Annotated in this window: 48 protein-coding genes (2 of these 48 cut by a window edge); 29 read left to right on the top strand and 19 right to left on the bottom strand. The window is 69.6% G+C overall.

Going from position 1 to position 56297, the window contains the following annotated elements; genetic code table 11:
- Together parC and AC57B8_RS29355 are read left to right on the top strand one after the other, a co-directional pair.
- Positions 1-1742, top strand: the 3' portion of a protein-coding gene (gene parC, locus AC57B8_RS29360; RefSeq protein WP_496481541.1) for a DNA topoisomerase IV subunit A. 655 nt of this gene lie to the left of the window's left edge; 1742 of the gene's 2397 nt are visible here — the last part of the coding sequence; its start codon lies beyond the left edge, outside the window; the stop codon is at positions 1740-1742.
- A complete protein-coding gene (locus AC57B8_RS29355; protein WP_253252366.1) occupies positions 1742-1939 on the top strand; it encodes a hypothetical protein in 198 nt (65 codons plus the stop codon). The genes parC and AC57B8_RS29355 overlap by 1 nt, the downstream gene beginning before the upstream one ends.
- A gap of 22 nt (positions 1940-1961) precedes the next feature.
- Here AC57B8_RS29355 and AC57B8_RS29350 read toward each other — a convergent pair whose 3' ends face one another.
- Both AC57B8_RS29350 and AC57B8_RS29345 read right to left on the bottom strand, forming a co-directional pair.
- Complete coding sequence (locus tag AC57B8_RS29350; RefSeq protein ID WP_496481540.1) at positions 1962-2915, bottom strand: ABC transporter substrate-binding protein; 954 nt, start codon at positions 2913-2915, stop codon at positions 1962-1964.
- Positions 2916-3475: 560 nt separating this feature from the next.
- Positions 3476-4603 (bottom strand): MBL fold metallo-hydrolase, encoded by a 1128-nt coding sequence (locus AC57B8_RS29345; RefSeq protein ID WP_496481539.1) that lies wholly within the window; start codon positions 4601-4603, stop codon positions 3476-3478.
- Between the two features lie 154 nt (positions 4604-4757).
- On the opposite strand from AC57B8_RS29345, the gene AC57B8_RS29340 reads away from it, so the two are divergent.
- Positions 4758-5294: a cysteine hydrolase family protein gene (locus AC57B8_RS29340; RefSeq protein WP_496481538.1), complete on the top strand. Its 537-nt coding sequence runs from the start codon at positions 4758-4760 to the stop codon at positions 5292-5294.
- A gap of 7 nt (positions 5295-5301) precedes the next feature.
- Here the strand turns inward: AC57B8_RS29340 and AC57B8_RS29335 are convergent, their stop codons facing one another.
- Positions 5302-6051 carry a metallophosphoesterase family protein gene (locus tag AC57B8_RS29335; RefSeq protein WP_496481537.1) on the bottom strand — a complete coding sequence of 250 codons (750 nt, stop codon included), beginning with the start codon at positions 6049-6051 and terminating at the stop codon, positions 5302-5304.
- 289 nt (positions 6052-6340) lie between these two features.
- Positions 6341-8038 carry a hypothetical protein gene (locus AC57B8_RS29330; protein ID WP_496481536.1) on the bottom strand — a complete coding sequence of 566 codons (1698 nt, stop codon included), beginning with the start codon at positions 8036-8038 and terminating at the stop codon, positions 6341-6343.
- A gap of 135 nt (positions 8039-8173) precedes the next feature.
- On the opposite strand from AC57B8_RS29330, the gene AC57B8_RS29325 reads away from it, so the two are divergent.
- From AC57B8_RS29325 to AC57B8_RS29290, 8 genes are read left to right on the top strand one after another with little or no spacing between them, the layout of a single operon-like run.
- Positions 8174-8845, top strand: coding sequence for an amino acid ABC transporter permease (locus AC57B8_RS29325; RefSeq protein ID WP_139705579.1), 672 nt, complete (start codon positions 8174-8176; stop codon positions 8843-8845).
- Positions 8846-8876: 31 nt separating this feature from the next.
- On the top strand, positions 8877-9530 hold the full coding sequence (locus AC57B8_RS29320) for an amino acid ABC transporter permease (RefSeq protein WP_062474720.1): 654 nt from the start codon (positions 8877-8879) through the stop codon (positions 9528-9530).
- A 56-nt stretch (positions 9531-9586) separates the two neighbouring features.
- The gene (locus AC57B8_RS29315) at positions 9587-10384 is read left to right on the top strand and encodes a transporter substrate-binding domain-containing protein (protein WP_095744763.1); all 798 of its coding nucleotides are present in this window, start codon (positions 9587-9589) and stop codon (positions 10382-10384) included.
- A gap of 27 nt (positions 10385-10411) precedes the next feature.
- Positions 10412-11167, top strand: a complete 756-nt coding sequence (locus AC57B8_RS29310) for an amino acid ABC transporter ATP-binding protein (RefSeq protein WP_496481535.1) — start codon at positions 10412-10414, stop codon at positions 11165-11167.
- Positions 11167-11910, top strand: a complete 744-nt coding sequence (locus AC57B8_RS29305) for a sugar phosphate isomerase/epimerase family protein (protein WP_496481534.1) — start codon at positions 11167-11169, stop codon at positions 11908-11910. The genes AC57B8_RS29310 and AC57B8_RS29305 overlap by 1 nt, the downstream gene beginning before the upstream one ends.
- Positions 11911-11920: 10 nt before the next feature.
- Positions 11921-12874: a sugar kinase gene (locus AC57B8_RS29300; RefSeq protein WP_369647598.1), complete on the top strand. Its 954-nt coding sequence runs from the start codon at positions 11921-11923 to the stop codon at positions 12872-12874.
- Positions 12874-13854: a 2-hydroxyacid dehydrogenase gene (locus tag AC57B8_RS29295; RefSeq protein ID WP_496481533.1), complete on the top strand. Its 981-nt coding sequence runs from the start codon at positions 12874-12876 to the stop codon at positions 13852-13854. The genes AC57B8_RS29300 and AC57B8_RS29295 overlap by 1 nt, the downstream gene beginning before the upstream one ends.
- A gap of 1 nt (position 13855) precedes the next feature.
- Positions 13856-14884 (top strand): LacI family DNA-binding transcriptional regulator, encoded by a 1029-nt coding sequence (locus tag AC57B8_RS29290; RefSeq protein WP_159272412.1) that lies wholly within the window; start codon positions 13856-13858, stop codon positions 14882-14884.
- On the opposite strand, the gene AC57B8_RS29285 is transcribed toward AC57B8_RS29290, so the two are convergent.
- Complete coding sequence (locus tag AC57B8_RS29285; RefSeq protein WP_496481532.1) at positions 14850-16511, bottom strand: GMC family oxidoreductase; 1662 nt, start codon at positions 16509-16511, stop codon at positions 14850-14852. The two genes, AC57B8_RS29290 and AC57B8_RS29285, sit on opposite strands and share 35 nt — an antisense overlap.
- A 229-nt stretch (positions 16512-16740) precedes the next feature.
- Here AC57B8_RS29285 and AC57B8_RS29280 point away from each other — a divergent pair, with 229 nt between their 5' ends.
- A complete protein-coding gene (locus AC57B8_RS29280; protein ID WP_496481531.1) occupies positions 16741-17241 on the top strand; it encodes a hypothetical protein in 501 nt (166 codons plus the stop codon).
- Between the two features lie 78 nt (positions 17242-17319).
- The gene (locus AC57B8_RS29275; protein ID WP_139703137.1) at positions 17320-17967 is read left to right on the top strand and encodes a response regulator transcription factor; all 648 of its coding nucleotides are present in this window, start codon (positions 17320-17322) and stop codon (positions 17965-17967) included.
- A 10-nt stretch (positions 17968-17977) separates the two neighbouring features.
- On the opposite strand, the gene AC57B8_RS29270 is transcribed toward AC57B8_RS29275, so the two are convergent.
- From AC57B8_RS29270 to AC57B8_RS29260, 3 genes are all read right to left on the bottom strand, one after another.
- The gene (locus AC57B8_RS29270) at positions 17978-19078 is read right to left on the bottom strand and encodes an agmatine deiminase family protein (protein ID WP_496481530.1); all 1101 of its coding nucleotides are present in this window, start codon (positions 19076-19078) and stop codon (positions 17978-17980) included.
- Between the two features lie 34 nt (positions 19079-19112).
- Entirely contained in the window at positions 19113-20276 is a 1164-nt protein-coding gene (locus AC57B8_RS29265; protein ID WP_369632251.1) for an agmatine deiminase family protein, read from the bottom strand.
- 77 nt (positions 20277-20353) lie between these two features.
- Positions 20354-21247, bottom strand: coding sequence for a LysR family transcriptional regulator (locus AC57B8_RS29260; RefSeq protein ID WP_496481529.1), 894 nt, complete (start codon positions 21245-21247; stop codon positions 20354-20356).
- A gap of 98 nt (positions 21248-21345) precedes the next feature.
- Here AC57B8_RS29260 and AC57B8_RS29255 point away from each other — a divergent pair, with 98 nt between their 5' ends.
- Entirely contained in the window at positions 21346-22413 is a 1068-nt protein-coding gene (locus AC57B8_RS29255) for an agmatine deiminase family protein (protein ID WP_496481528.1), read from the top strand.
- Here AC57B8_RS29255 and AC57B8_RS29250 read toward each other — a convergent pair.
- Complete coding sequence (locus AC57B8_RS29250; protein ID WP_496481527.1) at positions 22410-24155, bottom strand: ATP-binding response regulator; 1746 nt, start codon at positions 24153-24155, stop codon at positions 22410-22412. The genes AC57B8_RS29255 and AC57B8_RS29250 overlap by 4 nt on opposite strands.
- A gap of 159 nt (positions 24156-24314) precedes the next feature.
- Here AC57B8_RS29250 and AC57B8_RS29245 point away from each other — a divergent pair, with 159 nt between their 5' ends.
- Positions 24315-25151, top strand: coding sequence for a MurR/RpiR family transcriptional regulator (locus AC57B8_RS29245; protein WP_062480494.1), 837 nt, complete (start codon positions 24315-24317; stop codon positions 25149-25151).
- A gap of 26 nt (positions 25152-25177) precedes the next feature.
- On the opposite strand, the gene AC57B8_RS29240 is transcribed toward AC57B8_RS29245, so the two are convergent.
- Entirely contained in the window at positions 25178-26443 is a 1266-nt protein-coding gene (locus tag AC57B8_RS29240; RefSeq protein WP_496481526.1) for an OmpA family protein, read from the bottom strand.
- An 11-nt stretch (positions 26444-26454) separates the two neighbouring features.
- Entirely contained in the window at positions 26455-27219 is a 765-nt protein-coding gene (locus AC57B8_RS29235) for an IclR family transcriptional regulator (RefSeq protein ID WP_496481525.1), read from the bottom strand.
- A gap of 90 nt (positions 27220-27309) precedes the next feature.
- On the opposite strand from AC57B8_RS29235, the gene AC57B8_RS29230 reads away from it, so the two are divergent.
- The 5 genes from AC57B8_RS29230 to AC57B8_RS29210 are packed head-to-tail and all read left to right on the top strand — an operon-like array spanning position 27310 to position 33492.
- Positions 27310-28107, top strand: coding sequence for an enoyl-CoA hydratase (locus AC57B8_RS29230; protein ID WP_070059491.1), 798 nt, complete (start codon positions 27310-27312; stop codon positions 28105-28107).
- 6 nt (positions 28108-28113) lie between these two features.
- Positions 28114-30201 carry an acetate--CoA ligase family protein gene (locus AC57B8_RS29225; RefSeq protein ID WP_496481524.1) on the top strand — a complete coding sequence of 696 codons (2088 nt, stop codon included), beginning with the start codon at positions 28114-28116 and terminating at the stop codon, positions 30199-30201.
- Positions 30202-30240: 39 nt separating this feature from the next.
- On the top strand, positions 30241-31209 hold the full coding sequence (locus AC57B8_RS29220; protein ID WP_496481523.1) for a tripartite tricarboxylate transporter substrate binding protein: 969 nt from the start codon (positions 30241-30243) through the stop codon (positions 31207-31209).
- Between the two features lie 40 nt (positions 31210-31249).
- Positions 31250-32440, top strand: coding sequence for an acyl-CoA dehydrogenase family protein (locus tag AC57B8_RS29215; RefSeq protein ID WP_496481522.1), 1191 nt, complete (start codon positions 31250-31252; stop codon positions 32438-32440).
- Positions 32441-32463: 23 nt separating this feature from the next.
- Positions 32464-33492, top strand: coding sequence for an acyl-CoA dehydrogenase family protein (locus AC57B8_RS29210; RefSeq protein WP_496481521.1), 1029 nt, complete (start codon positions 32464-32466; stop codon positions 33490-33492).
- A 6-nt stretch (positions 33493-33498) separates the two neighbouring features.
- Here AC57B8_RS29210 and AC57B8_RS29205 read toward each other — a convergent pair whose 3' ends face one another.
- Positions 33499-34152: a TetR/AcrR family transcriptional regulator gene (locus AC57B8_RS29205; protein ID WP_496481520.1), complete on the bottom strand. Its 654-nt coding sequence runs from the start codon at positions 34150-34152 to the stop codon at positions 33499-33501.
- Positions 34153-34270: 118 nt separating this feature from the next.
- Here AC57B8_RS29205 and AC57B8_RS29200 point away from each other — a divergent pair, with 118 nt between their 5' ends.
- From AC57B8_RS29200 to AC57B8_RS29175, 6 genes are all read left to right on the top strand, one after another.
- Positions 34271-34807, top strand: coding sequence for a peroxiredoxin-like family protein (locus AC57B8_RS29200; RefSeq protein WP_062480509.1), 537 nt, complete (start codon positions 34271-34273; stop codon positions 34805-34807).
- Between the two features lie 273 nt (positions 34808-35080).
- On the top strand, positions 35081-36535 hold the full coding sequence (locus AC57B8_RS29195; protein WP_496481519.1) for an MFS transporter: 1455 nt from the start codon (positions 35081-35083) through the stop codon (positions 36533-36535).
- A gap of 40 nt (positions 36536-36575) precedes the next feature.
- On the top strand, positions 36576-37235 hold the full coding sequence (locus AC57B8_RS29190) for an aspartate/glutamate racemase family protein (protein WP_496481518.1): 660 nt from the start codon (positions 36576-36578) through the stop codon (positions 37233-37235).
- A 269-nt stretch (positions 37236-37504) separates the two neighbouring features.
- Positions 37505-38257: a hypothetical protein gene (locus AC57B8_RS29185; protein WP_496481517.1), complete on the top strand. Its 753-nt coding sequence runs from the start codon at positions 37505-37507 to the stop codon at positions 38255-38257.
- Entirely contained in the window at positions 38254-39258 is a 1005-nt protein-coding gene (locus AC57B8_RS29180) for a hypothetical protein (RefSeq protein WP_496481516.1), read from the top strand. The genes AC57B8_RS29185 and AC57B8_RS29180 overlap by 4 nt, the downstream gene beginning before the upstream one ends.
- A 165-nt stretch (positions 39259-39423) precedes the next feature.
- Positions 39424-41178: a carboxylesterase/lipase family protein gene (locus AC57B8_RS29175; RefSeq protein WP_496481515.1), complete on the top strand. Its 1755-nt coding sequence runs from the start codon at positions 39424-39426 to the stop codon at positions 41176-41178.
- A 17-nt stretch (positions 41179-41195) separates the two neighbouring features.
- Here the strand turns inward: AC57B8_RS29175 and AC57B8_RS29170 are convergent, their stop codons facing one another.
- The gene (locus AC57B8_RS29170; RefSeq protein WP_062476788.1) at positions 41196-41828 is read right to left on the bottom strand and encodes a response regulator; all 633 of its coding nucleotides are present in this window, start codon (positions 41826-41828) and stop codon (positions 41196-41198) included.
- The gene (locus tag AC57B8_RS29165) at positions 41825-42889 is read right to left on the bottom strand and encodes a sensor histidine kinase (RefSeq protein WP_496481514.1); all 1065 of its coding nucleotides are present in this window, start codon (positions 42887-42889) and stop codon (positions 41825-41827) included. The genes AC57B8_RS29170 and AC57B8_RS29165 overlap by 4 nt, the downstream gene beginning before the upstream one ends.
- Positions 42890-43011: 122 nt before the next feature.
- On the opposite strand from AC57B8_RS29165, the gene AC57B8_RS29160 reads away from it, so the two are divergent.
- Positions 43012-44208, top strand: a complete 1197-nt coding sequence (locus AC57B8_RS29160; RefSeq protein ID WP_496481513.1) for an ABC transporter substrate-binding protein — start codon at positions 43012-43014, stop codon at positions 44206-44208.
- Between the two features lie 22 nt (positions 44209-44230).
- Here AC57B8_RS29160 and AC57B8_RS29155 read toward each other — a convergent pair whose 3' ends face one another.
- The 5 genes from AC57B8_RS29155 to AC57B8_RS29135 form a co-directional block, all read right to left on the bottom strand.
- Positions 44231-44689, bottom strand: a complete 459-nt coding sequence (locus tag AC57B8_RS29155; protein ID WP_062476784.1) for a RidA family protein — start codon at positions 44687-44689, stop codon at positions 44231-44233.
- Positions 44686-45678, bottom strand: a complete 993-nt coding sequence (locus AC57B8_RS29150; protein WP_495304515.1) for a transglutaminase N-terminal domain-containing protein — start codon at positions 45676-45678, stop codon at positions 44686-44688. The genes AC57B8_RS29155 and AC57B8_RS29150 overlap by 4 nt, the downstream gene beginning before the upstream one ends.
- Before the next feature lie 16 nt (positions 45679-45694).
- On the bottom strand, positions 45695-46516 hold the full coding sequence (locus AC57B8_RS29145; RefSeq protein WP_495272950.1) for a transporter substrate-binding domain-containing protein: 822 nt from the start codon (positions 46514-46516) through the stop codon (positions 45695-45697).
- Positions 46517-46558: 42 nt separating this feature from the next.
- Entirely contained in the window at positions 46559-49303 is a 2745-nt protein-coding gene (locus tag AC57B8_RS29140; RefSeq protein WP_496481512.1) for a circularly permuted type 2 ATP-grasp protein, read from the bottom strand.
- Between the two features lie 215 nt (positions 49304-49518).
- Complete coding sequence (locus AC57B8_RS29135) at positions 49519-53019, bottom strand: transglutaminase family protein (protein WP_496481511.1); 3501 nt, start codon at positions 53017-53019, stop codon at positions 49519-49521.
- 121 nt (positions 53020-53140) lie between these two features.
- On the opposite strand from AC57B8_RS29135, the gene AC57B8_RS29130 reads away from it, so the two are divergent.
- Both AC57B8_RS29130 and AC57B8_RS29125 read left to right on the top strand, forming a co-directional pair.
- Positions 53141-55606: a DNA internalization-related competence protein ComEC/Rec2 gene (locus AC57B8_RS29130; RefSeq protein WP_496481510.1), complete on the top strand. Its 2466-nt coding sequence runs from the start codon at positions 53141-53143 to the stop codon at positions 55604-55606.
- Between the two features lie 98 nt (positions 55607-55704).
- Positions 55705-56297 carry the 5' portion of a circularly permuted type 2 ATP-grasp protein gene (locus AC57B8_RS29125; protein WP_062476766.1) on the top strand. 904 nt of this gene lie beyond the right edge of the window, so the window shows 593 of its 1497 coding nt (coding positions 1-593); the start codon lies at positions 55705-55707; the stop codon falls past the right edge of the window.

Below are 56297 nucleotides of genomic sequence, written 5' to 3'. Positions count from 1 at the left end.
AGCTCAGCGAAGAAGAACTCTTCGCCCTCGTGCCCGGCCCCGACTACCCGGGCGGCGCGCAGATCATCAGCAGCGCGAGCGACATCGCCGACGCCTACCGCACCGGCCGCGGCTCGCTCAAGGTGCGCGCGCGCTGGAAGATCGAAGACCTCGCGCGCGGCCAGTGGCAGCTCGTGGTCAACGAACTGCCGCCGGGCGTGAGCACGCAGAAGGTGCTCGAGGAAATCGAGGAAATCACCAACCCGAAGGTCAAGGCCGGCAAGAAGGCGCTGTCCACCGACCAGACCCAGCTCAAGGCCGCGATGCTGTCGGTGCTCGACGTGGTGCGCGACGAGTCGAGCAAGGACGCCGCCGTGCGCCTGGTGTTCGAGCCCAAGACCTCGCGCATCAGCCAGGACGAGTTCGTGACCACGCTGCTGGCGCAGACCTCGCTCGAGACCTCGTCGTCGATCAACCTCACGATGGTCGGCATCGACGGCAAGCCCACGCAGAAGTCGCTGCGCCAGATGCTCAACGAGTGGATCGCGTTCCGCGAGATCACCGTCGAGCGGCGCTCGCGCCATCGCCTGGACAAGGTGCAGGACCGCATCCACATCCTCGAAGGCCGGCAGCTGGTGCTGCTGAACATCGACGAGGTGATCGCCATCATCCGCGCGGCGGAAGACCCGAAGGCGGCGCTGATCGCGCGCTTCAACCTCAGCGAACGCCAGGCCGAGGACATCCTTGAAATCCGGCTGCGCCAGCTCGCGCGGCTCGAGGCCATCAAGATCGAGCAGGAGCTGGCCGGCCTGCGCGACGAGCAGAAGAAGCTCGAAGACATCCTCTCCAGCCCGGCCACGCTGCGCCGCCTGCTGGTCAAGGAAATCGAAGCCGACGCCAAGACCTTCGAAGACCCGCGCCGCACGCTCATCCAGGCCGAGAAGCGCGCCGTGGCCGAGGTGAAGGTGGTCGACGAGCCCGTCACCGTGATCGTGTCGCAGAAGGGCTGGGTGCGCGCGCAGAAGGGCTGGGCCAGCGAGAAGGCAGCCGGCAACGGCGGCGCCGCGCCCGAGTACAGCTTCAAGTCGGGCGACACGCTCTACGGCGCCTTCGAATGCCGCAGCGTCGACACGCTGCTGGTCTTCGGCAGCGCCAAGGACAAGAGCGTGCGCGTCTACACCGTGCCCGTGGCCTCGCTGCCCGGCGCGCGCGGCGACGGCCAGCCCGTCACCACGCTCATCGAGCTCGATGCCGGCACGCACGTCACGCATTTCTTCGCGGGCCCGGTGGGCGCCTGCCTGCTGCTGGCCAACACCGGCGGCTACGGTTTCATGGCCACCATCGAGAACATGATGTCGCGCCAGCGCGGCGGCAAGGCCTTCATCGACGTGGGCGAGGGCGAGCAGCTGTGCCGGCCGTCGCTGGTGGGCGGCGCGAGCGGTGCCGAGCCGATGCCGGCCGCCACGCACGTGGCCTGCGCCTCGAGCGGCAAGCGCATCCTGACGTTCGACATCACCGAGCTCAAGAGCCTGCCCAAGGGCGGTCGCGGCCTGACGCTGATCGACCTGGAGGCCAAGGACACATTGGCCGGTGCGGTGGCCTACACGCGCAGCGTGCGGATCGAAGGCATCGCTCGCGGCGGCAAGGAGCGCGAAGAAACGCTCGAGATCCGCTCGCTCAACAACGCGATGGGGACCCGCGGGCGCAAGGGCAAGGTGGCCGACCTCGGGTTCGCGCCGGCGAGCGTCGTGCGGGTGCTCTGATGCTGGGCGGCATCGACATCAGCATCCTCGGCGTGATCCTCGCCGTGGTCACGGGCTTCGGCAGCTACATCCTGGGGCGCCGCATGCGCGAGAAGCGCCAGGGCAAGCGGCGCGCGAAAGACCGCGCCGCCGCGCAGGCCAACGAGACGCGCCAGGTGCGGCGCGCACGCGAGCGGCGCGAGCAGGAAGGCAAGTAGGCAGGCAGGCCGAGGGGCTGGCTCACCAGCCCCCGTAGCCGTCGACGTTCTCGCGCGTCACGAGCTTCGACGGCAACAGCAGCACGCGCTGCGGAGGGGGCTGGCCCTTCAGGAGCTTCAACCCGATCTGGGCCGCCCGCTGGCCCATCAACGTGGGCGACTGCGTCGCGCTGCCTGCGATCAAGGTGGTGGGGTCCTGCAGCCGCTGCGCCACCTCCGGCGAACCGTCCATCGCCGTGATGACGATGTCGCGCCGGCCCGCGACCTGGGCCGCCAGTTCCGCGCCGATGCCGCACAGGTCGTTGATCGCGAACACGCCCGACAGCTTCGGATGGCGCGCGAGCAGCCGCGTCATCTGTTCGACGCCGCCGTCCTTGGTGGCGCCGCCATTGAGCGCCATCGACACGACGCGCACGCCGGGTGCGGCGTTCAATGCCTCGCGGCAGCCGTTGACGCGGCCCACCGCGGCCGTGTTCGGAGGGCCGTCGATGATCGCCACTTCGCCCTTGCCGCCGAGCGTGCGCACCAGGTGTTCGCAAGAGAGCCTGCCGGCCGCGCGGCTGTCGGTCACCACGGCCGCGTCCGCGCCTTGCATGAGCGCATCGACCGCCACCACCTTGATGCCGGCGGCGCGCGCCTCCGTGACGCGGGCGTGCAGGGTGGTCGAATCGACCGGCGTCACGATCACCAGCTGCACGCGCTGGCGGATCATTTCCTTGAGCTGCTCGTCCTGCCGCTGCGGATCGAACCCGCTCGACACGACCGTGATGTGCGCCGCGTTGCGACTGTCTGCGGCCAGCGTGCTTTCCACTGCGCGCGCGATGTAGGCAAAGAAGGGGTTGCGCAGGTCGCTCACGAGCACGCCGACGCGCGGGCCCTTGCCATGGTTGGCATGTGTCGCGAGCGCGCTGCCCACGGGGCCCACGGCGAGGAGGAGGGCCAGCAGCCAGGTGCGCCAGGGACGTTTCATGGGCATGGGTGCGAGGGCCTCGTTGCGAGAGGGGGCCGGTGAAGGGGTGGGGATGATGACATGTTCCGCACCGCCTCGCATCCGCGATCTGCGGGGCAAGCGTGGGGGAATGGACGGACCTGCCGACCCCGGTCGGTGCCGATGTTGCCGCGGGTCGGCAGCGTGGGCGGCGGCAGTGTCAGGCCTGGAGGAAGAAGAGGTTGCCCGGGTCGCTGACGATCAGGCCGATGTGCGGCGCATCGAGGGTGCGACGGCCCGTGCGCCTGCGATCGATGCCAGCACGCGCCCCGTGGCGAAACCCCTGGCGATGCGCGCCAGGCGGCGCCTCGGGGCGCGCGTCGAGATGGCGGGAATGCCGCCTCCTTTCTTGCCGGTTCTTCTTGTGATCACCTTGCTCCCTGTGGCTGCTGCCTTGCAGATGACGGTGTCGTCCGCGATCGGCGTCCGGTGAGGGATTCGTCGCGGCGACACGGCGATTGAACCGGTCGCTGGTTAACTGTCTGTAAACCTTCCAAAAGTGGCGAGCAACATTTGAAATACACACCGCCGCGTGGACGGTGCACTCCTTACTTCAGCCCGGCCCACCAGCGCACGTTGGTGCGAGCCTGGCCCACCGTGAGCACTTCGCCGATCACCGGCGTGGCCAGGTCGATCTTCTTCGCCTGCGCCAGGTCGGCGATGCGATCCAGCGGGTCGTGCCAGGTGTGGAAGGCCAGGTCGAAGGTGCTGTTGTGCACTGAATAGAGCACCTTGCCGCGCAGGTCCTCGAAGGCCTGCACGCTCTGCTCGGGTGTCATGTGAACGCCGGGCCAGTAGGCGTCGTAGGCGCCGTTTTCCATCAGCGCGAGGTCGAAGCCGCCGAAGCGTTCGCCGATCTGCTTGAAGCCCGGGAAGTAGCCCGAGTCGCCGCTGTAGAAGATGCGCTGGTCGCCGCTTTGCACCACCCACGAGGCCCACAGCGTGCGATCGCGGTCGGTCAGCGTGACCGCGCGGCCCGAGAAATGCTGCGCGGGCGTGGCCGTGAGCTTCACGCCCACATGCTCGCCGCCTTGCCACCAGTCGAGCTCGGTCACGCGCTCGGCGGGCACGCCCATCTCGACGAGCCGGGCGCGCACGCCCAGCGGCACGAAGTAGCGCTGCACGCGCGTGGCGAGGTACTCGATGGTGGCGACGTCCAAGTGGTCGTAGTGGTCGTGCGAGAGGATCACGGCCTCGATCGGCGGCAGCTGCTCCAGCTGGATCGGCGGCTTGTGAAAACGCTTCGGCCCGACCCAGGTGAAGGGCGAGACGCGTTCGCTGAACACGGGGTCGATGAGCCAGTACTTGCCCTTGAGTTTCAGCAGGTGCGACGAGTGGCCCAAGCGCACCACATGGTTGGCGTCGGCCGCGAGCGCGTCGAGCGCCTGGGGCGTCAGGGCGCGCACCGGAATGGGGTCGACCGGCACGGTGTCGACCTTGCTGCCGACGATGAAGCGCGACCAGATGCGCCAGGTGCTGGCGGCGGGCTGCAGCTCGGGGTTGGGCATGTTCTGGAACACGCCGCCCTTGAACTGCGGCGAGTTGTCGTAGCGCGTTTCCCCGCCGCCGGCGCTGCTGCAGCCGGCCACGAACGCGCAGCCCGCCGTGGCGAGCACCGCGCTGCGGCGCAGCAGCCGGGGTAAATAAGCGCCTTGCGAATCCGATTCGTCAGCCATGGGAAAGCCCTCTGCGTGTGTGTTGGTCTTGAGGCGCGAGACTAGCGGGAGTTGGCTTTTCAATGGTTTCAGCGACAGAAACATTCGGCGCGCGGGGGCAATCCGCGGGGCGGCGGCATACTGCGGCGATCCACGTCCACAGCCCTTCATCGCCATGAAAACTGCCATCCTCGTCATCGACATGCAGCGCGGCCTTTGCGACGATCCGCCCCGGCCGTACGAGGCCGAAGCGGTCATCGGGCGCATCAACGCGCTCACGGCACGGGCCCGCGCGGCTGGCGTGCCGGTGGCCTTCGTCCAGCACGAGAACGCCATCGACCTGGAATTCGATTCCGAGCGCTGGCAGCTGGCCGATGCCTTGCAGGTGACGCCGACGGACGCGCGCCTGCGCAAGACCACACCGGATTCGTTCCTGCGCACGCCGCTCGAAGCCTGGCTGTCGGGGCAGGGCGTTCGGAGCGTGGTGGTCTGCGGTTATTCGTCGGAGTTCTGCGTGGACACCACCGTGCGCCGCGCCGCCGCGCTGGGCTACGAGGTGGTGCTGGCGGCCGACGCCCACACCTCACACGACAAGCCGCATGCCAAGGGCGCCTTCATCCGCGCGCACCACAACGCGACGCTGTCGGCCATCACGAGCTTCGGCGTGCCGATCCGCGTGGTCGACAGCGCGGACATCGCTTTCGGCGATTGATCTGGCGCTAGGGCATGCGCCCGGTGGCCAGCGCGTGGGCCCAGTCCGCACGCCCATTGGCCGCGGCCAGTGCCGCCATGGCCGCGTGGTCGTAGGGCACGGTGACCAGCGTGCAGGTCCACTGCCCGTGGTCGTGCCGTTCGACCAGCGCGTAGCGCGCATCGGGTGAGCCGGTCTCCACGTGGTGTGGGTACGGATGCTCGTCGCCATAGGCCTGCAGGCCGACGCTGCCCGGGTTGACGATCAAGATGCCATTGGATGCGTGCATTACGCGCGGCAGGTGCGTGTGGCCGCAGGCGACCAGTTCCGTGCTGGCTTCCACTGTGCCGAGACGCGCATCGATCTCTGCCGCAGTGGCCATGCGCAGTTGCGTGGGCTCGACCGTTTCGAGGAAGTAGGTGAGGTCGCTGTCGGGCGTGCCGTGGCACAGCAGCACCTCGGGGCTGAAGCGCTGGCGCGGCGTGAGCGAGGCGATCCATGCGAACTCTGCGGCGCCGAGTCGGGCGTGTGCGAAGGCGTCGGACTCGCCGCGCTGGCCGGAGGTCGGCAACGTGAGCAGTTGCCGTTCGTGGTTGCCGGCGAGCTGGGCCCAGTCCTGCGTCATCAGGAACTGCGCAGTCTCCAGCGGCATCAGTGGGCCTGAGAGGCTGTCGCCGAGGTTGACGGTGGCATCCACGTTGCGGCGTGCGATGTCCTCGACGACGGCTTTCAGTGCGGGGAGGTTTCCGTGGATGTCGGAGACGAGGGCGATGCGCATGCGTGGCTTCTTTGTGAGGGCGGTGATCTTAGTTCGGGGTGCGTGCACAGGCCACCGGGTACTTCCCTCCGCGAATGTCCCCCGGCCTGCGGCCTCCTCCTTGATTTCGCTGCGGGAAGCACCCGGTGTCCTGCGCACGAGAGGCGTGGTCGTGGTACTGGCCGATCAACAGGTGCTCTGAACACGCTCACGTCGATGCGGTGCCTTGCGCAGCGAAATCAAGGAGGAGCCCGAAGGGCGGGGGACATTCGCGGAGCAAGGTACCGCGTCGGCGGGAGCGTCGCCCTGATCAGTCCGCCCCAGCCCGCCACACCCGCGCCAGCGCAGCCAGCTTGCCCCGAAAACTCAGCCGGTCGTTCGACAGCGCATCGATGAAGTCCGACAGCCGCTGCGACTTCACCATCGTGTAGATCGTGAGCCAGGTGGTGAACACGAACACCACGCCGAACCAGATCGCCTTGCGCCACAGCGGCGCGTCGGCTTCGGCCAGCAGGTTCATGCCGAGGAAGCCGGTGGTGACGGTGCCGATGAGGCCGAACAGCGTGACCACCGTGAGCCGCACCACGGTGCTGGCCTGGCGGCGCAGGCTGTCGGCATCGAGGTAGGTGTTCATGTCGGCGATGCGCGACTTGACCTCGTCGTACAGCGGGTCGAGCCCGAGGTGCGCGGCACACATGTGCGAGAGCGCGCGCACCTGCGCCTGCTCCGAAATCTCGTGAAACCAGTAGCGGTGCGTGAAGCGAAGAAAACGCTCGAAGCTCGCGCGGATGGCGCGCTTGAACTGCTTCACGCTCGGCGTGCTGCGGATGTCGAGTTTCTTGAGCGCCTCGACCAGCTGGTCCGAGAACATCAGCAGCGAGGCCTTCTGGAAGTGCGCGATGAGGAACAGCAGGAAGTGCTGGTGCCTGAACTGCGCGAGCACGCCGCGGTCGCGGCAGCAGAAGAACTCGGAGCGCGCGTCGCCCACCACGATGAGGGCGTGGCCGTTGCACAGGTAGCGCGTGTTGGGCGCCGCGCCCGTGTTCACCCAGAAGCGGTCGTAGCAGTACTTGTGCTCGAAGTCGGCCAGGTGGTGCTCGGCATAGGGCAGGTGGGCGTCGGCGCCGCCCGCGCCGGTGACGAGCGCGAGCCGCACGAAGTCGTCGCGCGTGAGACGGCGCGGATCGTCCAGCGACAGGTAGGCCATCACCGGCATGCGGTAGTACTCGATCTGGCGGTAACGCAGCACACCGGGGTCGTCCGAATGGTCGCTCACCAGCGGCTGCATCAGGTAGGCCCAGTGCGCGGCGATGCGCGGCGCGCGGTGCTGGGCCACGTGCGACAGGAAGGCGTCGCGCTGCTGCGCGTCGGAGGCGGCGAGCACGCGGCCGTCGGCGTCCAGCCACTCGACGCTGGCCATGCAGTGCAGGGCGGCGCCGTCGGGCTCCCAGCCCGAAGGGTAGGCGCGGCCGAAGCGGTAGAGGATGTCCTGCGCCTGCGCGAGGCTCAGGTGGTCGGTGCCGACCTCGAGGTTGAGCAGCACCACGTCGATGTCGAAGAAGAAGTACAGGTCGCAGTGAATCACGTCGAGCGTGATGGGCGCCTCGCCGGGGTGCGCCACCAGCCGCACGGACGCGATGTCGCGGCGGCGGAACACGCGCATCGGCGAATCGCCGTCGCTGCCCGTGCCGTCGCTGGTGCTGCCGCGCGATCGGCCTTCGCCGTACAGGAAGCGCTGCACGTAGGGCAGGAAGCTCACGAACTCGTTGTAGTGGCGCTCGTGGAAACGGCCGCTCTCGCCGGTGTATTCGTCGACCTCCTCGCGCCAGGGCGAGGCCTCGCCCAGGTCGCGCAGCACGTGCCAGGGGCCGTGGTGCGTGGGTGCTGCGCCGGGCGCCGGCACCAGGCGCAAGGGCCAGAGCAGCGCCTGCCGGAAATGCTGCACGACGGGGCCGGTGGCCGGGGTGCCTGCCGGGGAAGAAGTGGGGTCCGCGTGGGGGGTCGGCATCGCGCCAGTGTAGGCAGGCGGGTGAGTCAAAACGCCCACCTAGGGGAATCCCTAGCTAGGCCTGAAACCGGTTTCATTTAAGCTGCAAGCATTCCTTTCAGGGTCTGCGCACGGCCTGGCCGTGCACGCTCCGCCATGAACTACCAGTTCCAATTCGACGCCGTCTTTGCCGCCTGGCCGCTGCTGCTCAAGGGCACGTGGATCACGGTGCAGCTCTCGCTCACCGCCACCTTGCTGGGGCTGGTGGTGGCCATCTTCTGTGCCTGGGGCAAGACCTCGGGGCCGGGCTGGCTGCGCTTCCTCGTCAATGCCTACATCGAGGTGATCCGCAACACGCCGTTCCTCGTGCAGCTGTTTTTCTTCTTCTTCGCACTGCCGGCCATCGGCCTGCGCTGGTCGCCGCAAACGGCCGCGCTGGTGGCCATGGTGGTGAACCTGGGCGCCTACGCCACGGAGATCATCCGCGCGGGCATCGAGTCGATTCCCAAGGGCCAGATCGAGGCGGGCCGCGCGCTCAACCTCAAGCCCTGGGAGATCTTCCGCTTCGTGATCATCAAGCCCGCGCTGAAGGCCATCTACCCGGCGCTCACGAGCCAGTTCATTTTGCTGATGCTGAGCTCGGCCGTGGTCTCGGTCATCTCGGCCGACGACCTGACCTCGGTGGCCGCCAACCTGCAGTCGCAGACCTTCCGCAGCTTCGAGATCTACATCGTCGTGGCCGCCATCTACCTCGCGCTGGCACTGGCTTTCTCGGCCATGTTCAAGCTGATCTACAAGCGCACGCTCAACTACCCGGACCGCCGGTAACTGACTGACCACGACGGACGGAGCACACACCATGCGCACCTTCGGTTTTCCCGAATTCCTTTTCATCCTCGAAGCGGCCCAGTGGACGCTGGCGCTGTCGGCCATCGCCTTCGTGGGCGGCGCCATCCTGGGGTTGCTCATCGCGTTGATGCGCACGTCGGAATCGACGTGGGCGCGCGCCGTGTCGACCACCTTCATCCAGATCTTCCAGGGCACGCCGCTGCTGCTGCAGCTGTTCCTGGTGTTCTTCGGCGCGCCGGTGCTGGGGCTGGACATCAACCCGTGGGTCGCCGCGGGCGTGGCGCTGGTGCTGAACAGCGCGGCCTTCCTGGGCGAGATCTGGCGCGGCTGCATCCAGGCCATTCCGCGCGGCCAGTGGGAGGCGGCGCAGGCGTTGAACCTGCACTACGTGGCGCGCATGCGCGACGTGGTGCTGCCGCAGGCTTTCAAGATCGCGCTGGCGCCCACGGTGGGTTACCTGGTGCAGATCATCAAGGGCACCTCGCTCGCGGCCATCATCGGTTTCGTCGAGGTCACGCGCGCCGGGCAGATCGTCAACAACGCCACCTTCCAGCCGCTCATCGTGTTCTCGGTGGTGGCCGCCATCTACTTCGTGATCTGCTGGCCGCTGTCGCTGCTCGCGGCGCGCATGGAGCGCAAGCGCGCCCAGGCGCTCGCACGTTGACCCTTTTCGCTTTTCCTTTCTCGTCGCTTCCTTTCTTTATTCAGGAGACACATCCAATGACCGTTACCACCACCCGCCGCGCTGCCATCGCAGCCCTGGGCCTCGGCGCCGCGCTGACCGTGTTCGCTCCCTTCGCTTCGGCGCAAAGCATGGCCGACATCAAGAAGAAGGGCGAGATCACCATCGGCATGCTGGTCGACTTCCCGCCCTACGGCACCACCGACGCGAAGAACCAGCCCGACGGCTACGACGCCGATGTGGCCAAGCTGCTGGCGAAAGACTGGGGCGTCAAGGCCAACATCGTGCCGGTCACCGGCCCGAACCGCATTCCGTTCCTGCTGACCAACAAGGTCGACCTGCTGGTGGCTTCGCTGGCCGTGACGCCCGAGCGTGCCAAGCAGGTGCAGTTCTCGCAGCCCTATGCCGCTGCGACCATCGTGCTGTACGGCGCGACGAAGACCTCCATCAAGGCGGCAGGCGACCTGAAGGGCCTGCGCGTGGGCGTGGCCCGCGCATCGACGCAAGACGTGGCCGTGACCAAGGCCGCGCCCGAAGGCACGGAAATCCGCCGCTTCGACGACGACGCCTCGGCCATGCAGGCGCTGATCTCGGGCCAGGTCGATGCGATCGGCTGCTCGGTCACGGTGGCGGCGCAGATCGCGAAGCGCGTGCCGGCCAACACCTTCGAAAACAAGTTCACGCTGGTGCAGCAGTCGATGGGCATCGCGATGCGTCCGGGCCAGGAAGAGCTGACCAAGGCCGTGAACGAATTCGTGCAGAAGAACACCGCCAACGGTGAGCTGAACAAGCTCTATCAAAAGTGGCTGCAGGCCGACCTGCCGAAGATGCAATAAGCGAAAGCGCTTGAAGGGAATCCTGGCATGACGACGGAATCGATCATCCGCATGGAAGCGGTCAACAAGTGGTACGGTGAATTCCAGGTGTTGACCGGCATCGACCTGTCGGTGCGCCAGGGCGAGCGCATCGTGATCTGCGGGCCTTCGGGCTCGGGCAAGTCCACGCTCATCCGCTGCATCAACCGGCTCGAGACGGTGCAAAAAGGCCGCATCGTGGTCGACGGCATCGACCTCACGGCCGGCGGCAAGAACGTGGACGCGGTGCGTGCCGAAGTCGGCATGGTGTTCCAGCAGTTCAACCTGTTTCCGCACCTCACCATCCTGGAGAACTGCACGCTGGCGCCGATGCGCTCGCGCGGCATGACCAAGGCGCAGGCGGAAGAGGTGGCCATGAAGTACCTCATGCGCGTGCGCATTCCCGAGCAGGCCAAGAAGTACCCGAGCCAGCTCTCGGGCGGCCAGCAGCAGCGCGTGGCGATTGCGCGCGCGCTGTGCATGTCGCCCAAGATCATGCTGTTCGACGAGCCCACCTCGGCGCTCGACCCCGAGATGGTCAAGGAAGTGCTCGACACCATGATCGGCCTGGCCGAAGACGGCATGACCATGCTGTGCGTCACGCACGAGATGGGCTTTGCCCGCAGCGTGGCCGATCGCGTGATCTTCATGGCCGACGGCAAGATCGTCGAGCAGGCACCGCCGCAGGAGTTCTTCGGCAACCCCAAGGACGAGCGCACGCGCCAGTTCCTCGGGCAAATTCTCAGCTCGCACCAAGCCCACTGATGGCCTTCGAAGTCCTGATTTCTCTGTCGTCCTTCGGTGCGGCCGAGGTGGGGCGGCACGGCCAGCTCTGGTGCTCGCAACTCTCGCGCGCGGCGGGGGCCGATTCGGTGGAAGTGCGCGGCGAGATGCTGCGCGACGCCGAGGCCGAACTGCCTGCGCTCAACGGCCTGGCGTCCGTCTACTCCAGCCCCGAGGGCCTGTGGGCCGAAGGCGGCTGGCTCGACGGCACCGCGCTGCAACGCGGCATTGCCGCCGCCACGCGCGTGGGCGCCAGGCGGCTCAAGATGGCCATCGGCGATTTCCAGCCTTCGTCGCACGGCTCGCTCTGGGGCCTGAAGGTCGCGCTGGCCGAAACCCGCGTCGAGCTGCTCATCGAGAACGACCAGACCGTGCGCGCCGGCACGCTGGCCGCGCTGCAGACCTTCTTCGACGTGGCCGACCGCGCCGGCGTGCCGCTGGGCATGACCTTCGACATGGGCAACTGGCACTGGCTGGGCGAGTGCCCGCTGCAGGCTGCGCAGGCGCTCGGCCACCGCGTGCGCTACGTGCATTGCAAGGGCGCGCAGCGCCTGCCGCACAAGTGGGTGGCGGTGCCGCTGGGCGACTCGGTCGCGCCGTGGCGCGCGGTGCTGCGCGCACTGCCGGCCGATGTGCCCCACGCCATCGAATACCCTCTGGTGGGCGACGACCTGCTGGCCGTCACCCGCACGCAGATCGACTTCATCCGCGCCGCACGGGCGTAGGAACACACACATGACGCAACCCACCGCCTTCGACGTCGCGCTGTTCGGCGAAGCCATGCTGCTGCTCGTGGCCGACCGGCCCGGCCCGCTGGAAGACGCCCAGTCGTTCCACAAGCGCACCGCCGGCGCCGAGACCAACGTGGCCATCGGCCTGTCGCGCCTGGGCCTGAAGGTCGGCTGGGCCAGCCGCCTGGGCACCGACTCCATGGGCCGCGCGCTGCTGGCCGCGATGCGCGCCGAAGGCATCGACTGCTCGCACGTGATCACCGACGCGACGCAACGCACCGGCTTCCAGTTCAAGGGCCGCGTCACCGACGGCAGCGACCCGCCGATCGAATACCACCGCAAGGGCTCGGCCGCCAGCCACATGGGCCCGGCCGACGTCGACGAAGCCTGGCTGCGCTCGGCGCGCCACCTGCACGCCACCGGCGTGTTCGCCGCCATCTCCGAGACCAGCCTGCAGGCGGCGCTCAAGTCGATGGACGTGATGCGCGCGGCCGGTCGCACCATCTCGTTCGACACCAACCTGCGGCCCACGCTGTGGTCGTCCACCGAGACCATGCGCCACTGGGTGAACGAACTCGCCTCGCGCGCCGACTGGGTGCTGCCCGGCATCGAAGAAGGCCTGCTGCTCACGGGCCACGACAAGCCCGAAGACGTCGCCAGGTTCTACCGCGAGCGCGGTGCGAAGCTGGTCGTCGTCAAGCTCGGCGCGGCCGGCGCCTACTACGACAGCGACGTGGCCGGCACCGGCCATGTCGACGGCTTCCCGGTGAAGGAAGTGATCGACACCGTGGGCGCGGGCGACGGCTTCGCGGCCGGCGTGGTGAGCGCACTGCTCGAAGGCCGCAGCGTACCCGACGCGGTGCGCCGCGGCGCCTGGATCGGCGCGCGCGCCGTGCAGGTGCTCGGCGACACCGAAGGCCTGCCGACGCGGGCGCAACTCGAAGAAGCGGGACTCTGATGACCAAGAAGAATGTGCTGGTGTTCCGGGCGCTGCCCGAAGACCAGCTGGCGCGGCTGCAGGCGGTGCACCACGTCACCGTGGCCGATCCGCGCAAGGCGCCCGAGGCCTTTGCCGCCGCGCTTGCCACTGCGCACGGGCTGATCGGTTCGAGCTACAACGTCGACGCTGCGCTGCTGGATGCGGCGCCGCAGCTCGAAGTGATTTCGAGCGTGTCGGTCGGCGTCGACAACTACCCGCTGGCCGAACTGCACAAGCGCTGCATCGTGCTGTGCCATACGCCCGACGTGCTCACCGAGACGGTGGCCGACACGGTGTTCGCGATCCTCATGGCCACGCAGCGCCGCGTGGTCGAGCTGTCGACGATGGTGCGCGAAGGCCGCTGGACGAAGAACATCGGCGAGGAATTCTTCGGCACCGACGTGCACGGCAAGACGCTGGGCATCCTCGGTTTCGGCCGCATCGGCCAGGCCGTGGCGCGCCGCGCCGCGCTGGGCTTCGGCATGCCCGTGCTGTACCACGCGCGCCGCCCGGTCGACCTGGCCGCGCAGGCGCCCGAGCTGCAAGGCCGCGCCACGCACACGCCGCTCGATGATTTGCTCGCGCGCGCCGACATCGTGCTCGCGATGCTGCCGCTGACCGACGCCACGCGCGGCATGATCGACGCCGCCTTCTTCGCGCGCATGAAGCCGGGCGCGTCGTTCATCAACGGCGGCCGTGGCGCTACCGTGAACGAAGCCGCGCTGCTCGACGCGCTGGACCACGGCACCTTGCGCGCCGCCGGCCTCGACGTGTTCGCGAAGGAGCCGCTGCCGGCCGATTCGCCGCTGCGCACGCACCCGCGCGTCACGCCGCTGCCGCACATCGGCTCGGCCACGCACGAGACGCGCCACGCGATGGCCGAGCTGGCCACGACCAACCTGCTGCAGGCGCTGGCCGGGCAGAAGCCCACGGCACCCTACGACACCGCCGCCGCCTGACATGAAGCCCACAGGCCGCGCCACCATCGCCGACGTCGCCGAAGCCGCGGGCGTCTCCAAGGCCACCGTCTCGCGCTTCCTGAACCACCGCGAGCGCCTGCTGAGCCCCGACATCGCTGCGCGCGTCGAGGCCGCCATCGCCAAGCTGGCGTACTCGCCCAGCCCGATGGCCCAGGCGCTGAGCCACGGCCGCTCGCGGCTCATCGGCCTGATCGTGGCCGACATCACCAACCCGTACTCGGTGGCCGTGCTGCGCGGCGCCGAGAAGGCCTGCCAGGACGCCGGCTACCTCGTGATGCTGTTCAACCTCGGCAACGAAAGCGAACGCGAGCGCGAGGCCATCAATGCGCTCGCGGGCTACCAGGTCGACGGCTTCATCCTCAACACGCTGGGACGCGGCAGCAACGTGGTCGATGCGGTCACGCTGCACGGCAAGCCGGCCGTGCTGGTCGACCGCCGGCACACGGGCATGCACACCGACTTTGTCTCGCTCGACAACCACGCCGCGATGCGCGACACCTGCGGCCACCTGGTCGAAGGCGGCTACCGCGAGCTGCTGTACGTCACCGAGCCGCAGAAGGGCGTGAGCTCGCGGCGCGAGCGCACGGCCGCCTTCGGCGCCTGCGTGGCCGCGCACGAGCCGCGCGTGGCGGGCGAGGTCTTCGAATCGGTCGAAGGCGAGAACGACGCGCTCGACGACGCCTTGCGCGCGCTGCGCCAGCGCGCCAAGCGCGGCCGCCGCGCCGCGGTGGTCGCGGGCAATGCCGTGGTCACGCTGCGCGTGGCGCAGGCCATGGCGCGGCTCGACTGGCGCTTCGGCGCCGACCTGGGTTTCGTGGGCTTCGACGATCCCGAATGGGCCTCGCTCATCGGGCCGGGCCTGAGCACCGTGGCGCAGCCGACCGACGAGATCGGCCGCGCCGCCGCCACCTGCCTCATCGAGCGCCTGCGTGGGCTCGACGCGGCGCCGCGTCAGCTGCTGCTGCCGGGCGAACTCATGGTGCGAGGCTCATCGACGGCACTGCCGTAGCGGATTCCGCGAAAGAGGCCGGCCCGCGCATCCAGCCGGCCGCGCGCTCCGCGAGCATGATCGTCGGCGCGTTGGTGTTGCCGCCGATCAGCGTCGGCATCACCGAGGCATCGACCACGCGCAGGCCCGCGATGCCGTGCACGCGCAATTGCGGGTCGACCACCGCCATCGCATCCACGCCCATCTTGCAGGTGCCCACGGGGTGGTAGATGGTGTCGGCGCGCGCGCGGATGTGCGCTTCGAGCTGCGCGTCGGTGTGGGCGTCGGCGGTGTAGACCTCGCGGTGGTGGTATTTTTCGAGCGCGGGCGCGCGCATGATCTCGCGCGTCTTCTTCACGCCCTGCAGCAGCAATGCCATGTCTTCCGGGTCGGCCAGGAAGCGCGGGTCGATGCGCGGCGCCGAGTCGGGGCTGGCGTCGTTCAGTCGCACGTCGCCCCGGCCCTTGGGGCGCAGCACGCACACATGGCACGAGAAGCCGAAGCCCGCGTGCAGCTTGCGCGCATGGTCGTCGGTGATCGCGATCACGAAGTGCAGCTGCAGGTCGGGCCGGCGCAGCTCGGGCGACGACTTGATGAAGGCGCCGCCTTCTGCAAAGGGCGTGGCGACCAGGCCCGTGCCGTCGCGGCGCCACTGGTTGATGGCCTTCAGCAGGTGCAGCCCGCCGACCGGGCCGATGCCGAACATGTCGGTCTGCTTGGACTTGTAGGCGACGATGAAGTCGCAGTGGTCCTGCAGGTTCTGCCCCACGCCGCGCAGCGCGTGCCGCACGGCGATGCCGTGGTGCGCGAGTTCGTCGGGGTCGCCGATGCCCGAGAGCATCAGCAGCTGCGGCGAGTTGAAGGCGCCGCCGCACAGCGCCACCTCGCGGCGCGCGCGAATGGTTTCGACGTTGCCGCCGCGCCGCACCTCGACGCCCACCGCGCGCCGGTCTTCGAGCACCACGCGCAGGACCTGCGTGCCGGTCATCACCGAGAGGTTGGGGCGCTGGTCCATCACCGGGTGCAGGTAGGCCGCGGCGGCCGAGCAGCGCTCGCCGTTCTTTGCGCCGCCGTGGAACTGCGTGACCTGGTAGAGCCCCGCGCCTTCCTGCTCGGGGCCGTTGAAGTCGTCGTTGCGCGCAATGCCGCACTCGGCGGCGGCGCGCACGAAGGCCTCGCTGATGGCGCGCGGGCTTTGCTGCTCCGACACCTGCAGCGGCCCGTCGGCGCCGTGCAGCGCGCTGGCGCCGCGCTGGTTGCCTTCGGCGCGCAGGAAGTGCGGCAGCACCTCGTCGAAATTCCAGCCGGCGCAGCCTGAACGTGCCCAGTCGTCGTAGTCCTCGCGGTGGCCGCGCACGTAGAGCATGGCGTTGATCGCGCTGGAGCCGCCCAGGCAGCGCCCGCGCGGCTGGTAGCCGCGCCGCCCGTTCAGGCCGGGCTGCGGCACGGTCTGGTAGGCGTAGTTGTTGATGCGCGGGCGGCCCGGCAGCATCGCCACCACGGCGGCCGGCGCCCGCACGAGGATGCCGCGTCCGTCGCCACCGGCCTCGATGAGGCAGACCGTCACCGACGGGTCCTCGCTCAGGCGCGAGGCCAAGGTGGCGCCGCCCGAGCCGCCGCCCACGATCACGTAGTCGAATTCCGCCATGGCATCTGGTCCTTCTTGTCGTTGGATGTTGGGGGGCGCCGAAGCGCCGATGCGCGCACCGGCATTGTGGCCAGCGACCCCGGGGTCGGACCCCACGGGTTTCCCCTGCCGTGGGCCCTCCGGGGGCTTTACCGATGCTTCACCCAGCGGACAAATTGCAACGCGCCGCCCGTGGCCCAATGCGCCTTCGGAGCGGCCGACCCGGCGCCCGCCCTTCAACGCTCTGCCCATGCACCTGCTTTCAGACGCGACGATATTCACCGAGGTCCGCTTCTGGGCGCTGGTGCTGTGCTCGCTGGTGCTGCCCGCCGCGATCTTCGTCACGCTGTTCGTGCGGCGCGAGTTCTCCAAGACCACCGTGCTGGCCTTCGGCCTGCTCCTGATCGCGCTGGCGGGCGCGGACATCTTCCTGCTGCGCGCACTGGCGCGGCTGGCACAGGCCACGCCCTCGCTGGCGGACGACCTCGTCTTCTCGTCGGAGCTGTCGATCGCGCTGTACATCTTTCCGGCGGCGTTCGGCACCATCGGGCTGAACATGGTGTCGCACGTGCTCATGCACTACCTGAAGCAGAAGGAAGCGCGCTTCGAGGCCCACCGGCAGGCACCGACGTCGGCACTGCCAGGGCGCCGAGGCTCGCGCGTGCTGCGCCACCGTCGCGCGGCACCGCGCGCGTCGCCCCGGCCGGCCTCGCGCACGGCGGCGGCGCGCCGTCCGCCCGCCGACCGCTGAGGGCGATACCCGGCGGGTTTCCTCCGGCACCCACGGGGAACCGTGGGGTTCGACGCCGGTTGCCGCCAGAATCGAAGGATGCCCGCCACCATCCTGTTGATCGACGACCACGCGATGTTTCGCGAAGGCCTGTTCCTCGCGCTGCGCGAAGCCGAGCCGACGATGACTGTCGCCACGGCCCGCAACGGCGCCGAAGCGCTCGAGGCGCTCGCCACCTTGCCCCGGCTCGACGCGGTGATGACCGACTACTACCTGCCCGACCTCGGCGGCGCGGCGTTGCTGGCCGAGCTGCACCGGCGGCGCGGCGGCTTGCGCATCCTGGTGCTGTCGGCCTCCGAAGACCCGCAGGACATCGACACCGCACTCGATGCCGGCGCGCAGGGCTTCGTGCACAAGTCGGCCGACAGCCAGCAGCTCATGGACGCGCTGCGCCGCGTCATGGCGGGCGAGCAGAACGTGGTGCAGGCCTCGCCGGCGGGCGGTGCCTCGCTGCCCGTGCTGTCGACGCCCACCGACGTGCTGAGCACGCTCACGGCGCGGCAGGCCGAGGTGCTGCAGCTGCTGTGCGAAGGGCTGCGCAACGCCGAGATCGCGCTGCGCCTGGCCACCAGCGAGAAGACGATCAAGGCGCACATCTCGGCGATCTTCGGCGCGCTCGGCGTGACCAGCCGCACGCAGGCCGTGATCGCGGCGCGGCGCGCGGGGATGCTCGGTCGCCCGCGCTAGGGCCAACGCATCAGCGCGGCTGCTGCTGCGTCGTGCAGTGGATGCCGCCGCCACCGGCAGCAATGGCGTCGATGTCGAGCTGCACCACCTCGCGCTTGGGGAACAGCTCGCGCAGCAGCGCGCGGGCGTTGCCGTCGGCGCGCGCATCACCGAACTGCGGCGCAATGACGGCGCCATTGCAGACATAGAAGTTGATGTAGCCCGCCCCGAACTCGTCCGACTCGAAGGTGCTGCGCACCGATTCCGGGCCGCGCAGCACTTCCACGCGCAGGCGCTGGCCGCGTGCATCGGTGGCCTGGCGCAGGATCTCCAGGTGGCGCCGGGTCACGGCGTGGTCGTAGGAATCGGGGTCGTCGTCCAGGCCCGCGACCACCACGCCCGGCGCGGCAAAGCGCGCATAGAAATCGGTGTGACCGTCGGTGATGTCGCGGCCCGCGATGCCGGGCAGCCAGATGATCTTGCGCAGGCCCAGCAGGCGCTTGAGCTCGGCTTCGCAGGCCTCCTTGCGCAGGCCGGGGTTGCGGTTGGGGTTGAGCACGCAGCTCTCGGTGATGATCGCCGTGCCCGCGCCGTCGACCTCGATGCCGCCGCCTTCGAGCACGAGCCGCGTGCGCAGGCGCTGCACCTCGGCGGCGTCGGTCACGTACTCGGCCACTTCGGCGTCGCGCGCATGCGACTGCTTGTTGCCCCAGCCGTTGAAGTTGAAATCGACACCGGCCCATTCGCCCGCGCCGTTGCGCACGAACACGGGGCCGGTGTCGCGCATCCAGAGGTCGTCCACCGGCTGCACCTCGAGCGTCACGCGGTTGCCGCACAGGCGCGCGGCCAGGTCGTGCTCCTGCTCGCGCACCAGCAGGTGCACGGGCTCGAAGGCGGCGATGGTGCGGGCGATCTGCGCCAGGTGCTCGCGCGCCGGCTTCAGCAGGCGCCGCCCCCAGACGCGTTCGCTGGGGCCGAAGGACATCCAGGTGGCGCGGTGCGCGTCGCCCTCGTCGGGCATGTGCCAGGTGTCGGGCGCCGCGGCGGTGGCCGTGGCGACCAGGCCCAACGAGGCCAGGGGCGCCAGGCCCATGCCGTGCAGCAGGCGGCGGCGGGTCAGGGGAAGGTGCATGTCGGTCTCCGGAATCAGGGGAGGGGGCGCGGCATCACGCCGGTTCCTGTTGCGTCGTGCAGTGGATGCCGCCGCCGCCCGCGGCGATGGCGTCGATGTCCAGCTGCACGATCTGGTGGCTGGGCAGGTGCGCGGCCAGCGCCGCGCGGGCTGCGCTGTCGGCCACGGCGTCGCCGAATTCGGGCAGGAACACCGCCTTGTCGGTGAGGAAGAAGTTGACATAGCCGGCCGCGAACTCCTTGCGCGCAAAGGTGGGGCGCACCTGGCTCGGCGTTTTCAGCGTGACGATCTGCAGGGGGCGCCCGCGCGCGTCGGTGGCGCCGGTCAGCAGCTCGAGGTGGCGGTGTGTCACGGCGTGGTCGTACGATTTCGGGTCGGTGTCCAGCGCCGCCACGACCACGCCGGGCTTGAGAAAGCGCGCATAGAAATCGGTGTGGCCGTCGGTGATGTCGCGCCCCGCGATGCCCGGCAGCCAGATGATCTTGTCCAGCCCCAGCATGCGCTTGAGCTCGGCCTCCGCGTCGGCCTTGCTGACGCCCGGGTTGCGGTTCTTGTTGAGCACGCAGCTCTCCGTGATGATCGCCGTGCCCTGGCCATCGACCTCGATGCCGCCGCCTTCCATCACGAGGCTGCTGCGCAGCAGCGGCACGCCCGTGAGTTCGGCCATGCGCGCGGCCACCGTGGCGTCGCGCGCATGGGCCTGCTGGTTACCCCAGCCGTTGAAGTTGAAGTTCACGGCGGCGCGCTCGCCACGGGCGTTGCGCACGAAGACGCAGCCGGTGTCGCGCATCCAGAGGTCGTCGATGGCGTGTTCGATCAGGTGCACGTTGGAGCCGCACAGTTGGCGGGCCGTGGAAGCATCCGCGGGGTTCACCAGCATCTTGACCGGTTCGTAGACGCTGATGGCATTGGCGATGCGCGCCAACGCCTGGAACACCGGCTGGCGCATCTCGGCCGTCCAGATGGATTCGCGCGCCGCGAAAGCCATCCACACGGCGCGGTGGGCGTCGCCCTCATCGGGCATGCGCCAGCCGGACGCGGGTGCCGGGGCCGGGGCAGGCGAAGGGGTCGGCATGGGCACGGGGAAGGGCGGCAGCATGCCGCTGCCGCTCCCACCACCGCCGCCGCCACAGGCGGTCACGAGTCCACCGAAAAGGCCCAGGCCGCCCAGGCCCAGGAGAGTGCGTCGCGTTGTCATTGGAATCAGGGTTATTACTAAGTTCTAGGAAGCCCCGGATTCTGTCGACGCCTATCTATCTACACAATTGATGTCTTTTAAAGGGATTGATCGATCTGGCTCATATCGCCAGCGTCTTCCTGCGCAAACCGCCGCAGGCTGTCGAACACCTCCCGCACCAGCGGCAGGCGTGAGGGGCCTTCGGCGCACGCGATCCAGAGGGTGCCCAGCGGCAGGCTCGGGCTGTCCGGCAGCTGCCGCAATTGCCCCGTGCGCAAGGCGTCGTCGGCCAGCAGCCGCGACACCAGCGCGATGCCCCGGCCGCGCAAGGCCGCGTCGAGCACCAGGCGCGGGTCGTCGTAGATCGCGGCCTTGCGCAGGCCGCCGAAATGCGCGCGGATGAAGGGGCCGATGCGGTCGCTCGTGAGGTCCTCTTCGAGGCACAGCAAGCCGAGATTGGCATCTTCGTTCTTAGCGGGCGGCCCGACGGCCACGAGTTCGTCGGTGAGCAGCGGCACCTCGAACACACCCTCTTGCCGCAGCGGCGCGCGGGTGATGGCGATATCCACGTCGAGCTCGTCGATGAAGCGCGCGCTCTCGTCGACCGAGATGATCGGGCACAGGTCCGGGTGCGCCTGCAGCAGCCGGTCCACCCGCGGCTGCAGCCAGCCGCTGGCCACCGGCGCGGGACACACCAGCGTGACGAGCCGGTCGTCCATGTAGGTCTCGATGCGGGCCAACCCGTTGCGGATGTGCTCGAGCGACTTGCCCACGCTGTCCAGCAGCAGGCTGCCCGCCACCGTCAGCTCCACGCCGCGCCCCTTGCGCCGGAACAGCGGCTGGCCGACCTGCTGCTCCAGCTGAGAGATCTGGTGGCTCACGGCGGACTGCGAGACGAACAGCTCTTCCGCCGCGCGCGAGTAGTTGCCCAGGCGCGCCGCCGCCTCGAAGCCGATGAGGAACTTGAAAGAGGGCAGCCGGGTGTTGGACATATGAATAGGGTCGATGAATTCGGCCAAGAAATGTCGCTTTTTCATCGAAGGAATTCAAGTCAGAGTGGGCGTCCCTGCAATTTCTTCTGAAGGACCCTTTGATTTCCAACGATTTCGACGCTCGCCGCGCCGGCCTGCGCATGCCCGCCGAATGGGAGCCGATGGCCGCCACCTGGCTGGGCTGGCCGGTGCTCGACCACCGCGAAGCCCTGTGGGGCGCGCACTACGACGCGGTCTGCCGCGCGTTCGGTCTGCTGGCGCGCACCATCGCGCGCTACCAGCGCTGCGTCGTGGCCGCGCACGCACCGCTGGCCGACGCGGCCCGCGCGGTCTGCGGCCCGCAGGTGCGCGTGGTGCCCATCGCGGCCGAGGACAACTGGCTGCGCGACTGCGGCCCGATCTTCCTCGTCGACGAGCAGCAGGTGAACCAGACCGCGGTGGGCTTCCGCTTCAACGCCTGGGGCGAGAAGTACCACCCGCATGACGGCTGCCAGCGCGCCGCCGCGGACATCGCCGCGCTGGCCGGCGTGCCGTTGGTGCGTTCGGACATGGTGCTCGAAGGCGGCGCCTTCTACGTGGACGGGCAGGGCACGCTGCTCACCACCGAGAGCTGCCTGCTGCACCCCAACCGCAACCCGGGCCTGCGCAAGACGGAGATCGAGGCCGAGCTGCGGCGCATGCTCGGTGTGCACAAGATCGTCTGGCTGCCGGGCCATGCGGCCGAGGTGGAGACCGACGGCCACATCGACGGCATCGCGTCGTTCATGGCGCCGGCCCGCATTCTTTTCAATGCGGCAGACCCCGACCAGGGCGACTACTTTCGCGCGATGCAGGAGAACCGCCGCGCGCTCGAGCTGGCGACCGATGCGTGCGGCCGTCGCTTCGAGATCCTGGACCTGCCCGTGCCGCGCGACGTGCACAGCTACGGGAGCGCGCGCTTTTGCGACCTCTATTCGAACTACATCCTCGTCAACGGCGCGGTGATCTCGACCGCCTTCGGCGTGCCGCGCGATGCGCAGGCGCGCGAGGTGTTCGCGCGTGCGTTCCCGGGCCGCCGCGTCGAACTGCTGCCCATCGATGCGATCTCGCTGGGCGGTGGCGCCGTGCACTGCTCCACGCAGCAGCAGCCGATGCTGGGGAATCGCCTGGCCGCGCGCGGCTTCTAGGGCGCGATCAGCTGCGACACCGTCGCTTGCAGCTGCGCCGGGTCCACCGGCTTGTGCAGCATCTGCCAGCCGCGCGCCGCCACGTCGCTCAGGCGGCGCGGATCGGTGTCGCCGCTCACGATCAGCGCGGGAATGGCGTCGTCGTTGTATTCCTCGTGCAGGCGGTCGACCACGTCGATGCCGGTCTCGCCCGCGCGCAGGCGGTAGTCGCTGACGATGAGCGCCGGCTTGCCGGGCTGGCGCGCGGCGAGCGCCAGCAGTTCGTCGCCGCCTTCGGCCGCGATCACCCGCAGGCCCCAGCTTTCGAGCAGCAGCTGCAGGCCCAGGCGGCTTTCGCCGTCGTCCTCGGCCACGAGCACGAGGCGGCCGGTGTCGGCCGGCAGCGGCGCGGGCGGTGCCTCGGGCGCGGGCAGCGCCTGGCGCGCCAGCGGCACCGTCACCGAGAACACCGTGCCCCGGCCGACGCGCGAGCGCAGCACCAGCGGATGGCCCAGCAGCGCGGCCGTGCGCCGCACGATGGCCAGGCCCAGGCCCAGCCCCTTGGTGCGGTCGCGCTCGGGGTTGCCGAGCTGATGGAACTCCCAGAACACCTGCTCCTGCTCGGTGGGCGGAATGCCGGGGCCGGTGTCCCACACCTCGATGCGCAGTGCGTCGGCGCCCGCGCGGCGGCAGCCGATGAGCACGCCGCCGCGCGCCGTGTAGCGGATCGCGTTCTCCACCAGGTTGCGCAGCACGCGGTCGAGCAGCGCGGGGTCGGAGTGCACCACGGCATCGCCCGCGCGCAAGCGCAGCGACAGCGCCTTGCCCGCCGCCTGCGGCGCGAACTCCAGCTGGATCTGGTCGAGCAGGCGCGCCAGCGCAAACGGCCGCGCCTTCACGCGCACCACGCCCGCGTCGAGCCGCGAGATGTTGAGCAGGCCTTCGAACAGCAGCCCCATCGCCGCGGCGGCGCGGCCGATGCTGTCGACCACGTGCCGGCTCGCCGCCGGCAGCGCCTGCCCGCGCAGCACGCCCACGAACAGGCTCAGCGCATGCACCGGCTGGCGCAGGTCGTGGCTGGCGGCGGCAAGGAAGCGCGACTTGGCGAGGTCGCTGCGCTCGGCCGCGTCTTTCTCCAGGCGCAACTGGCGCAGCAGGTAGAGGTTTTCGAAACGCAGCTCGAGCGAATCGACCTGCGTGCGGTACATGCGCTGCGCGAAGGCCAGCGTGACGAACAGGTAGAGCACGCCGGCCGCCGACATCACGCGCAGCAGCACGTCGTCGAGCGTGGCCATCGCGAGGATCGCGGGCGCGAAGTACGTCACCTGGAAACCGTAGAGCAGCCCCAGGTCGATGCAGTAGGCGTAGATCGCGCCCGTGCCCATGGTGAGCATCGCCACCACGATGAACATCTGCTGCGGCAGCGACACCTGCAGCATCCACCCCGCCAGCGGCAGCCCCCACAACAACCCGCCGAGCACCGCGCCGACCATCGCGCCGCGCCGCCAGCGCCGCAGCGCGCCCGCATCGTGCTCGGCATGCCGGTAGCGCGTCACCTGCCACGCGCGCGCCGCCGTCAGCACCGCGTTGACGCCCACCCAGGCCAGCAGCTGCTCGTGCGCAACCGCGCCCCACAGTGCCACCACCACCAGCCCCGCCGTGAGCATCACGCCGAGCAGCGAGAACGGAAAGTTGCGTCGCAAGGCAGCCATGCGCGCGGCAAAGACGGGGTCGGCGGGCGTCGTGGGTGGGGTGGCGCTCATCGGTGTGTGGCGGGTGGGGGAGGTGGGATCGCCGAAGGTGGCGATCCCAAGGTAACGCGTGGCGTGGGGGGCGTCATGGGACTTTAGTCCAATGCGCGCGTTCGCCCGGGGTGCCGCAGGCGCATGGCATCATCGTGCGCCGCTTCCCACCACCCACCCATGTCCGCCGATTCCTTCGTCCGCCGCGTTCGCAGCCAGCTCGACCAGCTGTCCGCGACCGAACGCCAGCTTGCCGATTTCGTCCTGGAGTTTCCCGGCGAGCTGGCCAGCTATGCGGGCAACGAACTGGCGGAGCTGGCGGGCGTGTCGCCCTCCACGGTGAGCCGCTTCATCCGGCGCATCGGCTACGAGAACTACGAAGAGGCGCGGCGCCAGGTGCGCGAAGAAAAGCAGACCGGCTCGCCGCTGTTCCAGAACGCCACCGAAGCCTCGAAGCGCGGCCACCTCGTGGCCACGCACTTCCAGCAGTCGCAGGCCAACCTCGCGAGCACCTTCGAGCGCCTGAGCGACAAGCAGATGGCCGAGATCGTGAAGGCGATCATCGGCGCGGGGCAGGTGCTGATCTTCGGCACGCGCAGCAGCCACGCGTTCGCGCTGTACCTGCGCTGGCAGATCATCCAGGTGGTGCCGCGCGTCACGGCGATTCCGGGCCCCGGCGAGACGCTGGCCGAGCACCTGGCGGGGCTGGGCGAGCGCGACTGCGTGATCGTGTTCGGCACGCGCCGGCAGACCCGCCAGCTCGACACGCTGCTGGCGGGCGCGCAGCGCGTCGGCGCCAAGATCGTCTACATCAGCGACCGCGCCTCGCCCGATTTCGCGGGCGCGACGTGGTCGCTGCAATGCGACTGCCGCGGCCCGGGGCTGCTCGACAACCACGCGGCCGTGATGGGCGTGTGCGACCTGATCGCCACGATGGTGATCGAGGCCGCGGGCTCGGCCGGGCGCAAGCGGCTGGCGGCGATCGAGCTGGGGCACGAGGAAAACGGCGAGCTCTGAGGGGCGCCTTCGCGCGCCTGCGTGCGCTACTTCGGCTCGAGGATGGGGAGCCCGCCCTGCTTGTCCGCGATCGAGGTGCTTGCGCCCGAGGCAAGCAGCGCGTCCCAGAGCGCGCGTTTCGTTTCCCAGGGCGCGACGGACATGGGGCCGAGGCTTGCCGAACTCACCAGATGCAGCGGCGTCTTCCCATCAGCGTCCGCTGCGTTCGGGTTGGTCCCCGCGGTCAGCAGCGCCCGCACCGCGGTCGGATCGGACGAGAGAACCGCCTCATGCAGCGCCGTTCGGCTGTGGCTGCCCGGGGCATCGAGTCCCAGGCGGTGCGACATCAGGAACCGCAGGTCCTCCGCCGACACCTCCGGCCTGCCACGCCGGGCAGCGCACACGACCCACTCTTGCTGGGCTGCGGGTGGCAGGTCGGCGAGCATCTGCGAAATCCGGATGCGCTGCATGGTGGCCCGGTCGATGAGGGGCCTCCATTCAAAAGGGGCACCGCACCACAAGGCGCGCGCGAAATCGCGCGACGCGGGCGTGCGGACATCGACGCGCGGCAGTGCCGCAGCCAGCGAGGCCTGCGCATAGGGTGTACCGAGGGCCGCGGCCATGAGTGCAGGCGACAGTACGTCGGGCACCGCGTCCGGTGAGGCCAGGGCTTGCAGTTGCCTGAGCAGGCCGTCGTCCTGCCGGTAGATGGCGAGCAACTGGTACTTCTGCAGGAACCGCGCGCGCAAGGCGGCGTCCTTGATGAGCGGCAGGAATTGCAGCGGCGTCATCGCATCCCATGCGTCCTGCGCCTGCGTGTCTCGCGGCGCGGCGCGCGAAGCGCTGCCCAGCCAGGTGTCGAGCAGGCGAAAGCCGCGGGTACCCGGGGTCCGGTCGTAGACGCCGCGGTACTCGACCTCCGCGCGGCGGTGCAGTGCCGCAGCCTCTCCCGTGAGCGGTCGGGTGGCCCCTTTGGCTTCCGTATAGATCAGCCGGGGCGCAACCCCGAGCTGGATCATGTGGAAGCGCGCCGCCGTCGCGCGGCGCTCGCTCAGCGCGACCGGAGCGGGTTCCGAGGCTTCTGCATGGCCCACCACGATCATGACCTCGATCTGGCCCCGTTGATCGGCCTGTTCCGCCAACTGCAGGAGCTTCGCCTGGCTGGCGGGCGTGATCGTGGTGCTGCCCGGCTCGAACAGGGCATCGGTCCCCCCGATGATCGTGTTGCTCCAGGCCAGGGCCTGACTGCCACCCATGCAGGCGACGGCAACGAGGGTGCACTTCAATGCGGACAGGAGGGTGGGATTTTTCATCAGGGCGCAGCCTACCGGGCGCTTGTGTCACCCGAAGGCAACTGCGCCTTCAACAACTGCGCCATCTCCTTCTTGCGCGCCGGCGGCAGCCGCGGCGTGATCGCGCCGAAGCTGATCGCCGCCAGCGTCGTGGCCGACGCCGCGAAAGTGCGCCCCACGCCCGACACCCCTTCGGTGAGCGTGTCCACGATGTCGGCATGGCCCGCCGCACGCGTGCGCTTCACGGCCTGCTTCATGCGCTCGCGCGTAAAGCCGGCCTGCGCGTACTCGGCGGTGTGGCGCTCGAGGATGCGGTCGATCTCGGCGTCGGACAGCGCGGCCATCAGCGCCAGCCCGCCCGCGCCCAGGCCCAGCAGGCGGCGCCCGCCGACGTCGGTGGTGAACACCTTCACCGGAAAGTGCCCCTCTTCGCGGTGCAGGCACACGCAGTAGTCGCCCTGGCGGATCACGAGGAACACGGTGTCGCCCGACATGCGCGCGAGCTTTTGCATGAGGGCGCGGCACGAGTCCACCAGCGGCACGCGGCGCATCGAGGCAAAGCCCAGCTGCATGGCGTCGATGCCCAGGCGGTAGGCCTTGCCGTCGGGGTCGCGCTCGGCGAACTGCTCCTCGGCCAGGCACGACAGCAGGCGGTGCACGGTGGAGCGCTCCAGCCCCGAGGCGGCGATCACTTCGGTGAGCTTGATGCCTTCCTCGTGGTGCTCGGCCAGCAGGCGCAGCAGCTGCAGGGCGCGCCGCAGGCTCTGGGCGCCGGCGGTCTCTCTGGGTTCGTCCATATAGTGGGAAAAATTGGAATTAGTGTTTGGGATGCAGGAATTTCGAAGTCTAAACTGCCCCCGCCCCAGACACCGACCCGGAGACACACGATGGCCTACGACACCCTCGAAATCGAACACCACGGCGCCGTGCGCCGCATCCTGCTGGCCCGCGATGCCCAGCGCAACGCCCAGAGCCAGCAGATGCTGGACGAGCTCATGGCCGCCTTCGACGACGCCGCGCGCGACGACACGGTGAACGCCGTGGTGCTCGGCGGCAAGGGCGCGCACTTCTCGGCCGGCCATGACCTCAAGCAGGCGCAGGCCGAGCGCGCGAACTTCACCGTGGAAGAGCGCTGGGCCTACGAAGAGCTGCGCTACTTCGACTACTCGATGCGCATCTGGGACTTTCCCAAGCCCACCATCGCGCAGGTGCAGGGCGCCTGCGTGGCGGGCGGCTTCATGATCGCCAACATGTGCGACCTGGTGGTCGCGGGCGAGTCGGCCTTCTTCAGCGACCCCGTGGGCCACACGCTGGGCGCGGCGGCCACCGAGGTGCTGATCCACCCCTGGGTGATGGGCGCGCGCAAGGCCAAGGAAATGCTCTACACCGGCGGCAAGCTGTCGGCGCAGGAGGCGCATGCGATCGGCATGGTCAACCGCGTCGTGCCCGATGCGGAACTGGCCGACGCCGCACTGGCGCTGGCGCAGCAGATCGCCAAGGCGCCGCCGTTCGGGCTGCGCCTGATCAAGCGCTCGATCAACCGCACGCTCGACGCGCAGGGCCTGCGCACCGCGCTGGCCGCGCACTTCGACACGCACCAGCTCTCGCACCTGAGCGAGGGCTTTCTCACGGCCCGCGACCGCGGCCTGGCTTCGGCCATCCAGAAGAACCCCGCCTCCGCCTGAATCAAGATGACCTTGCACCGTCTCGAACCCCTGCTGAACCCGGCCTCCATCGCCGTGGTCGGCGCCAGCGGCAATGCCGCGCGCATCGGCGGCATGCCGCTCGCGCACCTCACCAAATTCGGCTACCGCGGCGCGATCTACCCGATCAACCCGAAGTACGAAGAAGTCTTCGGCCTGCGCTGCTGGCCTGACCTCGAAGCGCTGCCCGCCGCGCCCGACCTGGTGGTGCTGGCGCTGGCCGCGGCCGAGGTCACGCCGATGCTCAAGCGCTGCCAGGCGCGCGGCGTGCGCGCCGTCATCGTGTATGCCGCGGGCTTTGCCGAAGCTGGTGATGCAGGCGCCGCGCTGCAGGCCGAGCTGGAGGCCTTCGTGGCCACCACCGACATGGTGGTCGCGGGCCCGAACGCCATGGGCTTTGCCAACCTCAACACGCAGGCCCACACCAACTTCGCCTCGGTGTTCAACACCGCGCCGATGCAGCAGGGCCCGGGCCGCGTGAGCCTGCTCACGCAAAGCGGCAACGTTTGCGCCGCGGTGTACGCCATTGCGCGGCGGCTGGGCGTGGATTTCTGCCACTTCATCAACACCGGCAACGAAGCCTGCGTGGACTTCGCGCAGTACCTGGAGTACCTGGCGCAGGACGACGCCACCGAAGTGGGCATCGGCTACATCGAAGAGCTGCGCGACGGCCCGCGCTTCATGGAGGCCGCGGCCGAGTTCGTGCGGCGCGACAAGCTGCTCATCCTCTACAAGGCCGGCGAGACCGAGAAGGGCTCCGAGGCCGTGCGCTCGCACACCTCGGCGCTGGCGGGCGACCAGCAGATCTACCAGGCGGCGTTTCGCCAGCTCAACATCATCCAGAGCCACGACTTCGCGCAGATGGCGCAGCTCGCGCACCTGGCGGGCTACCGGCATCGCAGCGCCGGCAAGCGCGTGGCGATCATCACGATCTCGGGCGCGCTGGGCGCGATCCTGGCCGACAAGTTCATCGGCCAGGGGCTCGACGTGCCCACGCTGCCGCAGCCGCTGCAAGACCAGTTGCGCGCCGGCATTCCCGACTACGGCATGGTCTCCAACCCGGTCGACGTGACGGGCAACGTGGTGAACGACCCCGGCTTCGTGCGCACCGCGATGGAAGCGCTGGCCGTGTCCGACGCCATCGACGCCATCGTGGTCTACGCGCCGGGCTACATGCTCGACCGCATGGCCGACGACCTGTGCGCCGTGGCCGAGAAGCATCCGCGCCTGATCGTCGCCATCGACACTGGCGCGGCGAAGACGCGCGATCAGTTGCGCGCGGGCGGCGTGCCCGTGTTCGAGGACATCGGCGTGGCCGTGTCGGCGCTGTCGCCCTTCCTGCTGTGGCAGGAGCGGCGCAAGCACAACCCCTGGCTGCAGGTGCGCAGCCAGCCTGCGCCCGCGCGCGCCGCGCTGGCAGGCCGGGCCGACGAGCACACCACCAAGCGCTACCTCGCCGAGTTCGGCGTGCAGCCGGTCGACGAGGCCGTGGCGCGCACCGCCGACGAAGCCGCGGCCGTGGCCGGGCGGCTGGGCTTTCCGGTTGTGCTGAAGGTGCTCAGTGCCGACATCGCGCACAAAACCGAGGCCGGTGGCGTGCGCCTGCGGCTGGGCAATGCGCAGGAGGTGCGCAAGGCCTTCGACGAGGTGATGGCCTCGGCGCGCGCCTACGCGCCCACGGCGCAGATCGACGGCGCGCTGCTGCAGAAGATGGAAGCAGGGCAGGCCGAACTCATCCTCGGCGCCACGCGCGACCCGGTGTTCGGCATGACGCTGACCGTGGGCCTGGGCGGCGTGCTCACCGAGCTGTACAAGGACGTGAGCCACCGCGTGCTGCCGGTCGACGAAGCCATGGCGCGCGACATGCTGGGCGAGCTCAAGGCCTTTCCGCTGCTCACGGGCTACCGCGGCCGGCCGCTGGGCGACGTCGAGGCCGCGTGCCGCGCCATCGCCGGGTTTTCACGCGCCGTGCTGGCGCTGCAGGAACAGGCAGACGAGGTCGAGGTCAACCCGCTGCTCGTGAAGGAACAGGGCCAGGGCGTGCGCGCGCTCGACGCGCTGGTCCTGGCTTCGTAAGACACAACCACAACCATCGACAGAGACAGGAGACATCCCATGTTCAAGAAAGCACTGGCCTGCGTGGCCCTGGTCGCCGCCGCTCTGGCGGGCGGCACTGCCGCGGCACAGACCTACCCGACCAAGCCCGTCACGCTCGTCGTGCCGTTCTCGCCCGGCGGCGCGGCCGACATCATGTCGCGCCTGCTCGCCGAGCGGCTGCACAAGCGCCTGGGCCAGCCCGTGCTGGTGGAGAACAAGCCCGGCGCCGGCACCATGATCGCGTCGGAGTACGTCGCCAAGGCCGTGCCCGACGGCCACACGCTGCTGCTCGCGGCCTCGTCGCTGGGCATCGCGCCCAGCCTGTACAGCAAGGTCAACTACGACCCGGTGAAAGACTTCGCGCCGGTCTCGCAGGTGGCCTCGGTGGTGCACGTGCTGGTGGTGCATCCGAGCATCCCGGCGAAGAACGTGGGCGAGCTGGTGAGCTGGCTCAAGGCCAACCCCAACAAGGCCAACTACGGCTCGGTGGGCGCGGGCACGTCCACGCACCTGGAGGCCGAACTCTTCAACAGCGTGGCCGGCGTGAAGATGCAGCACATCCCCTACAAGGGCAGCGCGCCCGCGCTCACCGACATGATCGGCGGCCAGCTGCAGGTGATGTTCGACGCGTACGCGTCCTCGGGCCCCTTCATCAAGGACGGCAAGGTGCGCCTCTTGGCCGTGACCACGGCGCAGCGCTCGCAGTCGCTGCCCGACACGCCCACCGTCGCCGAGTCGGGCCTGCCCGGCTACGAAGCCATGCCGTGGCTGGGCGTGGTTGCGCCTGCGAAGACGCCCGTAGCGGTCGTGAACAAGCTGCACGACGAGCTGCAGGAAGTGCTCAAGGAACCCGAGGTGAAAGACAAGTTCCGCAGCCTGGGCCTGGACATCATCGGCAACAAGCCCGAGGAGTTCGCCGCCTTCCTGCGCAAGGACATCGTCAAGTGGGCGAAGGTCATCAAGGACTCTGGCGCAAAGGCCGACTGACCTGCGCGATCCATCAGCAAGAACGAGAAAGCAGACAAGCATGCAAGTGGGTTACTCGGCGGAAGATGAAGCCTTCCGCCTCACGTTGCGCGACTGGTTCGAGACGCACTATCCGCGCTTCGTCGCGGCCTGGCCTGGGGGCACCCCCGACGCCAACGAGCTGACCTGGCGCCGCGCCTGGGAAGACCACGTGTGCCAGGCTGGCTGGTCGGGCCTGGGCTGGCCCGAGGCCCACGGCGGCAAGGCCTGGCCGCTCACGCGGCAGGCCATCTTCCACGAGGAGCAGGCCCGCATCGGTGCGCCGCTGGGCGTGAACATCATCGGCCACGGCATCCTGGCGCCCACGCTGATCCACTTCGCGAGCGAGGCGCAGAAGGCCCGCTACCTGCCCGGCATCCTGAGCAACCGCGAGATCTGGTGCCAGGGCTATTCCGAGCCTGGCGCGGGCTCCGACCTTGCGGCGCTGTCCACGCGCGCCGAGCGGCGCGGCGACCACTACGTGCTCAACGGCCACAAGGTGTGGACCTCGTTCGCACACATTGCCGACCACTGCTTCGTGCTCGCACGCACCGACGCAGCAGCCGCGCGGCACAAGGGCATCAGCTTCCTGCTGGTGGACATGAAGAGCCCCGGCGTGCGCGTGGAACCCATCCGCCAGATCACGGGCGAGTCGGACTTCAACGAGGTCTTCTTCGAGGACGTGAAGGTGCCGCTCGACGCGCTGGTGGGCGAAGAGAACGGCGGCTGGCGGCTGGCCATGGCCGCCGCGAGCTTCGAGCGCGGCACCTACTTCATTCCGCGCCAGGTGCGCTTCACGCAGGAGCTGGGCGCGCTCACACGGCTGGCGGCCAGCGTGCAAAGGGGCGGACGCCCGGCACTCGACTGCCCGCACCTGCGGCGCGACCTTGCGCGGCTGGCGGTCGACAGCCACGTGCTCAAGCTCAAGTCGTACCGCGCGCTCACGCACGCGATGCGCGGCGGCCCGCCGGGGCCCGAGGGCTCGTCGACCAAGCTGCACTGGAGCGAGTCGCACCAGAAGCTGCTCGCCACCGCCATGGAAGTGCTGGGCGAGCGCGCGCTGGCCGGCCCCGAGCCCGCGGGCGCCGACCCGCAGGCCGCGGCCTGGGTGCGCGACTTCCTGTGGACGCGCGCCGAAACCATCCTGGCGGGCACCTCCGAAGTGCAGCGCAACATCCTGGCCGAGCAGATGCTGGGCCTGCCCAAGAACTGATTGACGACGACACGACGACCGCCATGGATTTCGCATTGAACGACGAGCAGCAGATGCTGCACGCGTCGGCCCACCGTTTCTTCGCCGACCACCACCCGCTCGTGCGCGCACGGCGCGCCTTGCCCTGGACCGATGCCACGCAGCAGTCGCTGTGGGTCGACATGGCCGGCATGGGCTGGATGGCGCTGCTGGTGCCCGAGGTGCACGACGGCCTGGGGCTCGGCATGAGCGAGGCCTGCATCGTGGCCGAGGCCGCAGGCCAGCAGTTGCTGAACCTGCCGCTGGCCGGCAGCGCCGTGCTGTTGCCGCTGTGGCTGCAGGCGTGTGGTGAGGCACCGCCCAATGCGTTGCGCGAGGGGGTGCGTGCGGCGATGGCGGGTGAGCGTGCCTTCCATTGCATCGCGGAGGGTGATGGCTGGATCGACCACGCGGGGCAGGCGTCGGACCTCGTGGTGGTGCAGGGCTGGCACGACGACACCGTGCCGCTGCGCGTCGCGCTGCAGCCGATGCCCGAGGGCGCGGCATCCGATGCGCTCGATCCCACGTTGCGACAGGCGCCGGCTCCCGCGCCGTCACTCGCGTGGGAGACGCTGCCCATCGCCCCCGAATCACGTGCCCGCGTGCGCGCCGCGCACCGCGTCGCGCTGTCGGCGGAACTCGTCGGCGTCGCGCAGGCCGCACTCGACCTCGCCAGCGCCTACGCCCGCGAGCGCGTGCAGTTCGGCAAGCCCATCGGCAGCTACCAGGCCATCAAGCACCAGCTCGCCAACGCGTGGATGGGCGTGGATAACGCGCGCCTGGCCGTGCGCTACGCCGCTGCCGCGCTCGACGGCGGCCTGCCCGACTGGCGCTTTGCCTGCGCCGCGGCCGAGTTCACGGCCATCGAAGGCGCGCAGCAGGCCACGCGCACGGCCATCCAGGTGCATGGCGGCATGGGCTTCACCTGGGAGCACGACGCGCACCTGTACCTCAAGCGCGCGCAGCACCTGGCGACGCGCCTGGGCGGTGCCTCGTGCGCGCTGGACCAGGTCGAAGCGCTGGCCCTGGCCTGAGCGGCTTCAGGCTTGTGCCGCAGGAGCGTCTGCGCGCAGGCCATCGATGAGAAGGGACAGGCTCGCCCGGAACTCGGTCTCCGCATCGCTGGCCGTCGCGGCGGTGGCGATCTCGATCAGGTGCGGGAACCGGTCCGGCGGCAGCGCCTGGAAGCGCGCGATGGTGTCGTCGGGCGATTCGTCGGCCTGCAGCGTGAGCGGCCCGGCAAGCTCCGCCTGCGCGGCGCCCATGATGAGCGCCGACACCGCACGGAAACCCACGAGCAGGCGGGCGCCGCTGCGGCCGCTCTGGGCCAGCGTGCGCAGCAGGGCTTCGGTCACTTCGAACACCGCGGGCGAGCGGCTGCGCTTCGTGAGGATCAGCGGAATCACATGGGGATGGTCGCGGATCACGCGCCACAGCGCGACCGCGATGTCCTCCAGCGCTTCGTGCCAGGGCAGGCGGTCGTCGGTCTCCCAGCGCACCTTGCCCAGCACCGCCTCGACCACCAGCATCTCCAGCTCTTCGCGTTGCGACACGTAGTTGTAGAGCGTCATGGCGCCGGTTTCCAGCCGGCTCGCGAGCGCGCGCATGGTCAGGCCGGAGAGGCCGTCCGCATCGACCAGCGCCAGCGCGGCCTGCTGGAGCTGTTCACGGGTGAATTTGGCGGGACGTCCCACGCTTGACTCCGTTCTCGAAGGGGTTGTAAAGTAATAAACGTACAGTGTACTTAAAAATCGGAATACGCTTTCCAGCCACCCGGCCCGGCGTCTTCGCAACCCTCTTGAAGGATCATCGATGAAGTTCTCGCCCGGCGATGTGGTGCCCGCCACGGCCCTGGAAACGATCCACGGAAAGCCCTTGCAGCTGCCGGACGCCGGTTCGCGCTGGGTCCACCTGCAGTTTCGCCGCTTCGCGGGCTGCCCGGTCTGCAACTTCCATCTGCTGACCTTTGCCCGCAGGCAGGGCGAGCTGGCGGCGGCGGGTATCCGCGAGGTCGTGCTCTTTCACTCGTCCGCGCAGGAGATGCGCAAGTACCAGGCGCAGCTGCCGTTCGACTGCGTGGCCGATCCCGCCAAGGCGCACTACCGGCGCTTCGGCGTGGAAACCTCGCGGCTGGCGTTCCTGCATCCGCGCGTCTTCTGGAGCGGCCTGCGCTGGGTGCTCGCGACGGGCCGCTTCTACAGGAAGGCGGAAAACGGCATCACGGGTTTGCCGGCCGACGTGCTCATCGACGCGCGGGGCACCGTGGTCGCCGTCAAGTACGGCGGGCACGCGGACGATCATTGGGAGGTCGACGAGCTGCTGGCGCTGGCCGGCGCCGCGAGCTCCTAGACAGAGGCGCACGCCCGCGGTGCGCAAGCGCACGCTGCAGGTGCGCTCGGGCGTCACTTTCCAGCCCAACCCCGGAGAACCCGTCTTCCAGGCCTGAAAACCACCCGGCATGAAGCTTGCAAACGCTCGCAACTGAATGAAATTTGAATTTCAACTATTTTAAGTAGGTGAAATCCATATGCCATTCAGGCGCGATGCGGCCTACGATGCGATCCGCGACACCGGGCTGCACCGCGCAAGCAAGCACTTCATTCCTTCTCAAGGGGTTTTTCCATGGCTGGACCTGCACTCTCCTCCGGGCCCGACTCGCCCCGAGTCGCGGAGCTCGATCGCGCGCTCGACACCATCGGCGTCACGCGCTCGCACCACACGATCATCTTCCTGATCCTCATCGGCTGCCTGTTCGATGCCTTCGAGCAGAACGCGGTCGGCATCGTCGGCCCGATGCTGCGCGAGCAGTGGGGGCTGAGCGCCTCCGACATCGGCTTCCTGAACACCGTCACCTTCGCCTGCGCGGCCATCGGACGGATCATTTCGGGCTTCATCGCCGACCGCTACGGCCGCCGCGTGATGCTGTCGATCGACCTGCTCTTGTTCACGCTCGGCGCGGGCATCTGCGCGATGGCGCCCAACTTCACGGTGATGGCGCTGGGCCGCGCGGTGGTGGGCTTCGGGCTGGGCGGCGAGATCGCCATTGCCGTGACCATGCTGGCCGAGTTCTGCTCCACCAAGTTCCGCGGCACGGCCGTGGGCATGGTGAACGTAGGCGCGGGCGGGCTCGGCAACTTCCTCGCACCGGGCTTCGGCCTGCTGGTGTTCTGGATGTTCCCGGGCGACAACGCCTGGCGCTGGCTGTTCGCCTGCCTCATGGTGCCGGCGCTGCTGGGCGCCTTCTACCGCCGCTACATCCCCGAGACGCCGCGCTTCCTGCTGTCGCAAGGCCGCGTGAAGGAAACCAACGCGGTGCTGTCGCGCCTCGCCTCGGGGCGGCTGTCGGGCAAGCCGGCGGCGGCGCACCCCTACATCACCGACGACGGCACGCTCGCGCAGGCCGCACGGCCGAAGGTGCGCGTGACCGAAATCTTCCGCGGCGCATTGGCGCGGCGCACGGTGCCGCTGTGCATCACGATCTGGATGACCTATGGCGCGCAGATCTCGGTGCTCACGCTGATGCCGACCATCCTCGTGACGCTGGGCTACAGCATGTCCAAGAGCCTGCTGTTCACGATGGTGATGCAGGGCGGCAGCCTGCTGGGCGCCATCGCGGCCTCGCTGCTGGGCTTTCACTTTCCGCGCAAGCGCGTGCTGACGGCCGGCGCGGTGTGCGCCTGCCTCGCGGCGCTGACCATCGGCTTCGTGGCCAAGAGCATCGTCGTGATCCTCATCGCGGGCGCGGTGTTCCAGTTCTTCGTGCTGCTGCTCAACACCACCATCTGGATCTTTGCGCCCGAGCTGTACCCGACGCGCGTGCGCGCCTTCGGCACGGCCTTCATCCTCGCCACGGGCACGGCCGCCGGCGCGCTGATGCCGCTGGTGGCGGGCCGCCTGTTCGACAGCTTCGGGCTGGTCGGCGTGTTCGGCCTGGCCGCCGCGATGTACGCGGTGTTCGTCGCCAGCGTGCAGTGCGTGCCCGAGACCTACGGCCAGTCGCCCGATGCGCTGCCACTGCCCGGCGAAGCCGAGGCCGAAGACCGCGCACCGGGCGCGACGCTGGCCCGCTCGAACTGAACCGCGCACCGAACGATCTCCAAAGAAAGCGTTTTTCCGCATGCCCGACATCCTGCTCATCAACCCCAACGCCTCCGTCGCCACCACCGACATGATGGTCGGCATCGCGTCCGCCGAAGCGCCCGCCGGTTGCCGCGTGACCGGCCGCACGGCGGTGCAAGGCCCGCCGATGATCGTCAACGAAGACGAGCTGAACGCGGCCGCGCACGAGGTGCTGAAGGTGTGGCGCGCAGCGGCGGGCGAGGGCTGGGACGGCGTGATCGTCAGCGCCTTCGGCGACCCCGGCGTGGCGCTGCTGCGGCGCGAGGCCGGCGTGCCCGTGGTCGGCATCGCCGAAGCCTCCATGCTCGCGGCGGGCGAGGGCGGCCGCCGCTTCGGCATCGCTACCGTCACGCCCGACCTCGTGGCACCCATCGAAGCGCGCGCGGCCGCGCTCGGGTTGGGCACGCAGTTCAGCGGCATCCGCCTCACGCAGGGCGATCCGCGCGCGCTCGCGGCCGATGCGAAGGCGCTCGAAGAAGCGCTGGCGCAGGCCGTGCAACGCTGCATCGACGACGACGGCGCGCAGGCCGTGATCATCGGCGGCGGTCCGCTCGGGCAGGCCGCGCTCGCGCTCGCACCGCGCTTCGAGGTGCCGGTGATCGCGCCGATCGGTGCGGCGATGCGGCTGCTGTGTTCGAAGCTCGCGGTCACGCCGTGAGACGATCGTCGCGGCGATGAGGTGCGAGGCGTTTTGGCAATGAACGCCTTCTAGAATGAAACGACACACTTGTCCGCAAACATCGGGCAAGCCGCATCGTTCGTTTTCTTTCTTGCATGCCTCACCTTCGACCGCGTTCCGCTTTCCTCGCTTTTCTTCTCCTCTCTTCCCTCGGCGCCGTCGCACAAACCGCGACACCCCAGCTGGTCCTCGTGCCGCATCACGAGCGCGCGCCGGAAACATCCCAGGCCCCCGCACTCGACCTTGCCGTGACGCGCTTCGCGGGCATGGCGTCGGGCTCGTACTACTGGCCCGAAGGCCTGCTGGCCGAGCAACTGATCTCGGGCCTGGCCTCGCGCCCCGACCGCAAGCAGCAGACGCTGCCTGACGGCCAACGACTGCTTTCGTCGTACCGCCGGCCCTACGACGGCGGCGAGCGCGCGGCCGTGCTGGTCGACGACCGCAGCGGTGACGTGCTGGCTGCCGCGCTGGTGCATCGCAGCTGCGGCAAGGACTCGTCGTCGAGCGGCTGCCTCGACGACCAGCACGCGGTGCTCTCGGTCTTCCTGCGCCCCGGCCTCGACCGCACCAAGGCGCAACCGCTGGTCGCATGGAGCCAGCAGGTTCCCGACCGCATGCAGGGCGGTGAGGGCGTGGGCGAGAAGATCGCCACGACCGAGTACCTCACGATGGACGCCGCGCGCACCACGGCACGGCCCATCGTGCGGCCCAACAAGGCCTTCTCCGCGCAAGTGCCGCTGTACCCCAAGGCGCTGATCTACGGCACCGCGCAGGACGCGCTGAGCGACGCCAAGGCCAAGCGCGTGCTGCGCCTGCAGACCGTCGACACGCCGCAGCAGGTGCTGGCGTTCTACAAGCAGCTGTCGCCGCCGCTGAAGGACATCGAGTCCAGCGACGGCTTCATCGCCGGCAGCCGCAACGGCCTGAGCTTCTCCGTCAGCACGACGGTCCCGCGCGACATGCCCGCGATCACGAACATCGAAGTGGAAATTTCCGAATGAAGAAGACATTGATTCAGTCGGCGCTGGCGTCGCTGGTGTTCGCCTGCGCGCTCACCGCCCACGCACAAGACGCTGCCGCCCCCGTCACGACGGAGCTGCCGCCGCCCACCCTGCGCCTGAGTGAGCAGACGCGCATCCGCAGCGCCGTGATCGGCCTGGTCGGCTACGCGCGTGGCAGCTACACCGAGCCCGACACGCTGATCGCGCAGCAGCTGCTCGAAGGCATGCGCTCGAAGTTCGACGTCACGCGCACCGTGTGGCCCGACGGCCGCCAGGTCATCGCGTCGGTCAGCGGCGGCGGCCATGGTGAAGAGCGCGCGGCGATGCTGATCGACGCCGACGGCCGCGTGCAGGCGGTGGGGCTGGTCAACGGCCACTGCCGTGCGGCTGCCAAGCGCGACGACCCCAAGGTGTGCAACCCCTTGCCGCAGACCGTGCTGTCGGTCTTCCAGCATGCCGGTGCCAGCCAGGCCGACGCCGCGCCGCTGGTGGCCTGGAGCAAGCAGCTGCCCTCGTTCCTCGCGGCCATGGCCGACAGCGACGATCCGGCGGATGTGGCCGCCGCGCAGAAGATCGCCAGCGTCGAATACATCACCGGCCAGCCGGGCGTGCCGGGCTGGCGCGCCGAGCAGCTGCCGCCGGGCTTCCCGGCGTCGCTGCATCCGCTGCTGGTGCAGACGGCCGAGGTGAACAGCACCGCCAGCGCCGGCAAGATCGTGCTGCCCAAGGGGCTGGCCGGCCTGCCGATGCGCACGGCCTACCAGAGCGCCCAGCGCCCCGAGGCGCGGTTGCCCGACGCCGAGGTCACGCTGCGCAGCTACGAGCCGATCGCCAAGCTGGTCGACGCCTACCGCGAACTCGCCAAGGGCGCGACGCTGGACGAGGAGGGCCGCGAGGTCGTCTTCAACGGCACCGACGGCGCGGGCCGCTACAGCGTGCGCCTGCGCGACGCGAAGGAAACCGGCGTGTTCATCACCGTGGCGAGCTGGAAGCGCAAGTAGCCGCGCCCCGCGTTGCATGGCCCTTTGCGGGCCGGATGTCAATCGGAGGATTCTTGCCGCCCCCCTGCGATGACACCGAGGCGGGCGGGGCAGGGTGCTCACGAGAATCGATGCATGACCGAGGCCGTCAGAGCCCGCCGCATCCACCTCGAGGAGACAACCACCATGCACCGCTCCCGTTCTCTTGCAGGCCTCGTTCGCCTGCTGCTTCGCACCACGGTCCTGTGGGCGCTCGCGATGCTCGCGGCGCCCGCGCTGGCCGCCTACAACCAGAGCCTCACGCGCACGCTGGACGCCGGCCAGATCTACGGCAAGGTCGCGGCCAACAACACGCACGCCTTCCTGGGCATTCCCTTCGCGCAGCCGCCCGTCGGCGCCCTGCGCTGGCGCGCCCCGCAGCCGCCGCAGCCGTGGAGCGGCGCGCGCGCCGCGACCACGCTGGCCGGCATGTGCGCGCAGGTCGGCAACCCCTTCGGCGAGCCCGACCCGGCCACCTTCGGCCAGCCCGTGGGCACCGAAGACTGCCTCTACCTGAACGTGTGGCGACCGAACTCCAGCGCCGAGAACCTGCCGGTGTTCTTCTGGATCCACGGCGGCAGCAACACCAAGGGCTCGGCGCGCGAACCGGCCTACGACGGCGCCTACCTGGCGCAGAAGGCCAACGTGGTGGTGGTCACCGTGCAGTACCGCATGGGCATGCTGGGCTGGCTGAACCACCCGGCCATGAAGACCGGCAACGCGCTGGACGACTCGGGCAACTTCACCACGCTGGACCTCGTGCGCGCGCTCGACTGGGTGAAGGCCAACGCGCGCGCCTTCGGCGGCAACCCGGGGCAGGTGACCGTGGCGGGCCAGTCGGCCGGCTGCATCAACACCTGGGGCCTGCTGCAGTCGCCGCTGGCCGACGGCAAGTTCCACCGCGCGCTGTGCATGTCGGGCGTGCCCAATGCGTACCCGCCGGTGGTGGGCACGCTGGCGGCCGACTCGCTCATCGACAACCTGCTGGTCGACACCGGCCGCGCCTCGACCACGCTGCAGGCCGCGGCGCAGCGCGTGACCATGAGCGCCGCCGACATCGCCGCCTTGCTGCGCGGTGCGAGCGCGGCGCAGATCATGAAGTTCACGCCCAGCCCCGTGGTGCCGGGCCACTTCACCGACGGCACCGTGATCCGCGCGAGCGGGTTGCCCGGCCTGCTCGCGGGCAACTACAACAAGATGCCGCTGATGATCGGCTCCACGCACGACGAGGGCTCGTACTTCGCCTTCCTGTTCGGCATGGGCCAGCCCTCGCAGCAGGAGCTGTGGAACCTGACCAACTACGCGGCGCCCGGCAGCGTCACCTTCAACCAGCTGATCAAGCCCGAGTTCCGGCCGATCTACACGCAGACGCATGAAGTGATCAGCTACGCGCTGGACAACGTGATCGACAACGTGATCCGCGTGCTGCGCCTGCAGAACGGCGACATCTACCGCTACAACTACAACTGGGACGACACGCCGCAGCCCTGGAAGGACACCTTCGGCGCGTTCCACGGCATCGACGTGGCGGCGCTGTTCGGCAACTTCGTGACCGACGAGCCGAACTTCATGCGCTTTGCCTGGAGCTCCGCGAACGCAAGCAGCCGCAAGGCGCTGTCGGACAAGTTCATCGGCCACGCGGCGAGCTTTGCCCGCTACGGTGCACCGAGCCGCATGTTGGACGGGCAGACGACCTGGAACAACTGGACCAACTTCGTGTGCCTGCTGTGCAGCAAGCGCATGATCTTCGACAACCAGCCGCGCATGTCGGCCGACGACTACCTGTTCTTCTGGCCGCGCTATTCGCTGCTGTCGCCGCAGCAGCGCGAGTTCCTGTTCCAGCAGATCGACTTCAACGCGCTGCCCGATTCGGTCGACCCCTTGCGCAACGGTACTCGCTGAGTTCCTGAAAAGGCCAGCTACTGGATGATCCCGTGGCGCACGGCATAGAGCACCAGCTCCGCCGTGCTGGCCACGCCCAGCTTGTCGAGGATGTTGCTGCGGTGCGTGCTCACGGTCTTCACGCTGATGAGCATCTCGTCGCCGATGGCGGTGAGCGACAGGCCCTTGAGCATCATGAGCATGATCTGGTGCTCGCGCACCGTGAGCCGCTGGTGCGCGGGGCGGTCGTCGCGGCCTTCGAGTTGGCCGCTGACCTGCGAGGCGGCGCGCGCGCTGAGGTACTGGCCGCCGGCCGCCACGCAGCGGATCGCGCGCACCAGCTCGGCGGGCTCCGCGTCTTTCGCGATGTAGCCGCGCGCGCCGGCCTGGATGGCGACCAGCGCGTACTGTTCCTCGGCATACATCGACAGCATGAGCACCGGCAGCGCGGGCTGCAGCGCGCGGATCGAGGCCAGAACTTCCAGGCCGTTGCGGCCTTCCATGTTGATGTCCAGCAGCACCACGTCGAAGCGGCGCTGGCGCACCAGCTCGAGCGCCTCGGCGCCGTTGCCGGCTTCGGCCGTGGTGCGCAGGTCGGTCTCGTCGAGCAGCAGCCGCTGCAGGCCCGAGCGGAAGATCGTGTGGTCGTCGACCATCAGGATGTCGATCATGCCGGGCCGCTTTCCTGCTGCAGCAGCGGCACGCTGAGCGCCAGCCGCGTGCCCGCGCCGGGCGCCGCGTGGATGTGCAGTTCGCCGCCGATCTCGCGTGCGCGCTCGCGCATGCTCAGAAGGCCCAGCGCGCTGCCCTCGGGCGCGTCGGGGTCGAAGCCGCAGCCGTCGTCGTGCAGCGCGAGCCGCAGGCGCTCGCCGTCCACGCGCAGCCGCACGTCCACGCGCTGCGCCTTCGCGTGGCGCAGGACGTTCGTCAGGCCTTCCTGGAAGATGCGGTAGACCGCGGTGGCCTGCTTGGGCGCGAGCCGCAGCGCGGGCGCGTCGGTGTCCAGCGAATGCAGCACGCCCGAGCGGCGCGTGAAGGCCTGCAGCTCGTGGGCCAGCGCCACCGACAGGTCGAGGTGGTCGAGCGCGCTGGGGCGCAGCGCCTCCGAGATCTGCTTGACCGTGTCGATGGTCTGCTGCGTGAGCGCGATCAGGCCCTGCGTGAGCGCCTGCACCTCGGGGTTGTCGGCGCGGCGCTGGATGCGCGTGGCGTCCATCTTGATCGAGGTCAGCATGCCGCCGAGCACGTCGTGCACGTCGCGCGACAGCGCCAGCCGCTGCTCCTCGAGCTTGTTGGCGGTGTAGGCGGCCAGGGCCTGCAGCTGCTCGCGCGAGCGCTGGCGTTCTTCCTCGTTGCGCACGCGGTCGGTCACGTCCACGCCCACGCCCATCACGGCCGGGCGGCCCCGGTGCTCGATGCGCGAGCCGTGGACTTCGACGAAGCGCACGCGCCCGTCGCGGTGCAGGCCGCGCGTGATGAAGTGCATGCTCGGCGGATTGCCCGCCAGCCGGATGCGGATGCGCGAGCGCACGACTTCCACGAAGTCGGGCGGCACGATCTCGGCCAGCGACATGCCGGTCATTTCCTCTGCGGTGTAGCCCACGATGGCGGCCCAGGTCGCGTTGCAGTAGATGAAGCGGTCGTCCTGGATCACGTAGATGCCCGCCACCGCCTGTTCGACGATGGTGTCGAAGGGCATGTCCTGCAGGCTCTCGCGGGCGGGTGCTGTCATGGGGGCGGGCGGTGGCGCGCTGCATGATAGGTCGCGGGCCGCGCCGCACGGCCGCGCCCGAGGGTTTGCGAGCAGCAGGGTTCCCCGTAGCGCCGGCCGGAAATGTCCGATGGCCGCCGCGCATGGTGCGCCGCCAAGATCGGGGCCCGCCTGCTTCAGGCTGCCCCACGGCCGGCGACGCCGGCAAGGACGACACGACGATGGTCTACCGCTGGCTTGCGCCTTTGCTCCTCCTGTGCCTGGGCCTGCCGGGCCGCGCCGACGAGATCGTGGTGGGGCAGTCGCTGCCGCTGAGCGGGCCGCTCGGCGAGGCCGGGCGCAACGTGAAGGACGGCATCGACGCCTACCTGGCGCGCGTGCAGCGCGACGGCCTGCTCGGGCGCCACAAGCTGGTGTGGCGCGCGCTGGACGACGGCTACTCGGTGGAGCGCCACACGCAGAACATCCGGCAGCTCGTGGTGCAGGACAAGGTCGATGCGCTGGGCCTGTCGGCCGGCACCTCGCACATCGACGCGGCCTACCCGACGATGCGCGAGGCGGGCACGCCGCTGATCGGCGCGATGACCGGCGCGTCGGCGCTGCACGGCGCGCAGCGCGCGCTCATCTACCACCTGCGCGCAAGCTATGCGGACGAGGTGCGTCAGCTGGTCGCGCAGGCGGTGTCGGTGCGGCAGCGGCGTGCGTTCGCGGTCTGGCAGGACGACGGGCTGGGGCGCGATGCCTTTGCCGCGCTCGAGATCGCGCTGCGCGACGCGGGCATCGAACTCGTGGGGCAGCAGGGCGTGGCGCTGGCGCAAATGGACGGGGCCGCGGTGGCCGCGAGCGTGCGCGCGGCCAAGCCCGATGCGCTGTTCGCGCTGTGCGTGACGCCATGTGGGGTGAAGCTGCTGTCGGGGTTGGCGGCAGAAAGTGGCGTGGCACGGCCGACGCCGTACATGCTCTCGATCGTCAACGGCGAGGTGCTCGCCAAGAGCGTGGGGCCGGCGGCGCGCGGCACCGTGATCTCGCAGGTCATGCCCAACCCGCGGCTGGCGACCTCGCCGCTGGTGCAGCGCTACCAGCAGGACATGCGCAGCCACATGGGCCGCGACGAGTTCAGCTACTTTTCGCTGGAAGGGTACGTGGTGGCGATGGTGACGGTGGAGGCAGCGCGCTCGGCGCTGGCCGCTTCACCACGCCGCTCGATGCAGGGCGCCATGAAGCTGATGCTGCGGCGCGAGATCGAGGGGATTCCGGTGTCGAGTGGCGACGACCCTGGGGTGCGCCCGCATCCGGTGACGTTGTCGATGATCGGCAACGGAGGGCGGCTCATCCATTGAGGCTGAGCCGCCCTGAAGAAGATCAACCGATCTCTGCGATCAGCTCGATCTCGACGCAGGCGCCCATCGGGATCTGCGCCACGCCGAAGGCGCTGCGTGCATGCGCGCCCTTTTCGGGGCCGAACACTTCGGCGAAGAATTCGCTGGCGCCGTTGGTCACCAGGTGCTGCTCGGTGAAGGTGCCGACCGAGTTCACGAGGCTCATCACCTTGACGATGCGCTTGACCTTGTTCAGGTCGCCCACGGCCGCGTGCAGCGTGCCGAGCAGGTCGATGGCGATGGCGCGTGCGGCCTGCTTGCCTTCGTCGGTGCCGATGTTGGCGCCGAGCTGGCCGACCCAGACCTTGCCGTCCTTCTTGGCGATGTGGCCCGACAGGAACACGAGATTGCCGGTCTGCACGAAAGGCACGTAGGCGGCGGCGGGTGCGGACACCGGGGGCAGGGAAATGCCGAGGCTGGAAAGCTTGTCGTAAACGCTCATGGAGACTCCTGATCTGAGGATGGTGATGACGATGACGGGGGTGATTGTGTCTGTGTTTGCGCCGCCGACGCCGGCAGCTGCACCACTTCCCCCACGGGTTGCACGGTCACGCCGACATGCAGCGTGTGGCGCGCGCCGCCATGCAGCACGCCGCGCATCGGTGAGACGTCGGAGTAGTCGCGCCCGATGGCGAGCGTGACGTAGTCCTCGCCGGGCTGGCGGCCGTTGGTGGGGTCGAAGTCAGCCCAGTCGCCCACGCTCTCGGGACCTTCGCCCTCGCCGGGCAGGTACACCGACACCCACGCATGCGAGGCGTCGGCGCCCACCAGGCGCGGCTGGCCCGGCGGGGGCTGCGTGAGCAGGTAGCCGCTCACGTAGCGCGCCGGCAGGCCCATGGCGCGAAAGCACGCGATGAGGATGTGGGCGAAGTCCTGGCACACGCCCTTGCGCTGCGCCAGGGCTTCGACGGCGGGGGTGTTGATCTCGGTGCTGTCGGCGTCGTAGGCGAAGTCGCGGTACATGCGCTCGGTGAGGTCCATCGCCACGTCGAAGGTGGGACGCTCGGGCACGAAGCTGGCGCGCGCGTAGGCGACGAAGTCGTCGTGACGCGGCACGTACGGCGAAGGAAACACGAACTCCGAGGCGGGGTCGAAGGGCGCGTCCTTGCGAAAGCGGAAGCGCTCGCGCACGGCTTCCCAGGGCAGCTCGCGCGCCACGGCGGGAGAGAGCACGGGCTCTGAGGTTTTCACGACGCTTTCGGCCGTGACGATGAGGTGGTCGTGCGTGGACTCGAGCGCGAAGAAGGCGCGCGTGTTGCCGTACAGGTCGGGCACCTCGTTGCGTTGCGCGGGCGCGGGGTCGATCGTGAGCTGGTGGCTCACGAGCTCCTGCGAGGCGGTGGCCAGCGGGCGCAGGTGCGCCAGGTGCTGCGCCGTCTCGACCGCCGGCGCGTACGCGTAGCGCGTTTCGTGGGTGACGTGCAGCAGCATCGCGCCGGCCCGTTGCCTACTTGGACTCGGCGCCGAAGTGCGAGGCGTAGATCTTGGCGTAGGTGCCGTCGGCCTTGATGTCGGCCAGGCCCTTGTCGATCTTCGCCAGCAGCTCGGCGTTGCCCTTCTTCACGGCGATGCCGTACTGCTCGGTCGAGAAGCCGGCGTCGCTCACGGTCTTGAAACCACCGCCCGGGTTGTTGGCCAGGTAGTGGGCCACCACGCCGTTGTCGGCCACCACGGCCTGCACGCCGCCGGCTTCGAGTTCCTTGAGCGCCAGCGGCGTCGACTCGAAGCGCTTGATGTCGGTGCTCGACTTGCCCAGCAGCTTGCCCACCACCTCGTCGCCGGTGGTGCCGTTCTGCACGCCAACCTTGAGCTTCTTGATGTCGTCGAATTTCGCGACCGCCGAGTCGCTCTTCACCGCGATGAGCTGGCGGGCCTCGAAGTAGGGCTGCGAGAAGTCCATCGTCTGGCGGCGCTCGGGCGTGATCGTGATGGCCGACACCAGCAGGTCGCGGTCGCCCAGCTCGAGCGTGTTGAAGATGCCTTCCCACGGCGTGTTGACGAACTTCACCTCGATGCCGGCCTTCTGCGCGATGGCCTTCACCACGTCGATGTCGAAGCCCACGACCTCGCCCTTTTCGTTCTGCGATTCGAAGGGCGTGTAGGCGGCGTCGGTGCCGACGACCAGCACGCGCGGTGCGGCGGCGGGCGGCGGTGCCGAAGCGGCCGCGGGCGCGGCAGGTTCCTGCTTGCCGCAGCCGGCGAGCGCGAGGCCGACCAGGAGGCTGGCGGCGGTCAGTGTGAGACGGCGGTTGAGGGCGATGCCGGACATGGAAATGCCTCCTTCGAAATATCGTTGTGTGTATCTGTGGAATCAGGCGCCCACGGAGCGCAGCGATTCCGAGGTGAGCGTGAAGTAGCGCGTGCCGATGGCGTCTGACACGTGGTACGCCGCCGTCTCGCAGGTGGCGAGCAGTTCGACCAGCGCGGGGTAGTCGGCGCCGGGGCCGGCCGCGCACAGGTGTTCCAGCGTCCAGGTGGCGGGGTCGGGCAACTCGTACGACAGGGCCGTGAGCTTGCCCGGCGCGCTGCCCGCGAGCCGCGCGATGCGACCGCGCAAGGTCTGCGTGACCCAGGCCAGCGAACGCGGGTTCTCGGCGTCGAGCACCAGCAGGTCGACCAGCGTGGCGACGTCGCGGCGCTGCTGGTAGCGCGCATGGAAGGTGATGGTGCTGTCGAACAGCGCCACCATCGCCTCGAAGCCGCTCACCTCGTGCACGGCGCCGTTGGCAAAGCCGGCCTCGAGCGCGCTGGAGAGAAAGCCCAGTCGCTCGATGTGGCGGCCGATCGACAGCAGCCGCCAGGCGTCGTCGCGCGTCATGCGGTCGGTCTGCGCGCCGGTCATGGCGGCCAGCGCGGTGCTGGCGGATTCGAGTGCGCGCAGGGCGGCGCTGGCGGCAAAGCTGCCTTCGCCGGCCTGTTCGGCCGCGCGCCGCAGGAAGTCGCTTTCGGCGCGCACGATCTGGTTCCAGTTGTCCTGCGACAGCCGTTCGCGCACGGCAGCCGCGGCCTGCCGGATGCTGCGCAGGCTGTAGCCGACGCTGCCACCGTTGTCGACGTCGCCCAGCTCGGCGATCAACGCGCGTTCGAACACGCGGCGTGACTGCGGCGCGCTCGGCGCTTCGGCCGGCACGAGCGCATTGCGCACCGCCATGCGGTGCAGCCATTCGAGCAGCGGGCGCGAGGACTGGTCTTCGCTGCCCAGCAGGTTGAGCGTGAGGCGCGCCAGGCGCACCGCGTTCTCGGCGCGCTCGGTGTAGCGGCCGAGCCAGAACATGTTCTCGGCCGCGCGGCTGGTGACCGGCGCGCGGTGCCGCGCCAGCGAGGCCGGCGTGGCGTGCGGTTGCAGCAGCGTGGTGCGGTCGACCTCGCCGTGCGTCTGCACCCAGACGTCGGCACTGCTGCCGCCGCGCTGCATCGAGGCGATCTGCGCATCGGGGCCCGCCAGGCGCGCCAGCCCGCCGGGCAGCACGCGCCACGACTGCGGGCCGTCGCTCACCGCGAACACGCGCAGCATCAGCGCGCGCGGCGCGATGTGGCCGGGGCCGAGGTCGCTGGCCCAGGTCGGCATCTGCGACAGCGGCAGGTAGCCCTGCACCGTGTGGACGTCGCCCTCGCGCACGATGCGGCCGGCCCATTCGTCGATTTCGCGGCGGCCGAGCTGGCTGCCGAACACGGCGTCGAAGCTGGAGCGGCCCTGGAAGCCGGGGTAGGTCGGCTTGATGGCGCTTTCGCCGAGCTGGGGCAGCACCGCTTCGAGCGCGGCGCGTTCACCGCACCACCAGGTCGGCAGCGCCGGCAGCTTGAGCTTCTCGCCGATGAGCCGCAGTGCCAGCCCCGGCAAAAAGCCCAGCAGCGCCGGCGATTCAAGGAAGGCCGAGCCCGGCATGTTGGCCACCAGCAGGTTGCCCGCGCGGATCGCCTGCAGCAGGCCGGGCACGCCGAGCGTGGAGTCGGGGCGCAGCTCCAGCGGGTCGAGGAACTGGTCGTCGAGCCGCTTGATGAGGCCATGCACCGGGCGCAGGCCCTGCAGGGTCTTGAGGTACAGGCGCTGGTCGCGCACCGTGAGGTCGCTGCCCTCGACCAGCGTCAGGCCGAGGTAGCGCGCCAGGTAGGCGTGCTCGAAGTAGGTCTCGTTGTAGGGGCCCGGCGTGAGCAGTGCGATGTGCGGCGGCGAGCCCGAGGGGCACATGCGCTGCAGGCCTTCCATCATGGCGCTGTAGGTGGCGGCCAGCCGCTGCACCTGCAGCGCCTCGAAGGCCTGCGGAAACTGCCGCGTGATCGCGAGGCGGTTCTCCAGCAGGTAGCCCAGGCCCGAAGGCGCCTGCGTGCGCTGCGAGACCACCCACCAGTTGCCGTCGGGGCCGCGCGCGAGGTCGAAAGCGGCGATGTGCAGCCAGGTGTCGCCCGCCGGCTTCACGCCGTGCAGTGCGCGCAGGTAGCCCGGATGGCCGCGCACCAGCGCCGGCGGCAGCAGGCCCTCGGCCAGCAGCTGTTGCGGTCCGTAGGCGTCGGCCATCACGCGGTCGAGCACGCGCACGCGCTGCTGCACGCCGGCCTCGATCTGGGCCCAGCTCTCGGGCGAGACGATCAGCGGGAACAGATCGAGCGACCACGGCCGCTGCGGGCCGTTGGCGTCGGCGTACACGTTGTAGGTGACGCCGTTGTCGCGGATCTGCCGCTCCAGGCTGACCGCGCGCCGCGGCAGGTCGTTGATGCCGCCGGGACCGAGCTGTTCGAAGAAGGCGTTCCAGGCGGGGGTGAGCGGGGGCTGGTCGCTGGACGGGGAGGGGTCCTGTGCCTGCGATTGCGAGGACGACTGTGACTGGGACTGCGATTGCGACGGAGCCGGTCGCTCCTCGGCGGCGTCGTACAGCAGCGGGGCCGCGGCGGGCGCCGGGGCCGCGCCCGATACCGGCCGCGAGGGCGCCGCGGGCGTCGCCTGTCCCCGCAATTCGTCGAAATGCCCAGGCAGGGCCGCCGGCGCGAGCGAAGACGCCAGCGCCGCCGGATGCTCCGGGGCCTGGGCGTCGAACAGGGATTCGTTCAGGGGTTCCACAGGGGGGAGATTGTCACATCACCGTCACCGGGGCCTGCCACGCGAAGCGATCCGGCGAAATGCCGAACGCTTCCTGGCCGATTTCATGCGCAGCACCCGCCCGAGGAGTGGGCGTCTTTGAGGTCACAGACTGTGACCTCAAACAACGGCCGCTGGACCCCGAACGCGTGCGGCAAGCAATAAGCGCCCCGTACGAACAGAGCCCACTTCGATCCTCAGCGCCGCAGGTCCAGCGTGAACGGAAACTCCCGGCTGCCCGGCAGCTCGATGGTGGCCGGCGGCGTGCGCAGCAGGCCCGGCGTGTGGCCGGTGCGCGTGAAGCGCGAATGGCGGCGGCTCTCGGCCTCGTAGGCGTTGACGGGGAAGGTGTCGTAGTTGCGGCCGCCCGGGTGGGCGACGAAGTACTGGCAGCCGCCCAGCGAGCGCTTCATCCAGGTATCGACGAGGTCGAAGGTCAGCGGCGCGTGGGCCGGGATGCTCGGATGCAGCGCCGAGGGCGGGTTCCAGGCCTTGTAGCGCACGCCGGCCACGAACTCGCCGGTGACGCCGGTGGGCTGCAGCGGCAGCACCTTGCCGTTGACGGTGACGACGTGGCGGCTTTCGTTCAGGCCGGTCACGCGCACCTCGATGCGCTCCAGCGACGAGTCGACATAGCGCACCGTGCCGCCGGCCGAGCCTTCCTCGCCCATCACGTGCCACGGTTCGAGCGCGTTGCGCAGCGACAGCTCCACGCCCATCGATTGCATCTGGCCCACGAGCGGGAAGCGGAACTCGAAGTGCGGCGCGAACCAGTCGGCATCGAAGGCAAAGCCGGCCTGGCGCATCTCGCTGATGACGTCGTCGAAGTCCATCTTGACGAAGGTCGGCAGCAGGAAGCGGTCGTGCAGCTCGGTGCCCCAGCGGGTCACGGGCGCCTGGTAGGGCGCGTCCCAGAAGCGGGCGACCAGCGCGCGGATCAGCAGCTGCTGCGCGATGCTCATGCGCGCATGCGGCGGCATCTCGAAGGCGCGCAGTTCCAGCAGGCCGAGGCGGCCGGTGCTCGAATCGGGCGAGTAGAGCTTGTCGATGCAGAACTCGCTGCGGTGCGTGTTGCCCGACACGTCGATCAGGATGTTGCGCAGCGTGCGGTCGACCAGCCACGCGGGCATGTTCTGGCCGTAGATCTCGCGGTTCTTGGCGATCTCCTTCAGCGCAATTTCCAGTTCGTAGACCTGGTCGTTGCGCGCCTCGTCCACGCGCGGCGCCTGGCTGGTCGGGCCGATGAACATGCCCGAGAACAGGTAGCTCAGCGACGGGTGGTTGTGCCAGTACAGCAGCAGGCTGGCCAGCAGCTCGGGCCGGCGCAGGAAGGGGCTGTCGGCGGGCGTGGCGCCGCCCATCACGAAGTGGTTGCCGCCGCCGGTGCCGGTGTGGCGGCCGTCGGTCATGAACTTCTCGGCCGACAGGCGCGTCTCGAACGCGGCGTTGTAGAGGAACTCGGTGTGGTCGACCAGTTCCTTCCAGTTGTGGGCCGGGTGGATGTTGACCTCGATCACGCCCGGGTCGGGCGTCACGGCCAGCATCTTCAGGCGCGGATCGCGCGGCGGCGGATAGCCTTCCATCACGATGCGCACGCCCAGCTGCTGCGCGGTGGCTTCGACGGCGGCGACGAGGTCGAGGTAGTCCTCCAGGCGCGCCAGCGGCGGCATGAAGACGTAGAGCACGCCCGAAGCGCTGCCCTTTTTCTCGGCCGCGGGGCCGTTGGCGCGGCGCGGGTCGCGCACCTCGACGCACAGTGCGGTGCGCGTGACCCAGTGGGCCGATTCGCCGCGCAGCGGCTGGCGCGTGGCGGGCGTGGCGGAAGCGGCAGCAGCTGCCGCATCGCCCTTCGCCGCATCGCCGGGGCTTTGCATGCGCAGCGAGGCGGCCGCCACGGGCGGCGCGCCGAAGGTATAGGGCACCTCGCCCAGGTCGGCGCCGGCCACCGGGGTGGCGGTGGCATAGCGCGCGCGGTAGTCGGACGCGCTGGGCAACGCGGCGCGCGGCGCGGTCGGGTCGCGCTCGATGAGGTAGGGGTAGTCGCCCTTGCTGGCCCACGGCTGCGAGTCGAGCGGCAGGCGGTAGCCCATGGGCGAATCGCCCGGGATCAGGAACAGGCGGTCGTCGCGCAGGAACCAGGGGCCGGTCTTCCAGCCGGGGCCGGCGAGCGCGGGCGTGTCGCTGTTGGCGTTGCCGGGCTCGATGGGCAGCATGTAGCCGATCACCGCGTCGAGCTTCTGCGTGAACACGCGGCGCAGGCGCACGCGTTCGAGTTCGTCGTCGAGCTTGGAGTCGAAGGGGTCGACGTTCACCGGCAGGCGGCGTTCGCGCCACAGGTAGTAGTAGGTGTCCTCGTAGCCGGCCTGGATGTAGCGCTCGGTGAGGCCCAGCTTGTGCGCCAGCACGGTGGTGAAGCGGCGCGCGTCCTCGCTCGTGTAGTGCGTGGGAAAACGCTCGTCGGCGAACAGCTCGGGGTCGTGCCACAGCGTCTGGCCGTCGGCGCGCCAGAAGATCGACAGCGCCCAGCGCGGCAGCTGCTCGCCCGGGTACCACTTGCCCTGGCCGAAATGCAGGAAGCCGCCCTGGCCATACTCGGCGCGCAGCTTGTGCACGAGCTCGGTGGCGTAGCCGCGCTTGGTGGGGCCGAGCGCGTCGGTGTTCCATTCGGGCGCGTCGCGGTCGCTGGTGGCCACGTAGGTGGGCTCGCCGCCCATGGTCAGGCGCACGTCGCCGGCGACGAGGCGCGCATCGACCGCGTCGCCGAGCGCGAGCACCTCGGCCCATTGTTCTTCGGTGTAGGGCTTGGTGACGCGCGGCGATTCGTAGATGCGCGTGACCTTCATCTCGTGGCTGAATTCGACCTCGGACTCGTCGACGCCGCCTTCGATGGGCGCGGCGCTCGACGGCGTGGGTGTGCAGGCCAGCGGGATGTGGCCTTCGCCGGCCAGCAGGCCCGAGGTGGCGTCCAGGCCGATCCAGCCGGCGCCCGGCAGGAACACCTCGCACCAGGCGTGCAGGTCGGTGAAGTCGACCGTGGTGCCGCTGGGGCCGTCGAGCGCCTTCACGTCGGGCGTGAGCTGGATCAGGTAGCCCGACACGAAGCGCGCGGCCAGGCCGCAGTGGCGCAGCAACTGCACCAGCAGCCAGCCCGAGTCGCGGCACGAGCCGCTGCCGTTGCTCAGCGTTTCTTCCGGCGTCTGCACGCCGGGCTCCATGCGGATGAGGTAGCTGACGTCCTTTTGCACCTGCTGGTTGATGCCGACCAGGAAGTCGATGGTGCGCTGTTCCTTGCGCTCGATCTTGTCGAGGTAGGCCTGCAGCAGCGGCGTGGGCTTCTCGGTGACGAGGTAGGGCGCCAGCTCTTCGGCCTGCGAGGCCGTGTACTTGAAGGGGAAGTTCTCGGCCTGCGGCTCCAGGAAGAAGTCGAAGGGGTTGTAGACCGCCATCTCGACCACGAGGTCGACCGTGACCTTGAACTCGCGCGTCTTCTCGGGGAACACGAGCCGCGCCTGGTAGTTGGCGAACGGGTCCTGCATCCAGTTGACGAAGTGCTCGGCCGGTTCGACCCGCAGCGAGTACGAGATCACATTGCTGCGGCAATGGGGCGCGGGGCGCAGTCGCACGACTTGCGGGCCCAACTGCACCAGGCGGTCGTATGTGTAGTGGGTGACGTGGTGGAGTGCGGCGTGGATGGACATGCGTAGGGGCGTGCAGTGCAGCGAGGTTGCATCGAAAAGATGTCTCTGGTGAGACGCATACTAGCCCAGTTGCCAAGCAATTAACGCGCCATCGAGCGTGGGTTGGGGGAGGGTTTGCATCATGGATTCCGAGGTGTCGGGAGGGCAGTCGCGGCGTGCGTCCGAGGCTGTCGCGGGTGGGTCGGGGGCCTTCGTTGCGCTGGGCAGTACGCTGCTCGGCGCGGCGGTGCAGCTGCGCCAGCCGCTGTTGTGGGCGGCGGGTGTCTACGTCGCATTGCTGCTCGTGGGGCTCGGCGGCGGATGGCTGTTGTGGCGGTGGCGTGGGCCTCGGCTGTTCGTGCTGATGCTGTCGCTGGCCTGCGGTGCGATGGCCGGCGCGGGCCTGGCCGGATGGCGCGCCACGGCTTACGCGCAAGGGGCGCTGGAGCCGCAACTGGAAGGGCGTGACCTGCGGCTCACGGGCGTGGTCTCGCAGATGCCGCAACCCGGCGAGATCGGAACGCGCTTCCGTTTCGACGTGGAGGCGGCGCAGTGGGCCGAGGCCTCCGATGAGGCGCCACCGACGGTGCCGCCGCGCATCGCACTCGCCTGGTACGGCGAGTACAGCTGGATGTGGGAGCAGCCCGCCGAGCGGCGTGCCTCCGTCGCACGCACCGTGGGCGAGGTACATGCCGGCCAGCGCTGGCAACTGACCGTGCGCCTGCGCGCGCCACACGGCAACCTCAACCCGCATGGCTTCGACAGCGAGCTGTGGGCGTGGGAGCAGGGCGTGCATGCCCAAGGCCATGTGCGGGCCGGGGCGCGCGACCCTGCGCCGCGCCTGCTGGGCACGACGTGGCGGCACCCGATCGAGCGGGCGCGCGAGGCGGTGCGCGATGCGGTCTTCGCCCGCGTGGACGACCGGCGCCAGGCCGGCGTGATCGCCGCGCTCGTCACCGGCGACCAGGGCGCCATCGACCGCGTCGACTGGGACGTGTTCCGCGCCACCGGCGTGGCGCACCTGATGTCGATCTCGGGCCTGCACATCACCTTGTTCGCGTGGTTCGCGGCGCATGTCGTGGGCGCGCTCTGGCGGCGCAGCAGCCGGCTCATGCTGCGGCTGCCCGCGCAACAGGCCGCACTCGCCGGCGGGGTGCTGCTGGCCGCGCTCTATGCGCTCTTCAGCGGCTGGGGCGTGCCCTCGCAGCGCACGGTCTGGATGCTCGCGGCCGTGGCGCTGCTGCGCCTCACCGGTCGGCGCTGGCCGTGGCCGCACGTCTGGCTGCTGACGGCGGCGGTCGTGGTGGCCGCCGACCCGTGGGCGCTGCTGCAGGCCGGCTTCTGGCTCAGCTTCGTCGCGGTGGCTGTGCTGTTCGCCTCCGCCACAGCCGTGCCGGGCGAGGGGCGGGTGGGAGCGCTCACGCGCCTGGGCCGCTTCTTTCGCGAGCAATGGACGATCACGCTGGCGCTCACGCCGCTGAGCCTGCTGCTGTTCCAGCAGGTGTCGGCGGTCGGGCTGGTGGCCAACGCGCTCGCGATCCCGTGGGTGACGCTGGTGATCACGCCGCTGGCGATGCTCGGCGTGGCGGTGCCGCCGCTGTGGGACGTGGCGGCTGGCGCCGTGAAGCTGTTCGCGCTGTTGCTGCAGGCGCTCGCCGGCCTGCCGTTCGCCACGCTGTCGATGGCCGCGCCACCCGCGTGGCTGGCTGCGGGTGGCGTGGCAGGCGGCGTGCTGCTGGCGATGCGCCTGCCGTGGTCGATGCGCGCGCTCGGCCTGCCGCTGCTGTTGCCAGTGCTGCTGTGGCAGCCAGCGCGACCTGCGGTGGGCGAGTTCGACCTGCTCGCCGCCGACATCGGGCAGGGCAACGCGGTGCTCGTGCGCACCGCCACGCACAGCCTGCTGTACGACGCCGGGCCGCGCTACGGGCTCGACGGCGACGCGGGCCACCGCGTGCTCGTGCCGCTGCTGCGCGCACGCGGCGAACGGCTCGACCTGCTGTTGCTGAGCCACCGCGACATCGACCACACCGGCGGCGCACCCGCCGTGCTCGCCATGCAGCCACAGGCGGCACTGCTGAGCTCCATCGAGGCCGGGCACCCGCTGCAGGCGCTGCGCCCCGCGCGCCGCTGCGAGGCCGGGCAGCGCTGGACCTGGGACGGGGTGGATTTCGAGGTGCTGTTTCCCTTCGACAGCGACTACCTCGGCTTCACGCGGCCCAATGCCGTGTCGTGCGTGCTGCGCATCGGCAACGGCCGTGCCACGGTGCTGCTGGCCGGCGACATCGAGCGCCTGCAGGAGGCCGCGCTGGTGTCGCGCACGCCCGGGCTTTCGGCCGACGTGCTGCTGGTGCCGCACCACGGGAGCAAGACCTCGTCGAGCGAGGTTTTCCTGGACGCCGTGCGCCCGCGCATCGCGCTCGTGCAGGCCGGCTACCGCAGCCGCTTCGGCCACCCCGCGCCCGAGGCGGTGGCGCGCTACGTGGAACGCGGCGTGCAGGTGGTCGACAGCCCGCGCTGCGGCGCCGCCCATTGGGCGAGCCCGGCGCCGGCCGAGCTGAAGTGTGAACGCGCGAATGATCCGCGCTACTGGCGCCACCGCATGCCATGAAGGTCCGAAACGCGAAATGCCCTCGCATCGGGCCTAAACCTAGGGCTTCTACTGGCCTCGAACTTGCTAAGCTATGGCTCAAGGAGATTGGTCGTTCCATGCACAAATTCGACGAGATGTATGAGCAGCTCCCCTATGCGGGCGCTGCAATCCGACAGCACTACAAGCGCTACGACCAATGGCTTGCGAAGCAACCCGGTGAGGTGATGCGATCGCGGCGTGAAGAGGCGGAAATGATTTTCCGCCGGGTCGGCATCACCTTCGCGGTGTACGGCGCCAAGGACGAGGACGGCTCCGGCACCGAGCGGCTGATCCCGTTCGACCTGCTGCCCCGGATCATTCCCTCCCATGAGTGGGAGAGCATGGAAAAGGGGCTGGTGCAACGCGTCACGGCGCTCAACCGCTTCCTGTACGACGTGTACCACGACCAGGAAATCATCAAGGCCGGCATCATCCCGGCCGAGCAGATCCTGAACAACGCCCAGTTCCGTCCCGAGATGATGGGCGTGAACGTGCCGCACAACGTTTACTCGAACATCTCGGGCATCGACATCGTGCGCGCCCCCGATGCCCAGGGCAACGGCGAGTACTACGTGCTCGAAGACAACCTGCGCGTGCCCAGCGGCGTGAGCTACATGCTCGAAAACCGCAAGATGATGATGCGGCTCTTTCCCGAGCTGTTCAACCAGAA

Source organism: Variovorax sp. BGA-UO-ETr-C22, assembly GCF_059567965.1.
This window is presented reverse-complemented; position numbering and strand designations above follow the sequence as displayed.

What these genes read in the sequence shown, in the direction of transcription:
- AC57B8_RS29355 (WP_253252366.1), top strand. Translation starts at nt 1,742, where the DNA reads ATGCTGGGCGGCATCGACATCAGCATCCTCGGCGTGATCCTCGCCGTG.
- AC57B8_RS29350 (WP_496481540.1), bottom strand. Translation starts at nt 2,915, where the DNA reads ATGCCCATGAAACGTCCCTGGCGCACCTGGCTGCTGGCCCTCCTCCTC.
- AC57B8_RS29345 (WP_496481539.1), bottom strand. Translation starts at nt 4,603, where the DNA reads ATGGCTGACGAATCGGATTCGCAAGGCGCTTATTTACCCCGGCTGCTG.
- AC57B8_RS29340 (WP_496481538.1), top strand. Translation starts at nt 4,758, where the DNA reads ATGAAAACTGCCATCCTCGTCATCGACATGCAGCGCGGCCTTTGCGAC.
- AC57B8_RS29335 (WP_496481537.1), bottom strand. Translation starts at nt 6,051, where the DNA reads ATGCGCATCGCCCTCGTCTCCGACATCCACGGAAACCTCCCCGCACTG.
- AC57B8_RS29330 (WP_496481536.1), bottom strand. Translation starts at nt 8,038, where the DNA reads ATGCCGACCCCCCACGCGGACCCCACTTCTTCCCCGGCAGGCACCCCG.
- AC57B8_RS29325 (WP_139705579.1), top strand. Translation starts at nt 8,174, where the DNA reads ATGAACTACCAGTTCCAATTCGACGCCGTCTTTGCCGCCTGGCCGCTG.
- AC57B8_RS29320 (WP_062474720.1), top strand. Translation starts at nt 8,877, where the DNA reads ATGCGCACCTTCGGTTTTCCCGAATTCCTTTTCATCCTCGAAGCGGCC.
- AC57B8_RS29315 (WP_095744763.1), top strand. Translation starts at nt 9,587, where the DNA reads ATGACCGTTACCACCACCCGCCGCGCTGCCATCGCAGCCCTGGGCCTC.
- AC57B8_RS29310 (WP_496481535.1), top strand. Translation starts at nt 10,412, where the DNA reads ATGACGACGGAATCGATCATCCGCATGGAAGCGGTCAACAAGTGGTAC.
- AC57B8_RS29305 (WP_496481534.1), top strand. Translation starts at nt 11,167, where the DNA reads ATGGCCTTCGAAGTCCTGATTTCTCTGTCGTCCTTCGGTGCGGCCGAG.
- AC57B8_RS29300 (WP_369647598.1), top strand. Translation starts at nt 11,921, where the DNA reads ATGACGCAACCCACCGCCTTCGACGTCGCGCTGTTCGGCGAAGCCATG.
- AC57B8_RS29295 (WP_496481533.1), top strand. Translation starts at nt 12,874, where the DNA reads ATGACCAAGAAGAATGTGCTGGTGTTCCGGGCGCTGCCCGAAGACCAG.
- AC57B8_RS29290 (WP_159272412.1), top strand. Translation starts at nt 13,856, where the DNA reads ATGAAGCCCACAGGCCGCGCCACCATCGCCGACGTCGCCGAAGCCGCG.
- AC57B8_RS29285 (WP_496481532.1), bottom strand. Translation starts at nt 16,511, where the DNA reads ATGGCGGAATTCGACTACGTGATCGTGGGCGGCGGCTCGGGCGGCGCC.
- AC57B8_RS29280 (WP_496481531.1), top strand. Translation starts at nt 16,741, where the DNA reads ATGCACCTGCTTTCAGACGCGACGATATTCACCGAGGTCCGCTTCTGG.
- AC57B8_RS29275 (WP_139703137.1), top strand. Translation starts at nt 17,320, where the DNA reads ATGCCCGCCACCATCCTGTTGATCGACGACCACGCGATGTTTCGCGAA.
- AC57B8_RS29270 (WP_496481530.1), bottom strand. Translation starts at nt 19,078, where the DNA reads ATGCACCTTCCCCTGACCCGCCGCCGCCTGCTGCACGGCATGGGCCTG.
- AC57B8_RS29265 (WP_369632251.1), bottom strand. Translation starts at nt 20,276, where the DNA reads ATGACAACGCGACGCACTCTCCTGGGCCTGGGCGGCCTGGGCCTTTTC.
- AC57B8_RS29260 (WP_496481529.1), bottom strand. Translation starts at nt 21,247, where the DNA reads ATGTCCAACACCCGGCTGCCCTCTTTCAAGTTCCTCATCGGCTTCGAG.
- AC57B8_RS29250 (WP_496481527.1), bottom strand. Translation starts at nt 24,155, where the DNA reads ATGAGCGCCACCCCACCCACGACGCCCGCCGACCCCGTCTTTGCCGCG.
- AC57B8_RS29245 (WP_062480494.1), top strand. Translation starts at nt 24,315, where the DNA reads ATGTCCGCCGATTCCTTCGTCCGCCGCGTTCGCAGCCAGCTCGACCAG.
- AC57B8_RS29240 (WP_496481526.1), bottom strand. Translation starts at nt 26,443, where the DNA reads ATGAAAAATCCCACCCTCCTGTCCGCATTGAAGTGCACCCTCGTTGCC.
- AC57B8_RS29235 (WP_496481525.1), bottom strand. Translation starts at nt 27,219, where the DNA reads ATGGACGAACCCAGAGAGACCGCCGGCGCCCAGAGCCTGCGGCGCGCC.
- AC57B8_RS29230 (WP_070059491.1), top strand. Translation starts at nt 27,310, where the DNA reads ATGGCCTACGACACCCTCGAAATCGAACACCACGGCGCCGTGCGCCGC.
- AC57B8_RS29225 (WP_496481524.1), top strand. Translation starts at nt 28,114, where the DNA reads ATGACCTTGCACCGTCTCGAACCCCTGCTGAACCCGGCCTCCATCGCC.
- AC57B8_RS29220 (WP_496481523.1), top strand. Translation starts at nt 30,241, where the DNA reads ATGTTCAAGAAAGCACTGGCCTGCGTGGCCCTGGTCGCCGCCGCTCTG.
- AC57B8_RS29215 (WP_496481522.1), top strand. Translation starts at nt 31,250, where the DNA reads ATGCAAGTGGGTTACTCGGCGGAAGATGAAGCCTTCCGCCTCACGTTG.
- AC57B8_RS29210 (WP_496481521.1), top strand. Translation starts at nt 32,464, where the DNA reads ATGGATTTCGCATTGAACGACGAGCAGCAGATGCTGCACGCGTCGGCC.
- AC57B8_RS29200 (WP_062480509.1), top strand. Translation starts at nt 34,271, where the DNA reads ATGAAGTTCTCGCCCGGCGATGTGGTGCCCGCCACGGCCCTGGAAACG.
- AC57B8_RS29195 (WP_496481519.1), top strand. Translation starts at nt 35,081, where the DNA reads ATGGCTGGACCTGCACTCTCCTCCGGGCCCGACTCGCCCCGAGTCGCG.
- AC57B8_RS29190 (WP_496481518.1), top strand. Translation starts at nt 36,576, where the DNA reads ATGCCCGACATCCTGCTCATCAACCCCAACGCCTCCGTCGCCACCACC.
- AC57B8_RS29180 (WP_496481516.1), top strand. Translation starts at nt 38,254, where the DNA reads ATGAAGAAGACATTGATTCAGTCGGCGCTGGCGTCGCTGGTGTTCGCC.
- AC57B8_RS29175 (WP_496481515.1), top strand. Translation starts at nt 39,424, where the DNA reads ATGCACCGCTCCCGTTCTCTTGCAGGCCTCGTTCGCCTGCTGCTTCGC.
- AC57B8_RS29170 (WP_062476788.1), bottom strand. Translation starts at nt 41,828, where the DNA reads ATGATCGACATCCTGATGGTCGACGACCACACGATCTTCCGCTCGGGC.
- AC57B8_RS29165 (WP_496481514.1), bottom strand. Translation starts at nt 42,889, where the DNA reads ATGACAGCACCCGCCCGCGAGAGCCTGCAGGACATGCCCTTCGACACC.
- AC57B8_RS29160 (WP_496481513.1), top strand. Translation starts at nt 43,012, where the DNA reads ATGGTGCGCCGCCAAGATCGGGGCCCGCCTGCTTCAGGCTGCCCCACG.
- AC57B8_RS29155 (WP_062476784.1), bottom strand. Translation starts at nt 44,689, where the DNA reads ATGAGCGTTTACGACAAGCTTTCCAGCCTCGGCATTTCCCTGCCCCCG.
- AC57B8_RS29150 (WP_495304515.1), bottom strand. Translation starts at nt 45,678, where the DNA reads ATGCTGCTGCACGTCACCCACGAAACGCGCTACGCGTACGCGCCGGCG.
- AC57B8_RS29145 (WP_495272950.1), bottom strand. Translation starts at nt 46,516, where the DNA reads ATGTCCGGCATCGCCCTCAACCGCCGTCTCACACTGACCGCCGCCAGC.
- AC57B8_RS29135 (WP_496481511.1), bottom strand. Translation starts at nt 53,019, where the DNA reads ATGTCCATCCACGCCGCACTCCACCACGTCACCCACTACACATACGAC.
- AC57B8_RS29130 (WP_496481510.1), top strand. Translation starts at nt 53,141, where the DNA reads ATGGATTCCGAGGTGTCGGGAGGGCAGTCGCGGCGTGCGTCCGAGGCT.